This window comes from Achromobacter pulmonis, assembly GCF_002885955.2.
In the GTDB taxonomy this organism is placed as follows: domain Bacteria; phylum Pseudomonadota; class Gammaproteobacteria; order Burkholderiales; family Burkholderiaceae_B; genus Achromobacter; species Achromobacter pulmonis_A.
In genome coordinates this window covers 299,181-355,008 of sequence record NZ_POQS01000008.1, presented here as the reverse complement: position 1 = coordinate 355,008, position 55,828 = coordinate 299,181, and the positions used below count along the sequence as shown (strand labels likewise).

Annotated in this window: 54 protein-coding genes and 5 pseudogenes (1 of these 59 running past the window's edge); 6 read left to right on the top strand and 53 right to left on the bottom strand. The window is 62.7% G+C overall.

Translation table 11 applies throughout. From position 1 onward, the window contains the following. From C1I89_RS28200 to C1I89_RS28125, 16 genes are all read right to left on the bottom strand, one after another. Window positions 1-1,025, bottom strand: the 5' portion of a protein-coding gene (locus C1I89_RS28200; protein WP_102775618.1) for a conjugal transfer protein TraG N-terminal domain-containing protein. The gene continues 496 nt to the left of window position 1, outside the view; only the first 1,025 of its 1,521 coding nucleotides appear in the window; it begins with the start codon at window positions 1,023-1,025; its stop codon lies off the left edge, out of view. A 14-nt stretch (window positions 1,026-1,039) separates the two neighbouring features. After that, window positions 1,040-1,390, bottom strand: coding sequence for a hypothetical protein (locus tag C1I89_RS28195; protein WP_033947722.1), 351 nt, complete (start codon window positions 1,388-1,390; stop codon window positions 1,040-1,042). Next, window positions 1,387-2,781 (bottom strand): integrating conjugative element protein, encoded by a 1,395-nt coding sequence (locus tag C1I89_RS28190; protein ID WP_033947723.1) that lies wholly within the window; start codon window positions 2,779-2,781, stop codon window positions 1,387-1,389. The genes C1I89_RS28195 and C1I89_RS28190 overlap by 4 nt, the downstream gene beginning before the upstream one ends. A gap of 10 nt (window positions 2,782-2,791) precedes the next feature. Continuing rightward, entirely contained in the window at window positions 2,792-3,721 is a 930-nt protein-coding gene (locus tag C1I89_RS28185; RefSeq protein WP_033947724.1) for a TIGR03756 family integrating conjugative element protein, read from the bottom strand. After that, the gene (locus tag C1I89_RS28180) at window positions 3,718-4,143 is read right to left on the bottom strand and encodes a TIGR03757 family integrating conjugative element protein (protein ID WP_033947725.1); all 426 of its coding nucleotides are present in this window, start codon (window positions 4,141-4,143) and stop codon (window positions 3,718-3,720) included. The genes C1I89_RS28185 and C1I89_RS28180 overlap by 4 nt, the downstream gene beginning before the upstream one ends. 182 nt (window positions 4,144-4,325) lie before the next feature. Next, complete coding sequence (gene radC / locus C1I89_RS28175) at window positions 4,326-4,832, bottom strand: RadC family protein (RefSeq protein WP_079384585.1); 507 nt, start codon at window positions 4,830-4,832, stop codon at window positions 4,326-4,328. Window positions 4,833-5,004: 172 nt separating this feature from the next. Further along, window positions 5,005-5,745, bottom strand: a complete 741-nt coding sequence (locus tag C1I89_RS28170; RefSeq protein ID WP_052151334.1) for a DsbA family protein — start codon at window positions 5,743-5,745, stop codon at window positions 5,005-5,007. A gap of 33 nt (window positions 5,746-5,778) precedes the next feature. Further along, window positions 5,779-8,655, bottom strand: coding sequence for a conjugative transfer ATPase (locus C1I89_RS28165; protein WP_102775617.1), 2,877 nt, complete (start codon window positions 8,653-8,655; stop codon window positions 5,779-5,781). Then, window positions 8,655-9,089: a TIGR03751 family conjugal transfer lipoprotein gene (locus tag C1I89_RS28160; RefSeq protein ID WP_033947732.1), complete on the bottom strand. Its 435-nt coding sequence runs from the start codon at window positions 9,087-9,089 to the stop codon at window positions 8,655-8,657. The genes C1I89_RS28165 and C1I89_RS28160 overlap by 1 nt, the downstream gene beginning before the upstream one ends. After that, entirely contained in the window at window positions 9,070-10,470 is a 1,401-nt protein-coding gene (locus tag C1I89_RS28155) for a TIGR03752 family integrating conjugative element protein (protein WP_033947735.1), read from the bottom strand. Before C1I89_RS28155 ends, C1I89_RS28160 begins: the two co-directional genes overlap by 20 nt. Further along, complete coding sequence (locus tag C1I89_RS28150; protein ID WP_102775616.1) at window positions 10,460-11,362, bottom strand: TIGR03749 family integrating conjugative element protein; 903 nt, start codon at window positions 11,360-11,362, stop codon at window positions 10,460-10,462. The genes C1I89_RS28155 and C1I89_RS28150 overlap by 11 nt, the downstream gene beginning before the upstream one ends. Next, window positions 11,359-12,039 (bottom strand): PFL_4703 family integrating conjugative element protein, encoded by a 681-nt coding sequence (locus C1I89_RS28145; RefSeq protein WP_033947742.1) that lies wholly within the window; start codon window positions 12,037-12,039, stop codon window positions 11,359-11,361. Before C1I89_RS28145 ends, C1I89_RS28150 begins: the two co-directional genes overlap by 4 nt. Beyond that, window positions 12,036-12,434 carry a TIGR03750 family conjugal transfer protein gene (locus C1I89_RS28140; protein WP_033947744.1) on the bottom strand — a complete coding sequence of 133 codons (399 nt, stop codon included), beginning with the start codon at window positions 12,432-12,434 and terminating at the stop codon, window positions 12,036-12,038. Before C1I89_RS28140 ends, C1I89_RS28145 begins: the two co-directional genes overlap by 4 nt. 10 nt (window positions 12,435-12,444) lie before the next feature. Then, the gene (locus C1I89_RS28135; protein WP_033947746.1) at window positions 12,445-12,807 is read right to left on the bottom strand and encodes a TIGR03745 family integrating conjugative element membrane protein; all 363 of its coding nucleotides are present in this window, start codon (window positions 12,805-12,807) and stop codon (window positions 12,445-12,447) included. A gap of 16 nt (window positions 12,808-12,823) precedes the next feature. Next, window positions 12,824-13,057 (bottom strand): TIGR03758 family integrating conjugative element protein, encoded by a 234-nt coding sequence (locus tag C1I89_RS28130; RefSeq protein ID WP_033947748.1) that lies wholly within the window; start codon window positions 13,055-13,057, stop codon window positions 12,824-12,826. After that, complete coding sequence (locus C1I89_RS28125; protein WP_033947749.1) at window positions 13,054-13,431, bottom strand: RAQPRD family integrative conjugative element protein; 378 nt, start codon at window positions 13,429-13,431, stop codon at window positions 13,054-13,056. The genes C1I89_RS28130 and C1I89_RS28125 overlap by 4 nt, the downstream gene beginning before the upstream one ends. A gap of 204 nt (window positions 13,432-13,635) precedes the next feature. Between C1I89_RS28125 and C1I89_RS28120 the strand changes: the two genes are divergently transcribed. Next, window positions 13,636-13,995 (top strand): hypothetical protein, encoded by a 360-nt coding sequence (locus C1I89_RS28120; protein ID WP_033947750.1) that lies wholly within the window; start codon window positions 13,636-13,638, stop codon window positions 13,993-13,995. A gap of 8 nt (window positions 13,996-14,003) precedes the next feature. Here the strand turns inward: C1I89_RS28120 and C1I89_RS28115 are convergent, their stop codons facing one another. The 22 genes and pseudogenes from C1I89_RS28115 to C1I89_RS28015 form a co-directional block, all read right to left on the bottom strand. Next, a complete protein-coding gene (locus C1I89_RS28115; RefSeq protein WP_033947752.1) occupies window positions 14,004-14,753 on the bottom strand; it encodes a TIGR03747 family integrating conjugative element membrane protein in 750 nt (249 codons plus the stop codon). Next, window positions 14,750-16,909 carry a type IV conjugative transfer system coupling protein TraD gene (gene traD / locus C1I89_RS28110; RefSeq protein WP_033947753.1) on the bottom strand — a complete coding sequence of 720 codons (2,160 nt, stop codon included), beginning with the start codon at window positions 16,907-16,909 and terminating at the stop codon, window positions 14,750-14,752. The genes C1I89_RS28115 and traD overlap by 4 nt, the downstream gene beginning before the upstream one ends. Window positions 16,910-16,913: 4 nt before the next feature. Continuing rightward, a complete protein-coding gene (locus C1I89_RS28105; RefSeq protein WP_033947755.1) occupies window positions 16,914-17,459 on the bottom strand; it encodes an integrating conjugative element protein in 546 nt (181 codons plus the stop codon). Beyond that, window positions 17,456-18,046, bottom strand: coding sequence for a transglycosylase SLT domain-containing protein (locus C1I89_RS28100; protein ID WP_033947757.1), 591 nt, complete (start codon window positions 18,044-18,046; stop codon window positions 17,456-17,458). Before C1I89_RS28100 ends, C1I89_RS28105 begins: the two co-directional genes overlap by 4 nt. Further along, complete coding sequence (locus C1I89_RS28095; protein ID WP_102775615.1) at window positions 18,028-18,756, bottom strand: TIGR03759 family integrating conjugative element protein; 729 nt, start codon at window positions 18,754-18,756, stop codon at window positions 18,028-18,030. The genes C1I89_RS28100 and C1I89_RS28095 overlap by 19 nt, the downstream gene beginning before the upstream one ends. Before the next feature lie 12 nt (window positions 18,757-18,768). Next, window positions 18,769-19,416: a hypothetical protein gene (locus C1I89_RS28090; RefSeq protein ID WP_003296483.1), complete on the bottom strand. Its 648-nt coding sequence runs from the start codon at window positions 19,414-19,416 to the stop codon at window positions 18,769-18,771. Next, window positions 19,413-19,976, bottom strand: a complete 564-nt coding sequence (locus C1I89_RS28085; RefSeq protein WP_003296482.1) for a PilL N-terminal domain-containing protein — start codon at window positions 19,974-19,976, stop codon at window positions 19,413-19,415. Before C1I89_RS28085 ends, C1I89_RS28090 begins: the two co-directional genes overlap by 4 nt. 137 nt (window positions 19,977-20,113) lie before the next feature. Further along, a pseudogene (locus C1I89_RS28080) lies at window positions 20,114-21,190 on the bottom strand (C-terminal helicase domain-containing protein); the annotation flags it as partial. A gap of 82 nt (window positions 21,191-21,272) precedes the next feature. Then, window positions 21,273-21,473 carry an HNH endonuclease signature motif containing protein gene (locus C1I89_RS36020; protein ID WP_128671313.1) on the bottom strand — a complete coding sequence of 67 codons (201 nt, stop codon included), beginning with the start codon at window positions 21,471-21,473 and terminating at the stop codon, window positions 21,273-21,275. A 201-nt stretch (window positions 21,474-21,674) separates the two neighbouring features. Further along, window positions 21,675-22,151: pseudogene (locus C1I89_RS36015) on the bottom strand (reverse transcriptase N-terminal domain-containing protein); the annotation flags it as partial. A 617-nt stretch (window positions 22,152-22,768) separates the two neighbouring features. Further along, a pseudogene (locus C1I89_RS28070) lies at window positions 22,769-23,650 on the bottom strand (DEAD/DEAH box helicase); the annotation flags it as partial. A gap of 113 nt (window positions 23,651-23,763) precedes the next feature. Next, window positions 23,764-25,584 (bottom strand): reverse transcriptase domain-containing protein, encoded by a 1,821-nt coding sequence (locus tag C1I89_RS28065; RefSeq protein ID WP_012248428.1) that lies wholly within the window; start codon window positions 25,582-25,584, stop codon window positions 23,764-23,766. A 603-nt stretch (window positions 25,585-26,187) separates the two neighbouring features. Beyond that, window positions 26,188-26,514: pseudogene (locus C1I89_RS28060) on the bottom strand (DEAD/DEAH box helicase); the annotation flags it as partial. A 96-nt stretch (window positions 26,515-26,610) separates the two neighbouring features. Then, window positions 26,611-26,907 (bottom strand): hypothetical protein, encoded by a 297-nt coding sequence (locus C1I89_RS28055; RefSeq protein ID WP_425313077.1) that lies wholly within the window; start codon window positions 26,905-26,907, stop codon window positions 26,611-26,613. A gap of 98 nt (window positions 26,908-27,005) precedes the next feature. Next, window positions 27,006-27,326, bottom strand: coding sequence for a hypothetical protein (locus C1I89_RS28050; RefSeq protein ID WP_003296479.1), 321 nt, complete (start codon window positions 27,324-27,326; stop codon window positions 27,006-27,008). Between the two features lie 55 nt (window positions 27,327-27,381). After that, window positions 27,382-28,491 (bottom strand): DUF6094 domain-containing protein, encoded by a 1,110-nt coding sequence (locus C1I89_RS28045; RefSeq protein WP_003296478.1) that lies wholly within the window; start codon window positions 28,489-28,491, stop codon window positions 27,382-27,384. 66 nt (window positions 28,492-28,557) lie between these two features. Next, the gene (locus C1I89_RS28040; RefSeq protein WP_003296477.1) at window positions 28,558-29,214 is read right to left on the bottom strand and encodes a hypothetical protein; all 657 of its coding nucleotides are present in this window, start codon (window positions 29,212-29,214) and stop codon (window positions 28,558-28,560) included. An 83-nt stretch (window positions 29,215-29,297) separates the two neighbouring features. Continuing rightward, entirely contained in the window at window positions 29,298-29,639 is a 342-nt protein-coding gene (locus tag C1I89_RS28035) for a hypothetical protein (protein WP_003296476.1), read from the bottom strand. A gap of 89 nt (window positions 29,640-29,728) precedes the next feature. After that, on the bottom strand, window positions 29,729-30,421 hold the full coding sequence (locus C1I89_RS28030) for a DUF3275 family protein (RefSeq protein ID WP_003296475.1): 693 nt from the start codon (window positions 30,419-30,421) through the stop codon (window positions 29,729-29,731). 98 nt (window positions 30,422-30,519) lie between these two features. Continuing rightward, on the bottom strand, window positions 30,520-31,347 hold the full coding sequence (locus tag C1I89_RS28025; RefSeq protein ID WP_003296474.1) for a DUF932 domain-containing protein: 828 nt from the start codon (window positions 31,345-31,347) through the stop codon (window positions 30,520-30,522). A gap of 153 nt (window positions 31,348-31,500) precedes the next feature. Further along, window positions 31,501-32,415 carry a DUF3577 domain-containing protein gene (locus C1I89_RS28020; RefSeq protein WP_003296473.1) on the bottom strand — a complete coding sequence of 305 codons (915 nt, stop codon included), beginning with the start codon at window positions 32,413-32,415 and terminating at the stop codon, window positions 31,501-31,503. A gap of 769 nt (window positions 32,416-33,184) precedes the next feature. Further along, a complete protein-coding gene (locus C1I89_RS28015) occupies window positions 33,185-34,249 on the bottom strand; it encodes a DUF3987 domain-containing protein (RefSeq protein ID WP_226924949.1) in 1,065 nt (354 codons plus the stop codon). 38 nt (window positions 34,250-34,287) lie between these two features. On the opposite strand from C1I89_RS28015, the gene C1I89_RS28010 reads away from it, so the two are divergent. Further along, on the top strand, window positions 34,288-35,268 hold the full coding sequence (locus tag C1I89_RS28010; RefSeq protein WP_003296471.1) for an IS5-like element ISPst5 family transposase: 981 nt from the start codon (window positions 34,288-34,290) through the stop codon (window positions 35,266-35,268). Window positions 35,269-35,485: 217 nt separating this feature from the next. On the opposite strand, the gene C1I89_RS28000 is transcribed toward C1I89_RS28010, so the two are convergent. Genes C1I89_RS28000 through tbtA form a run of 4 tightly spaced genes read right to left on the bottom strand, consistent with a single transcriptional unit; the run spans window position 35,486 to window position 41,783 of the window. Next, a complete protein-coding gene (locus tag C1I89_RS28000; protein ID WP_308810292.1) occupies window positions 35,486-36,004 on the bottom strand; it encodes an acyloxyacyl hydrolase in 519 nt (172 codons plus the stop codon). A gap of 15 nt (window positions 36,005-36,019) precedes the next feature. Beyond that, window positions 36,020-37,477 carry an efflux transporter outer membrane subunit gene (locus C1I89_RS27995; RefSeq protein WP_054093846.1) on the bottom strand — a complete coding sequence of 486 codons (1,458 nt, stop codon included), beginning with the start codon at window positions 37,475-37,477 and terminating at the stop codon, window positions 36,020-36,022. Beyond that, a complete protein-coding gene (locus tag C1I89_RS27990) occupies window positions 37,474-40,620 on the bottom strand; it encodes an efflux RND transporter permease subunit (RefSeq protein WP_102775614.1) in 3,147 nt (1,048 codons plus the stop codon). The genes C1I89_RS27995 and C1I89_RS27990 overlap by 4 nt, the downstream gene beginning before the upstream one ends. A gap of 14 nt (window positions 40,621-40,634) precedes the next feature. Further along, entirely contained in the window at window positions 40,635-41,783 is a 1,149-nt protein-coding gene (tbtA, locus tag C1I89_RS27985) for a multidrug efflux RND transporter periplasmic adaptor subunit TbtA (RefSeq protein ID WP_102775613.1), read from the bottom strand. A gap of 210 nt (window positions 41,784-41,993) precedes the next feature. Here tbtA and tbtR point away from each other — a divergent pair, with 210 nt between their 5' ends. The 4 genes from tbtR (at window position 41,994) to C1I89_RS27965 (ending at window position 46,594) form a co-directional block, all read left to right on the top strand. Next, window positions 41,994-42,779 (top strand): tribuytltin resistance regulator TbtR, encoded by a 786-nt coding sequence (gene tbtR / locus C1I89_RS27980; protein ID WP_102775612.1) that lies wholly within the window; start codon window positions 41,994-41,996, stop codon window positions 42,777-42,779. Window positions 42,780-42,790: 11 nt separating this feature from the next. Continuing rightward, the gene (locus C1I89_RS27975; protein WP_041110197.1) at window positions 42,791-43,432 is read left to right on the top strand and encodes a TetR family transcriptional regulator; all 642 of its coding nucleotides are present in this window, start codon (window positions 42,791-42,793) and stop codon (window positions 43,430-43,432) included. A 441-nt stretch (window positions 43,433-43,873) separates the two neighbouring features. Further along, entirely contained in the window at window positions 43,874-44,839 is a 966-nt protein-coding gene (locus C1I89_RS27970; RefSeq protein ID WP_102770808.1) for an IS5 family transposase, read from the top strand. 384 nt (window positions 44,840-45,223) lie between these two features. Beyond that, window positions 45,224-46,594 (top strand): IS1182 family transposase, encoded by a 1,371-nt coding sequence (locus C1I89_RS27965; RefSeq protein ID WP_003296464.1) that lies wholly within the window; start codon window positions 45,224-45,226, stop codon window positions 46,592-46,594. 202 nt (window positions 46,595-46,796) lie between these two features. Here the strand turns inward: C1I89_RS27965 and C1I89_RS27960 are convergent, their stop codons facing one another. The 11 genes and pseudogenes from C1I89_RS27960 to C1I89_RS35460 form a co-directional block, all read right to left on the bottom strand. Beyond that, window positions 46,797-48,065 (bottom strand): tyrosine-type recombinase/integrase, encoded by a 1,269-nt coding sequence (locus C1I89_RS27960; RefSeq protein WP_003296463.1) that lies wholly within the window; start codon window positions 48,063-48,065, stop codon window positions 46,797-46,799. Window positions 48,066-48,421: 356 nt separating this feature from the next. Next, entirely contained in the window at window positions 48,422-49,234 is an 813-nt protein-coding gene (locus C1I89_RS27955; RefSeq protein WP_003296462.1) for a hypothetical protein, read from the bottom strand. 291 nt (window positions 49,235-49,525) lie between these two features. After that, window positions 49,526-50,269 (bottom strand): hypothetical protein, encoded by a 744-nt coding sequence (locus C1I89_RS27950; RefSeq protein ID WP_015879472.1) that lies wholly within the window; start codon window positions 50,267-50,269, stop codon window positions 49,526-49,528. A gap of 120 nt (window positions 50,270-50,389) precedes the next feature. Then, entirely contained in the window at window positions 50,390-51,052 is a 663-nt protein-coding gene (locus tag C1I89_RS27945; protein ID WP_102775611.1) for a hypothetical protein, read from the bottom strand. A gap of 168 nt (window positions 51,053-51,220) precedes the next feature. Next, a complete protein-coding gene (locus C1I89_RS27940) occupies window positions 51,221-51,613 on the bottom strand; it encodes a hypothetical protein (RefSeq protein ID WP_003296460.1) in 393 nt (130 codons plus the stop codon). Between the two features lie 97 nt (window positions 51,614-51,710). Next, window positions 51,711-52,103 (bottom strand): hypothetical protein, encoded by a 393-nt coding sequence (locus C1I89_RS27935; protein ID WP_003296459.1) that lies wholly within the window; start codon window positions 52,101-52,103, stop codon window positions 51,711-51,713. Between the two features lie 23 nt (window positions 52,104-52,126). Then, the gene (locus tag C1I89_RS27930; RefSeq protein ID WP_003296458.1) at window positions 52,127-52,339 is read right to left on the bottom strand and encodes a hypothetical protein; all 213 of its coding nucleotides are present in this window, start codon (window positions 52,337-52,339) and stop codon (window positions 52,127-52,129) included. A 335-nt stretch (window positions 52,340-52,674) separates the two neighbouring features. After that, entirely contained in the window at window positions 52,675-53,238 is a 564-nt protein-coding gene (locus tag C1I89_RS27925) for a hypothetical protein (protein WP_003296457.1), read from the bottom strand. Window positions 53,239-53,253: 15 nt separating this feature from the next. After that, on the bottom strand, window positions 53,254-53,454 hold the full coding sequence (locus C1I89_RS27920; RefSeq protein ID WP_003296456.1) for a hypothetical protein: 201 nt from the start codon (window positions 53,452-53,454) through the stop codon (window positions 53,254-53,256). Between the two features lie 145 nt (window positions 53,455-53,599). Next, window positions 53,600-55,192 (bottom strand): ATP-binding protein, encoded by a 1,593-nt coding sequence (locus tag C1I89_RS27915; RefSeq protein ID WP_003296455.1) that lies wholly within the window; start codon window positions 55,190-55,192, stop codon window positions 53,600-53,602. 290 nt (window positions 55,193-55,482) lie between these two features. Beyond that, window positions 55,483-55,828 (bottom strand): annotated as a pseudogene (locus C1I89_RS35460) (hypothetical protein); the annotation flags it as partial.

The following is a 55,828-nucleotide window of genomic DNA, read 5'->3' as shown; positions in this document are numbered from 1 at the left end:
ATCCCGACGTCACTGGCGGCGCGGTTGATGACGTTCGGCAGCGTCTTGTCGATCTGTCCGCCATAGTCGGTATAGACGCTGCCCTGATTGAGCTTCTGCTGACGCGGCGAGGCAATGGTGCGGATTACCGAGTCATCCACTTCGGTGCGGCTCAGGAAGCCGGCCCAGCCGGCCAGACGGTTGAGCAGGCTGGGATCGACTTGATCCAGCAGGCGTGCGCGCAAGCCGTTGCCACTGTCGTTCCACCACTGGCGGCAGGTCGGATAGCCGGCGCCGCTCGGCACCTGTGCCAGGCCGGCATCCCGGTTGCTGTCGTAGGCCCAGCCATCGCGCGGTGTTCTGGCGCGGTAGGTGTCGTAGTAGCCGGGGTTGTTGAGGAAGAACCGCGAGCCGATCCAGGTGACGTCGTGCATCTGGGCTTCGTCGAGATTCGGGCGATTCATGAACAGCTTGGCGCGCGAGGGGCCGTAGCAGTCGTGGGTGAAGTCGGCGACTTCCTGTGCCAAGACCGGGTCGTCGATGCGTGTGGCATTGACCTCCATGCGGATCTGCCGCAGGTCGGTTCCGCACGGAATGGCGGCGACCGACGCGCCGGTGATCGCGCGAGACAGCGCGTGCATGAACGCCCACCATACCGGTACACGCGCGCTCTGGTTGTTGAGCGTGCTGAACGATTGCGACCAGCCGGTTTCGCCGGGCTCGGGCACGCTCACCTGGCATTGCGCCGAGCGAGCCTGGTCGTACTTGATGGTGTTGAGGTCGACGTCGATGAAGGGGATGCCGGCGAACATCACCACGACGATCGCCACCCAGACGCGGTTCTCGATGCGCACCGAGGACAGTGCGCCCTTGTTGCCTTCATCCGCGCCTTCGGATCGTGCCCGGAGCCATTCCTGAACGATGATCGCCACGAAGGGAATGGCGAACACACCGCTGGAAACAAGCACCGCCCAGATGCCGTTGTGGATGACCCAGCCCAGCAGGGTCAGGTAGTACTCAAGGTAGTCCGTGGTGAACAGCGTCATGTGCCGGTCTCCTGCTACGCCGCTTGCATCAGCAGGCTGGCTTCGAGCGCGACGATCCCCGCCACGCCGGCGACTTCCGCGCGCAGGAGGCGACGCCTGGCTTCCGTGCCGGACTCGCGCGCCAGCAGGCGCCGGCGCATCCAGATCCAGCCGTAGCCCGTAGCCCCGTAGAGGCACAGCCGCCACAGGAAAAAATAGCCGGAGGCCTCGGCGAGCCAGCGCTCCCATCCGACAACGCTGCCGAGGTAGTGGATGCCCGCGATATTGGCGGCCACGGCCGCCACGAGTAGCAGCGCCGTCCACAGCAGCAGCTTTCCCACCCTGCGGTTGAACAGCCAGCGCGGCCAAAGCCAGGTCGGGCTCATGGCGTGCCTCCCGGATTGGCCCGCTGCAGCTGGTCGAGGCGATCCGGCACGGGGTCGCCCTCATAGACACCCCGAGAACCGGCGGCCCTGGTTCCATGGCGCTGGATGATCGTCATGGGCGAGTTGTTGGCGAGCGTACGGCGCAGTTCGAGCTCGGTCTTGAGGTTGGAGATCTCCCGGTCGAGCGTGTCGCTTTCCTGATCGACGGCAGCCGTCGCCAACTGGTTGGCGGCGACGTTCGGTTCCTTGCGCCCGGTCAGCAAGGTGCGCTGCAGCAGCAAGGCTTTCTCCAACACCGACGCGAGCGCTACTTCCGAGGCCAGGCGTTGCGCCAGGACGTGCTGATCCGGCTCGTCGCGCAGGGCTTCGATGACGCCGCGGGTGATCGGCAGCGAGACGCTGCCGGCCTCGCGCAGGTTCTCGAAGGTCGTGTTGCGTGCGCCACTGACCAGCTCCTGCAGCACTTCCAGCTTGGTGTCGTACTCTTCCTGGATCAAAGGCGTCAGGCCCACGCCCGGCACGGTTTCAGTCTTGGTGCAGGCATCGCAGGTGCGCTGCTCCTGTTCACCCAGCACCCGCGTGGCCCACTCGACGGCCTCCTGCGGCGAGGCCCAGGTCTGGCAGGCCAGACTGTTGCAGCTGGTCGGATCGATGGCGGACGTATCGGTCGCGCTGCGCCCGTTCAAGAGGTTGTAGCCCGCGCGCGTCACGTCGCCCACCACCTTGATCGACGGCTGGCCAGTGCCGCCAGCGTTGCTGCCGCCGACCCACGGTACGCCGTCGTTGCCCCGGCGCGTCTCAGCCTGCTCGATCGCTGACACCGCATCCGTGCTCGAAACGGCATCGCGCAACGCCATGCCTTCCGCCATCTGGCTCCAGCCAAGCTGACCACCCGCCATGTCGGCCATGCGTTCGGCCATCGACCTGCAGGTCAACTTGGAGCGATCAAAATCCAACCTCGCCTGGAGGACGCCATTGGTCAACAAGTTATACAAGCCCGGGTCGGCCCTCTGGATGATCAGTGCCGGAAGCGAGGCAACGGCGCTGGTCGCGCTCTGGATCACGTTGCTCATGATGTTCTGAAATCCATTCGTCAGCCCGTTGAGCTGGTTCTGGATCGTGGTGCTGATGCTCATGTCGCCGCAGACCAGGTTGCTGTTCCACCCGACTCCGACCCCGAGGGAGCGCATGCCGGCCGCATCGCTCATTGAGACGGCATTTCCGCCACCGATCGAGTACATGACCTCGTCGCCAATCACGCTGCCGCTGGTCTGGAAGCCGCCGCTCTGGGCAAGCACCAGGCCGCTGGCAACGGCCAGTGCGCAGGCCAGCGCACCAGGACGCCAGAGGTGTGCGAGGCGGTGTGGAGTCGTCAGCTTGGGATGTTTCATGGCGAGATCCTCAGAAATCCACGCTGCCGAGGAACACCTGTCCGCGGCGCTGGCAGCAGCTGTACGGGCGCCACAGCGCCCAGGCGTAGTCGCCCTGTTGTGCCTGGGGCAGCGACCCGGCATGGGGAAACACGGTGCAGGTGTTGGAAAGACGTGGTGTCAGCCGCTGCCACTTGCCGGTGCTGGCGTCGCTTTCGATCAACGCGCCGGCCGGCCAGTAGCCGTCGCGCGCGTTGGTCAGCAGTGGCTGGTACACATGCAGCTGGCCGCGGCGGGTCACGATGTCGCCGGCGCGCTGTGCAACGACCGCGCCGGCCTTGTAGTCGTCGGCCTGGTGCAGGAAGCCGCCCCTGGGATAGACGTTGCCCCACAGATTCAGCCCGGAGCGTGTGCCGATCTCGCGCATACCGGGGATCAGTGCCTCGGGATACACGGCCTCGGGTACGTTGTAGCGCCAGGCCAGCGTGTCGAAGGTGCTGAGCAAGTACGGCATGAAGGCAGTGCCGGCGCCCTGGCAGATGTAGCCGGAGGCCGAGGCGAACTGGCTGAACACCTGGCCGCCCGGATGGCCGATAACGTCGGCGTTCTTGAACTTCGCCAGATTGTTTTCGTGATCCTCGTTGGTCGTGCCATCGCCGCCTGCCTGGGCTGTGGGATTGGGCTGGCTCATCGCGCGCACCTCGACCCACGGGTTCTCGCCGGTATTCGAGTAGCTCGACACCACGGCGTCGGGAACGTAATGCCTGACCTTGATGGAAGTGCGCACCGAGCAGCCCGACAGGGAGCAGTACAGCCAGTAGCAGATCCCGGTGACCCGGTATTCGAGGCAGTCCGGCGACAGGGTCGAGGAGATGATGGTGGCGGTGTTGAGGGCGAAGCTCGAAGTGGCGCTGCACAGCAGCGCGGCGGCGGCACCGAGCCGCAGGCGACGGGAAATCATGGTTGCTCCTCCCGGTAACGCTCGATGCGGGCCAGCGCCTGGTCGAGGTCGTCTTCCCCGTACACGACGTAACGCTGATCGACGATCACCGCCGGAATGCTGGTGATGCCCAGGCTCCAGGCATCGGTCACGCCCTGGTAAGCCTCCCGCATGCGCTGTTGCAATGCGTGGCCACCGTCGTTCAGGCGTCGCTGGACGAGCGCCGCGGCCTGTTGCGGATCGTTCGGCAACCGGGCCGACAGTTCCGCCTCGATGGCCTGCGCCGCGTCGAGCTGGATGATGCGATCCGCTGCCTGGGCGCCGGCCACCGGGTGGCGGGTATCCGTCACGATCCAGATCTCCGCTGCGGCCACGTTGCCGGTGACCAGCAGCAGCGCCGAAAGGGCCAGTGTCTGGCCGAGGTGTGCAAGAAAGGCGTGCATGGGGCTCGTGTCTCGGAGTGAATCGACCCCGGTAGTCGAACCCATGGTGCAGATGCGCACCACGAACAATGCGCACTGTGGCAAGCCCTGTTTTCTGGTGAGACAAAGGAAGTAAAAAGGCGCATGGACCTGGGGACAGGTCCATGCGTGGGATGGGGCTTGGCAAACCCGCTCAGGTGCGGCTACAGCAAGCCGTTCTCGGCAAAGGAGTACGGTCGGCCCTCGCCGATGATGAAATGATCCAGCACCCGGATGTCGATCAGATCCAGAGCATCCTTGAGTCGGCGGGTAATCGCGCGATCGGCAGCACTGGGCTCTGAGTTCCCCGAGGGGTGCTGGTGCGCGAAGATGACGGCGGCGGCATTGGCTGCCAGCGCACGCTGGACGACCACCCGGGGATAGACTGATGCGCCATCGATCGTGCCGCGGAACAGCGGCTCGTAGGCCAGCACCTGGTGGCGTGTGTCGAGGAGCAGGACGGCGAAGATTTCATTGGGTTCGCCGACGAGCATCAAACGCAGGTAGTCGCACACGTCGCTCGGGTTTCGCAAGGCGGCACCCGCCTTGAACATGCGTCGCTCCAGCAGCGCAATTGCCTGTTGAACGATCCTGTCTTCGTGCGTATCGACAGCGACGGGATCGTGGTCCAACTCGGTACAGGAGTCTTCGAGAGTCAGTACGTCGGTCATGGGAACCTCCAATAGATGAGCGGAGGCACCCCTACGGAGGCGGAACCTCCATGGGCATGACGAAATGAAAAAACCACACATCCACCAGCGCGGACGCTGGCCGTTCGCCTCGGGATGCGTTGCGAACGAAGGTCAGCGCAGCAGTGCTACGCCGTAGCCTCGAAGACCTCGGCTACCTGGGCATGTCGCCATCGTCGATGGCGGACAAACCTGCGGCGCGCGCCGGAGCCGCGTCCGGTGCGTCGCCCATCAGAAGATCCATCGCGGACAGCAGTGCATCGCCTTCGACCGGCCCTTGCAGAAGCAGCGACCGTCCGCTCTGGCGATCCTCCAGGCGCAGGCTGGGGGTGGCTGTGATGCCGCCGTGCGCACCTTGTTCGGCCTGGGAGCGCACGATGGCCTGCGGACGCCCGCTGTCCAGACAGTGTTGCAACGCCGGCGTCAGTCCTGGGTAGCGACTCCCCTCGGGGAGTCCCTGGCCGCCGCTGCGCGTGTGCTGGTACAGCCAACCGACGGCATCGAAGAACGCTTCATGCCCGCCGGTTTCACCCGCACATTCGGCCAGGCCCGCCAGCTCCGAGGCAGCCGGCTCGTGCGCTGCCAGCGGTAGGTGATGCCACTGCAAGCTGATATCGCTCTGCTGGTCGATCCAGGTCTTCAGACTTGGGTAGTAGTCCTTGCAGAACGGGCATTCCAGGTCGGCGTAGAACGTCAGCACGAAACGGGCGTCTGTCTGGCCATGGCGCCACGGCGGGCCGCCCGGGTGGTGCTGGGCGACCGGGGAAGGCGCGGCGCCGGAGTTCTCGCGCAGCACCACGGCGAGCAGCGCGAACAGCAGCACCACAAGCACGCCGATGGCGCACAGCAACAGGCGCAGGCAGCGCCGGCGGCGTGCGGACGGTGATGGGTTCATTGAGCGATGGGGAGGCATGGCGTGCTCCGGGAGTCAGGAGAGCAGATCGGCGTATGGCAACGGCTCGATGCCGCGTGCCCGGTCGATGTTCTCGGACACCTTGAGCGCCGCTTCCAGCTCGCTGATGCCGAACTGCTGCATGAGCCGGTATCGCTCGGCTTTTTCTTCGGGTTCGGTCTGGGCCAACGCCAGGTAGAGGCTTGGCGGTACGGCCCTGAACAGCACCTCCATGTTCTTGGAGAGAATGACGCCCTCGGTGAATTTCCCGGCTTCCTTCCTGGCCGAGAGCATCAGGGCCTTCTGGGCCGGGTTCAACTCACGAAAACGTGCGATCTTCTCCACTTCGTCCGGGGGCATACTCAAACACAGCCACCACTCAATCATATTGAGCATCGGCTCCGCCGCCCTGGGCAGATCGTCGATATTTTGCGTCGCCAGCCAGTACCAAGCGCCTAGCTTCCGCCACATTTTGGTGATCTTGACTACGTAGGGCGCGAGCAAAGGATTTTTCGTGACGACGTGGCCTTCGTCTGTCACGTTGAGGATCGGCCTACCGAGAAACTGATCGCGTTCCGCGATGTTGTTGACGGTGTTGATGAGCGAGATGTAGGCAATCGAGAGCTGGGCGTTGTAGCCCTCCCTGGCATAGGTGGCGAGATCGACGACCGTGATGTCGGCTTCCGGCCAGGGCGTGCCTGGGCGGTCGAACATTTCGCCGTCCGAGCCTTGCGTGAAGATGTCCATGGCATCTGCCATCTCCAGCAAACGTGTGCGCCGGCTCTCGGGCAGGCTCGAATCGTTTCCGCGATCACGCAGCGCATCACGCACGTCGCGAGTGAGTACATCACGGTCTTGTGCGACACAGTGGCGGGCGGCGTCCAGAATGCACTGGCGGATCAAGGAGCGATCGGCACGCGTCAGCCTGGCTTCCTCTTTGTCTTCACCACCCGTGATCATCAGTCGCGCGGTGATCTCAAGCTCACCAAGCACATCGCGCTGCTCGTCCGCATCGACGGCGGACTGATCGGCGGATTTTTCTTCGTCCAGCGCATCGGCATCCAGCGTCTGCACGTCGCCTGGTGCCTCAATCAACCGGCGCGCATCGGCGAACGGCGCGAGGCTCACGCCCGAGCCGGGCGCGAGCTTGACCCGATTCACCGACAGGCCCAACCGAGCGGCGAAGTCAGCCAGCAATCCAAAGGAGTTGCCGGCTTCCACAATGAACATGCGTGGGCGATAGATCGCGGCCACCTGGTTGAGGATGTTGTTGAGCGTGGCCGACTTGCCCGAGCCCGTGGGGCCGAACAGGAACAAGTGGGCGTTCATTTGCCGGTCCAACCTGCTGAACGGATCGAACGTGATCACGCCACCGCCGCGATTGAACAAGGTGATGCCGGGCCTGCCCGTACCCTGACTGCGTCCCCATGCCGGCGACAGGTTGGCCGCGTGCTGGGCGAACATCAGTTGCGTGTACCACTGCTTGCGGTCGGCACCGGGGTGGTAGACGCAAGGCAGCCAGCGCAGATAGCTGTTGAGCGGGGCAACCTCGTCCTCTTCACGGACAGGCTGCAATCCGGCGTTGAGCATCACGTTGGTGAGCTGCAGGCCGCGCCGATCCAACTCGTTTTCGTCCTCGCCGCAGAGGTAGAACACCAGCGAACCGCGGTACAGCTTGTGGGCGCTGCCGATCAGCGAACGCGCCTCCTGCACGTCCTGGAGTGCCTGTTCGGATGCCAGGGTCTCGCCGACGGCTTTCTTCGCCAGGTGATTGAGGTGCGCTTCGAGCACGTCCTGCGGTGTTGCGACCAGCGTCAGGCACATGACGGCGCCTTCAGGCAGCTGGTCGAACAGCGTGTTGATCGCGTCGCCCTTGCGCGTTTCGCCGGTCAGATGGCCGACGGCTGGTGGCGTGCGCAGGCGGTCGGTGACCATGACCCGGTGCGGCAGGCCATCGAAGTACCACAGTCCCTGCTCGGCGTCGGAGCGTGGTTGACCGAAGAACACCCTCTGCGAGAAATCCTTGCCGCTGGCGAGTTCGATTTCGTCGGGTTCCGAGGCATCCGGATAGGTCGCCAGCCGATAGAAGCGTTCGCGGTCCTGTGCCGTCGGGCCGAGCATGGTGGGCCGGGGGTTGAACCAGCGCAGCAACCAGTCATGGATCTGCGGCGCTCCCATCCGGCGCGTCTGGATGCCGGCATTGGACAAGCCGCCAATCAGGCGGTCGCACACGACGTTCAGCGCCTGCTCGGGCGTCTGGCCGCGGCGACCGGTCTGGCCCTCGGCCCGGCGATAGACCACCATGCGCACACGCCGGCTCTGGCCGCGCCACGGCAGGCGCGTGACCACGCTGTCCTCGAACAGTCCACCGGCCTTGGAGACGGCGCGCAGGTGATGGGCGAACGAAGTCAGGTAGAACTCGGTGAAGTGACTGCCCTCGGCACGCGGCTGGACGTAGCCGCGCAACGTGTCCAGGTACTGGTCGAAGTTGGCCTCGTCCTGGGCGTAGAGCTGGAGCACCCACGGATTCGCATCGAGTTCGTCGAAGCTGTCCTGCAGGGCGTTTTCCAGCGCGTCGCGCGCCTGCGCCAACCAGGCGGCCTCGCGGCCCTCGGTACCCAGCGGCGTCAACTCGAAGAAAGCGGCGACCGAGACACCATCCTCAAGCAGCATGCACTGCGAGTCCGGCAGGTACTCGACCCACGGCAGCAGCGCGACGAACGACGGTGCCACGTCGTACAGTGCCTGCTCGTCAGCCGCTGTGGCCGGACGGTCTTGCGCGACCGCCGCACCGGGTTCGGGAATACCGGCCTCGCACAGTGCGCGCACATAGCGCGTCCAGCCGTCCTGCCGGTCTTTGGTCGGTGCGGCATCGTCGGGAGCACGCCGGCGCCAGGGCAACGACCAGGCCATCAGTACGCCTCCGTGCGTTCGCCCGGCATCGCGTACTGGACACGCTGATACAAGGGAAAGACGGTCGAATAGCCCGGCACCGGCACGGGGTCGGTGCCAGCCAGGTGCGGGAATACATACATGACCAGATCCGGATTCGGCAGCCGCGGGAACTGGTGATGAATCTCGTTCGCCGCCGTGCGCGTGTAGCGCATCTGCTCGGCCAGAGCGGCCTGCACATCCGCCTCCGTCAATGGCCGGCGCAGGCTCTGGCGCGCATCGAGCAACTGGCGGCGGGCGACCTGGCCGCTGCCGCCGTCGCCGGCCTGCTGGTGCCAGATGTCCTGCATGGTGCGGCCACCGTGCGGCATCAGCTCTTCCTTGCTGGTGGCGCAGCCGGCCAGCGACGTCACTACCGCCACCAGCAGCAGCGGTTTAATCCAGATCGAGTGCATGAGCGTCTCCTACACGATGGTCGACGCGGCGGCCTTCGGGGTCGTAGTCGATGTGAAGGGGTTTTTCGAGATGGACGGCGACCTGGGCGCCCGGCTGGACATAGACCGCCGCGAAGGCTTGCCCATAGAGGCGGTTCACCCACTGCGACATGTCCTGCACGCCGCCGGCGAGGATGCGTCCGACCGCCTCGTTGGTGCTGATGCCGACCGTGCCGATCGAGCCGTCGGCACCGACATAGGACATCTGGCCACTGTCGGACTCGATCAGCGAGGCGGCACCCGCGCCCGCGGCGGTAATCAAGGCCTGAGTGCCGAGATACTGCTGCGCATTGCTGCGGCGTTCACCACTGACGCAAGGAATCCCATACGGGTCGCTGATCCAGCCCAGGCCATCCTGCTGGTTGTTCTGCTGGCTGTTGCGTTCGTTGTCTTCTGGAATGGTGCGAACGGTGCCGTCATGAAAGACGAATGTGATCGAACGCACCTGTCCCCTGACACATGACAAGGTCCAGTCGCCACTGGCCGTACCGCTGAATACCGCGCCAGCGACATCCGGGATATCAATCCCGTTCGCGGTCAGGTTGTCCGGGCCGACGAGGACTTTGAACGGAAATGGGTCGTTGACGGTGCCATCGATAGGAACCCGACCGATCAGCGCGGTCATCGCCACCGAGCCCATCAGGGTGGAGTTCGTCGGTACGGTGTAGACCGGCTGAGCCGTCTTGACGCCGGCCGCCCTGGCACCGGCATCGGCCACATGTTCGACGGTGGTCTCCAGTGTCTTCTGCGCCGGCCCGAAGCTGGTCGGGAAGCTCAGGCTTGTACCCGTGCGCCCGTCGGTCTGCCTGGCGTCATCCGGTTCCACCCAGCGAATGCCCTCGCCAGCGAAACTGTCGCCATCGCCTTCGCGCAGCCCCAGCCCGACCGGCAGATCGGCATGGCCGCCACCACCGATGTTCTCCAGCCGGCGCTGCAGATCCTGCAACAGGCCTTCGGTCTGCCGGCGCTCGCCGGCCAGCCGCTCCTGGTCACGGCGCAATGCGGTGCGTTCGGCTTCCAGGGCCGTGTCGATACGCTGGTCGATCGCGCTTTCGCGCTGGCGCAGGCGCTGGTTCTCCTCGCGCTGGGTGCGGTTGTCCGCCGTCGCTGTCTGCAACTCAGTGCGCAGTTGCCGCACCTGCGCCACCAACGTGGCGACGGTATCGCGGGGCGTGTCGCCTTCGATGCCGAGTGCCTGCATCTCCTCGGCGGTGAGCTGCGGGTCAACATCAACGATGGGGCGAGGCTGATCGCCGCCGCCGGAGAACAACCGGATGCCGAAGAACAGCACCAGCAAGGCGACCGGCAGCACCAGCCATTTGAGCAAGCCATTACTGCGCATCGCCGGACTCCTTGACGTCGTGACCGGGGACGGCCTGCGGCAGCAGCGCAGCCGGGTCGAAGCGATGGATCGCCGGCAGCAGCGATTGCGGCAGGCCGCGACCGCGCGTGACCAGATAGACGACCGTGGTGTCCTCCGGCGTGCCGCGCGGGCCGAGCATCGGATGCTGGAAGGTGGCGGTGAGGAAATCCCCCTGCAGGGCGCGCGGATCGAGATCGATCCAGCCGCTACCGGCATGGGTCAGCCGCACGGCGGTCACCCACTGATCTTCCAGCCGCCATGCCGCCAGCGCCTTGGCGTGCAGCGGCAGGGTCGGCAGCAAGGTGTCCAGCGGCAGGTCGCGGCGCAGGTTCACGCGCATGACGCCCGGCACGGGCTCCACGGTGCGCAGCGGTGCATACAGGCTCTGGGCCGCATAGCGGGTCAGCACCACCGGCACCGGTGTTTCGCGCCGGGGCGAGCGTGCCTGCTCCGGAGACGGTGCAGCCGCGCCGGCCGCCTGCGTCTGGCCATAGCGCTGCGGCGTGGCGTTGCCCTCGACGATGCGTACCGGCTCCAGCGGCGGCTCGCCGTCCTGGGCCGGTTCGGCGGCGATATCCAGCAGGATCAGTGCGCCGCTGTACGCATCCTGAAGTTGCAGCCGCGTCGGCTCGATCGGTTCGCTGGCGCGCAGATAGATCGCACCGCCGGCACTTTGCACGCGCAATCGGTCGCCCACGCTCGCCGGCACGCCGACGCGCACATTGCGATCCACGAACACGATGCGTTCCTCGCCGACCTGCAAAGGCACGGCCAGCGGCAGCCGCTCCCAGTGCAGGATCTCCACGGCATGCGCCATGGGTACCAGCGTGCAGGCCAGCATGCCCAGCCAGACGAGAAGGCGGGTCTTCATGGGGAGTCTCCTTGCTGGCCCAGACCGCCGCGGGCCGGGGGTTCGGGTGTGGGCGCAGCGATGCGCTGTGGCGCACCGTCGTAGCAGTCGAGGGCGAGGCCAAAGGGATTGCGCGCCGGATCGACGTCCGAGCGCTCGACCTTGATCGGGTAGCGCACCAGTGCGCGCTTGACCTGTTCCGGCCCGTGGTACTCGTCTGCACTGAGATCGAGCGTCACCACCCAGTTGCGATCGGACACCGTGCGCACGCGCGCGGTCGGGTTGTCGCCGTAGCCGCGCCCTGGAATCTCGTACACGCCGCGCACCCGCTGGCGCAGTTCGCCGGTACTGCGGCGATAGTCGTAGTCGGCCTGCAGGAAGGCACGGCAGGCGGGCGTGAAGTATGGCGACAGTGCATGCAGGTTCCGCGCGTAGTCCTCTTCACCGTTGGTGGGCCAGCGATGCAGCTGCTGCCACACGTAGAACGTGAAGGCATAGACGCTTTCCGGCGGCACGTCCCACCAGGGCCGGGTGCTGCCGGAACGCAGGTCGGGCGGTACATGAATGGTCAGGTCGCGCGGCGCGCTCCACCAGCCGCCACCCATCACCAGCGCGATCAGCAGCAACGCGCCGACACCCAGGCGCAGGGTCTTGATGTGTGCCTGCAGGTGCGCGACTTCGTTCCGGAAGCGGCTCATCGCGCAGCCCTCCGGTTCGACCAGCGGCCCGAGCGCGTGATCAACGCGTGGCCGCCGATCCAGCCAGCCACCAGCGGATAGCGGGTCGCGATGCGCCATTGCAGTTGCCGATACAACCAGGTATCGGGCCTGCCTCGTTTCTGTCGGCGCAGGATGCCGCCGCCGACGAACACGCCGAAGGCGACACCCAACACGATGAAGGTGGGCGCGATCGCGATGGTCGAGAACAGCCAGGCCAGCGGCACGCCGGCCAGCAACCCGCCCGCGCCGGACAGGCCGCAGCAGACCCATAGCTCGTCCGCCGTCAGGCCGCGCACCACCACGGGGTGGCGATTGAGCCGGTGCGGCAGGAACCCCACCGTGCCGTCCGCCCGGATGTGCTGAAGCTCGGACATGGGCACGCCCTCAGAGAATCCCGGTGGCCTCGGTCAACAGCCAGATGCCGATGACCAGCAGTACGGCGCCGATGGCGACCGTGAGCCCGAACTGGCCCCATGTTTTCCTGCCCGTATGGATCTCCGCATACGTTCCGTATGCGTGATAGCAGACACCGATGAACATCGAGGCCACGACCAGCAGTGCGACCAGCAACACGATGTCGTAGCCATAGTTGCGGATGGTCTCCATGATCCCGCCGCCGGTGCCGCGCGAGGGGTTCTCCAGTTGCGGCAAACCCTGGGCAAAGGACAGCGTAGGCAGCGTAATGAGGCTCAATGCCAGCGCGGCGTGCTGGGCGAGGCGGATGCGGGGGAAACGAGCGGTTTTCATGGTCTGACCCTTGTGGTTACGAGAGGAGGAAAAAAGTCAGCACCAGGTACATCGCGAGAAAACGCACGACGACGCCGAGAAACTGACGCTGGTTGAGCTGGTTCTCCGCCCAGCCGACGTAGGCGGTGCGGATGGCCCAGGCGCCCCACAGCAGCAGCACCGCGAACACGAGGCCGACGATCACCGTCGCCATCGCGCCGGGCGCGATGCTGCTGTTGGCCTGGAAGGCGCTGATCTGCGCGGGGGTCATGGCTGCGCCTCCGGCGTAGAGGGAGCGTCGGGCGCGGACTCGTTGCGGTAATCGCCGCTCAGTACGGCGGGGTCGCGCGGCTGGGCGCGGGATGGCGCGAGATGGAACTGGATGCCGGCGCGCACGCGCGCGAGGTCATCGAGTAGCCTCGGGTAGTCGAAGTGATAGCGTTCGCCCGTTGTGATCGGGGCGTCCGCCGCGCTCTGTGCGACGAAGCGTTCCAGCGCGTCGAGCTGGCGCAATGCCGCAGCCAGCTCCTGGCGTTGGGCTGGCGTGCCGGCGTGGGCCGCCAGCGGCAGGCTCGCCGCCAGGGCCGCCATCAGCAGGACGGCTACGCCGCGATGCGCGGCGTAGCGTGGAAACGAAAACACCATCGCGCCATTCCTCGGTTCGATCAGCAATGGCTCGATCGTGGCGAGGCAGGCGCTTCAACACCGCAAACAATGGGTACTGCGAGGTCACCGGATTGATATAGCGACCGATGCCAACTACATACGATGGATCGTGCGACGGGAGTGTCAGGACAGGTGCTTTTGAAAATCTTCTTGCTGTTGGCGCAGCTGGGTTATTCTTGAAAAATGACTCCCTTTGGCTATTCCAAACCGCTGCAATACCGGCTCGAAGGTCATCGCAGCGTGACTTGTGAAGACCCCGTGGAATGGTCACAGTGGTTCGCTACCGCCGACCGTCGCGTGGCGGAAACGTGGGTCGACGATGTCCGTATTTCCACAGTGTTTCTCGGGCTGGATCACAATCACCTACCCGACGGCGACCCTATCCTGTTTGAGACGGAGGTCTACGCCTGGGAAAACGCCGAAGCCGGCCACGCCGAACTGGTGGCAATGATCCAGACCGAAATGGCTGCGGAATCAGTTCAAGCCGGCGGGGCTTGGGACAGGGTTTTCAAGCGGCTTGTGGCGGATCAATCGGAAGACTGATTTCCTGCCTAGAGATACTTCTTAAAGCTGCTCGCGGTCAGGGCCACCGCAAATCCCAGCAACGCTGCGCTGGGTAGCAGAATCAGCAACGGATGCACCGAGATCGGCATCGCCAGATAGATCACCCAGGGCAGCACCGCCAGCGGCAACAGCGCGGCTTTCGCGCGGTGGTACACGAAACCCGATTCCCTGCCGGCGCCGAACTTGCGCACGTCGCGGCGCACCAGACCATCGACCAGCCCGACGAACACTGCCGTCAGCACCAGCGGCAGGGTCAGTACCAGCACCAGCAGACGCACCAGGAAGGTCAATGTGATGAAGGCGGCTGCGACCAGATAGCGCTCGGCCCAGACATAAGCCTGGCTGATGAAGTAGCGGAAATTGCGTGTAGGCGTCTGGCTCGGCGCACGAGCGCGCTCGGCGGTCTCGCTCATCTTGTCGAGCAACCCGGTCTTCACGAATACCCACTCGTAGCCGGTGTCCACCAGGCGGTGGGCGGTTCGCCCCGGCTCCTGCACGATGACGCTGCGCGTGAAGTGGTTCGAGATATGCCCCAATTCGTACTGCAGCATCGACTGCGCATGACGCCACCCCTGATCCTTCCAGAACAGGTGCATGCCCACGCACTCGATCAGGATCGACAGCAGCAGCGAGGCGATCAGCACGCCGAACAGGCGCAGCGGCAAGGTGATCGCACTGGCGATCAGACCCTGCCGGCGCTGTTGCTGCCGCTGTGCGGTCGAGGCCGGATCGCTCATGATGCGCTGCCCTGGTCGGCGGGATCGGTCACTTCATCGTCCAGCAGCTCGTCGGGCAGCGGTCGCTCCTGCAACGACGGGGAACCGAGGTTCTCCCACCAGCGACCGGCCTCGGTGTAGCTCTGGCGCATATAGGTCGCCAGTTGCTGCAGATCCTCGGGCATGGTCTCGTCCGGGTCGGGGGCCGGCAGCGGCATGCGGACTTTCCACAGGTTTCCCCCTTGCATCAACGCGAAACACTGGCCCTTCGGCAACTGCACCACATGCGACGGCTCGATCATCGGCACGCTCGACATGCTGATGCGATCCTGCGTGTTGCTGGTGAAGTCGGTGGAACCGTGGATGTCGGAGCTATCGGTCGCGCCGCTGACGATGGTGGTGGTATAGACCTCCACCTTGGGAAGCTGGCGCGTCAGCAACTCGGCGGTGGCGGTTTCCCTGACCCTCAACATGAACAAATTGTTGAAATTTCCGACCACCTGACCGGCCTTCGCCCGGTTGCCGATGCGCGCCTCGATGTCGCTCAGCGTCTGGGTATAGGCGGTGATTTGCAGTCCCGCACCACCTCCCTTGTTGATCATGGGTACAAATTCGGCGCCCATGAGTTCATTGAACTCGTCAGCATGGACGTTGATCGGCAACTTGACGTTCGAGCTCCCTCCTGGAAGGCCATCGTCGATGCCGAACTTGTAGATATGACCGGCAACCGACACCATGTCGCTGAACATCGAATTGCCGACGGCGGCGGCCACCTCGGCGTCGGATAGCGCATCCAGGCCGACATAGACCACGGCCCGCTTCCTGACCACCTGCATCCAGTCGAAAATGGGCCTGGGGTCTTCCAGGTCGGAATAGTTCGGCGCCAGTAACTGGGAAATCTTGCCACTGGTGAGCTTTTCCAATAACGGCAGCAGGCTCGCAACGATCTTGTCGAAATACGTCTTGTCGTACCGGACCGCGCTGCGAAGACCGTCCAGTACCGGATCGTAGTTGCGCACCTGGCTCAGATACTGTTCAAGTGCCACCACGCGCTTCTCGCGCCCGATCATGTTCCTCGGAATGTTCCGCTCGTTGAGCTTGGCCTCGATCTGGACGATGACTTCCCAGGCCTTCGGTTCGGTGCGGGCGAAGAAATGGGCGGCGTACTCGATGAACAGCGCATCGATGTTGATGACATGGCGTTGGATCAGCAGGTAGTCCGGACGCTGCCCCAGCTCGATCAGTGCCCTGGCAACGATGTTCACGAACCGCCAAGCAAATTCGCGAAACGCTGCTGAATTGCCTTCGCCGGAAAGCTGGCCGGCGATGCGCGTGGCCACCTCGCTGATGCGGCCGAACCGCCCCACGGCGTTGTAGCGTGCGCTGATTTCCGGCCAGCCGAGGTGAAACACATAAAATTCGTTCTCGCGCCCGGCGCGCCGCGCTTCGACGAACATTCTTTTCAGAAGATCTGCGTCGCCCTTGGGATCGAAAACGATCACGACTTCATGCTCGCCCTGAGCATTCCTGCGGCGGATGTCCTGCGTGATGAACAGTTCCGCGAGCCGGGTCTTGCCCACTCGGGTAGTGCCCAGTACCAGCGAATGGCCCACGCGCTCTTCCAGCGGCAGGCCGACGTCGACCTCGTCCGGTTCGATCCCGTGCAGACGCGGCAGACCGCCAACCGGCGGCAAGGGCCTGACCGGATTGAACGGCACGTCCCAGCGCGTCAGCCGAGGCAACCGCGATAACGGGAAAGGCGCGAACTCCAGACGCGCCTCAAGGTGCCGGGCCAACTGGTAAGCGGGAGGCGGCTCGACATAGCAGCGGAACTCAGGCCGGTACGTTTGCATGAGCCGATGGGTGTGCTTCTGTTCCCAGCGGAACCCCTTACCGATGAACAGCCGCTGCTGGCTCACCGGCACGTTCCGGCTCGTCATGACGTAGTGCGGCAACCTGCGGATGTTGCGGCGGTAGCGCAGGATCACCTGCGCGTCATGCCAGCGCAGTGCGCCATAGGCGGCGAACGCCAGCGCGCTGCCGATGCCCATGGCCGGCGTCAGCGCGAGCGACCACGGTGCCACCAGGCACAGAAACGCGGCGCCGGCGCAAACCGCCACGGTGTACAGCTCCACCGCTGGGCGCAGCAGGACTTCCACGGGCTGCGTCTGCGCCATGGTGTCACTGCTCGATACCGGTGGCGGTCACCAGCACCGGGTAATGCCGCAGACCCAGGCGCTCGGCCAGGTCGTCGGCGGATACCGGCGACAGGTTCAGGCCGGGTGCGAGCGCGCGCAATTGCGCCAGTGCCTGGGCCGTCTCGACATTGACCACCAGCCCCCAGGCGTTGCGTTCGCGCAGCGTGTCGGCGTGCTGGCGCAACCAGGCCTGCGAGGCTGTGTCGTCACCGACCAGGAAGAATGGTTGCAGTCCGGGTGCCTCGATGACGCGGCGGGCAACCGTTCCCGGCGTGAGCCGGGCGCTGCGCACCGGCAGCATGGCCGTCTCATCGACGGCGGCGGTCGGTGCCTCGGGAATGACGATGGAGGGGAGCGGCTGGCTCGTGGCGCGCGGTTGCAGGTCGAGCGCTTCGTAGTACGGCAGCGCGGAAGCGCCGCCGCGATCCTCGACCACGATCAGGGGCGGTGTGGCGCGCACCGCGCTCATCGGTACGGTGGCGAGCATCACGACAAGGAGGCCGTGCGCGGCCCGGATGGAGGGGATCATCGGCTGTTCTCCTGGTGAGGCGCGTGTGCGGTAGCCTGTTGCGGCCCGAGCACGCGCTGAAGATGTTGTGAAACGCTGCGCCGGTAGCGCGCCGCCGGTGCGCCGCCAGCCGGTCGGTGGTAGCGCCCGACGGCCAGCAGCCAGTCCTCTCCGGGCGTGTGCTGCTCCTTCAGGATGTCGGCGGCGATGCGCAGGTTCTCGTAGGGATCGAGCAGATCGCAGGGCTGGCGGTAGCGGTGCGGGTGGTAGCCGAGATTGATCTGGCCCAGCCCCACGTCGATGCGCGTAGGCGGCACCTCGCGCAGTGCCTGGCGCACACCCGCACACGCCTGTGCGCGCGAGGCGTAGCGGCGCGACTGCCCGGCGACGTTGAGCGACCAGGGCCACGGCACGATGCGACCACCCCGGCGCACGCCGCTCTCCTGTAGCGCCACGGCATAGAGCACCGTCGAAGGAATGTTGGCGCGCTGAGCCGCCAACTGGTAGGCCGGAGGTGGAATCTCCTGGGCCTGAACCGGCTCGGTCGCCAACACGGCGGCCAGCAGCACGCACCACGGCCACCCCGGCATCAGGGCTGGCGCTGCCATTGGCCGTTCACCTGACGCACCACCGCGGGCAGTTCACCGGGCAAACCCAGCGCCAGCCAGCGGCCACCGTCGTGGTTGAGCGTGATCGAGCCGCTGCGCACGCGCGCCGGATCGATCTGCGCGCGCTGGGCCCACTCGCGGATGCGCGCGTCGTCCTGGCGGCTGCCGACCATGTACAGGTCGAACTCGGCGTTCGCCGTCTGCAGACGCTGCACGACCTGGGCACACGGCGTGCAGCCGTCCCGGACGAACACGGCGGTACGACCGCTGCCGGTCATCGCGCTGCCGCCCGGCAGCGCATCGGGCAGATTCACCCGCTGGGCGTCGGGATGCAGGCGTTGCCAGGCTTCGTCGTAGGCTCGTTGATACGCCAGCAACTTTTCCACGCGGCGCGCTTCGACCTGCACTTGCAGTTCGGCATAGCGCCGCCGCTCCTCGTCGGAGCGGGCTTCGATGCCGAGTGCGGTCAGCGGGTCGAGGTTGGGTGAATGGATGCCCAGCGGCCCTTCCATCAGTTCGCGGTAGCGTCCCCATTCGTCGCCGCGCAGCCCCCAGTCCCGCGCCAGGCGTTCATCGCGTGCCTGATCGATCTGGCTCGGCGTGACACGGGAAGACTGTGCGGGTGTGCTCTGGGTGGCGGGCTGCTGCGCGAAGGCCGGTGCGGTCAGCGAGGCCAGCAGGAACAGCATGGAAAGTGCGCGACGTTGCATGGCACCTCCCGATCAAGGAATCGCCAGCCGGCGCGTCTGGTCGCCGGCCTGGAACACGGCGGTGTTGCCGTCGATGGTCTGCAACTGCCAGCGCCCGGCATGCTCGCCGGGCAGCAGCACCTGGATCTGTCCGGCCGAGAGCGAGTCGCCGGCGGGGGCGATGGAAACGGCTCGCTGCCCGGCGCGCAGTTCCGCACCGATCACGCGGAAGGGAAACGGCACCTGTGCTGGTGCAGCCGTCGTCGCCCTGGCGGGGCGCGGCGCTGCGGGCGTGCGCGCGGCGGTCTGGCGCTGCGCCTTGAGCTGCTCGACGTCGCTGTGCAGTGTCTGCAGGGCCGCCTCGGTGGCGTAGCCGGCCAGCGACTGTTCGAGACGGGCGATGTCCGCTTCGAGGCGCTGGCGGGTGTCCTGCAAAGCTGCCGTGGTCGCCGCTTCGGGGCGGGCTTGCAGCGTCTGGACGTCGTCGGCGAATTCGGCGAGCCGGCCTTCGAGCACCTGCAGTTGGCGTAAGGCCGAATCAACTTGACTCTGACCGGCCAGGTCGCCCGCGACGCGGAAGTTGACGAGCACCAGTGCGCTGAGTCCGACCATCCAGGCCCACAGCAGCAGGTACAGCACGAAGGCCGCGCGCGAACGCGACGCATGGGCCACTGCGCTCATGGCTGGCCTCCGTCGATGATGGGAAAGGTCTGCACCGGCGCGGCCAGTGGCGTGTCGGTCTCGGGATCTGCGCAGGGCTCGCCGGCAGGTACGAAGCAGATCTGGCGCGCCCGGTCATCGACCTGTACATCCCAGGCCGGCCCGGCGAGGGTGAGCAGTGCGTCGCGCAGCGTCATCGGCCCCAGATGCAGGTGCGCCGCCGGCAGCGGCAGCGAATACAGCTCGATCACCGCATGGGCGTTCTCGCAAAGCTGGTAGCCGCTGCGCTGGAGTGCGTGGCGCAGGCCATCGCCCACCGTCGCTCTGGCATCCGCCGGCATCGCCACGTCGATGACCTGCAGCAGCAGGTCACGCTGGGCCGCGGTGGGAGCAAGCTCCACGAGCGTGTAGCGGCCGTAGCGCACCACCGGAATCAGTTCGGGTGACTGCGGCGCGGCGTCGGCTTCCTCGACAGGAGGATCAACGGGCGGTGCGGCGGTGGTGGCGCAGCCGCCGCTCAACACAGCGGCGATCAGCAGGCTGCTGCCGGTCAGGCGCCGTAGAAGTTGGGTTGCTGGCATGGTTCGGCTCTCGGTGGCGATGAGCCGATACCTTCGCCGTGGGCGGCATTCCGATCAGCAAACAATGCGCATCGTGGTTTGCCCCGTTTTGAAGAAAAAAGCCGGCGCCCAGAGGGACGCCGGCATGAACGGGAACATCAGGCCGCGACGAGTTGCCGGGCCAGGGCGACCTCGATCGAATCGCCGTCTTGGTTGAGCACATCCAGCCCCGATTCCGGGACGTCGCCGGAGGTGCTCTGCGACACCAGGATCTTCTTCGCCATCAGGGACAGGCACGTCATCTGCGACGTGGCCGCATACCCCAGGTAGATCACCTTCACATGCTGCTTCTGGCCGATCCGCCATGACCGGCGCGCGGCTTGTTGCAACGTGTAGATGTTCCACCCTGACTGCATGAACACAATCGTGGGGAACTCCAGCAAATCCAGGCCGGTTTTCACCAGTTCCGGATTCGTGATGAGGACGTCGATCCCCCGATCGAGCTGCTCGGCAATCCAGTCTTCGCGGCGAGAGGCATCCACGCTTGCGCGCAGTACCGCCACCCGAAAACCCTCTTGCTCCAGCAGCATCTTCAAACGGCTGGTGGTATCGCGCGTGCCGGTGTAGACGGAGTACACCAGGGTCTTGCGACCCGCGGCTTTCTCCTCGCGGCAGATGTCGATCAGCTCACGCTCTTTCGGCATGATCTCCAGCTCGTTGAACTGAGCCGGTGTGAAGGCCAGGACCTGGCGCGTGCGCGGGTGGCGCACGGTTTCCGCCCGGCAGCAGCAGTCGGACCACGCCAACAGCACATTGAGGACTACGCCCAGCAAGGTGGTATCCCGCTTGCGCAGGGCCTCCTTGAGTTCCGCCGTCAGACTGGCGGCCAGATTGCGGTAGGCGTCGGCCTGCCCGGCATCCATGGCGACCTCCCGGAACTCTTCGTCATACGGCGGCAGCACGCCGCCGATGTCTCTGAGCTTGAGGAAGATCGTGTACGGCAGCACGCAGCGCAGTACGCCTTTCGGCCCGAACCCGGGTGCCTTGACCGTTCTGACGGTGATCTTCGAGCCTTTGGCGGTCTTGTGGGCCGGCCCGTTGCTCTCGGAATAGATGTCCTTGAGGACACCGTGGTCCCTCATAAACGCCATGGCAGCGGCATTCATGCTGCCGCTGGCGCTCGGGCGGTAGCCATCTTCGATCATCCTCGCGGGCAAGGCCCGGAACAGCAGATGGTCGGGTAGGGACAGGCCATTGCTGGCCCATCCCCCCCTAAGAACCGTACGTGAGAGTTTCCCCTCATACGGCTCAAGCCTTTCAAAGCCCGCTTTCGCGAACCGGCTTCACCACCTTGAGACCATTGACGTGAATCTGGTTATGACAGTTCGGATGCACCATGACCAGGTTGGAGTTGATGTCCGGTCCGCCGTCTACCCGCCTGACCAGATGATGGACATGCCACCCGCTGATTTCGGTGATGGGTTGACTACAAACCGGGCACCTACCGCCCTGTTCCATCCAAAGCCGAATGAGCTTCTTCCGCCCTTGCAGCGAGTCCTTTAACTTGAAGCCGAACCTCTGCTCAAAGTAGGTTTCCCACTGCGGGTCGAACGGATTGGCATCAGCCTTGATCTTGCGGTGCCGACGAATCTTCGTATCGCAAATGTCCCGAAGTGCGGTCAGCTTTGGTTTCCCATTGCTGAGCCGTTCCCCGGTGTNACGGAACCCATAGGAGTTCAGGTCGCCCGTCGTTTCCGAGACCGGTTCGAGCGCAAGCAAGTGCAGCGCCTGCATTGCCCGATCCTTCATCGTCGGAATCCCGAGTGGCCGCAATTTGCCATTCGACTTTGGGATGTAGATTCGCTTCAACGGCATTGGCTTGTAACCGTGCCGCCGCAGCGATTGGACCGCTTGAGACTTGGCCTCCGGTGTGGACCACGTGATGCCATCCACGCCCGGAGTTCTTTTGCCTTGGTTCTCGGTGACTCGTCTGACGGCCAAAGCTTTGCCGCTGAACGAGTGGGTCAGAATCCACTGCAAGGCTTTCACCCTGCCGTGTTTCCCTTCCCGCGTTGCCTTTACGATACGCGCTTGGAGCCTTCGCACTTCACGGTGACACTTGGCCCAGTCGATGCTGTGCCATGTGACCGATTCGCGTGAGGGCGCACCCGCGCAAGCAATTTCTTGCGTAGTCATCTGCAATTCCCTCTTGAAGAAGGTTGGACAAGTTTTCTCGTAGAGAAAGACCAAGTGGAAGTCTGCTCGCTTTCGCGCGGGATGATGTCGCCTTGCGGCTCAATCCCTATCCGCCCCATTACAGAGCGGCATTCGCTTTCTCCACATTCCTCTACCCGCACCTCCAACAGCATTCCTTGCGGTCTGCCTGCCCCGAGGGGCAGAGATACGGGCTTACCGTGTTTCACTTGATTCACAAGGTCGGATTAGGTTGTGCCTTTTCGCCGGTAGCTATGAATGTCCGTGCATCCCCACTATTCAAAGGGATGTCCAGCTACAGCCCCATTTTGGGAAAGAGCCTGTCAGCATCTTTGGCTCTATCAGACGTGACGACGTTTATCAGCACTTCACTTGCGTTAACCATACCAACCAGCCTAGCGACCCAACCGCATTGATGCTCGCAGATGCAGTGTCAGCCTCACGGCCTCCACTTGGCTTGCGCCGGTCTACATTGTCTCGGTGGCTTCACACGCAGTCGTTACCAACCACGCATGCACCGATAGGCTACTGATGACGGAACATCAGGCTTCCTGCCGCCGAAGCGGTGAAACAATGAATCAAGCGACTTCACGTCGCACAAAGAGATCGTCTGCATAGCCCCCCATGAGGGTGCCGGTCAGCAGTACGGTCTTGCGGGCCTTGGCCGCGATGACGCCCATCGCCTGGCCCTGCGCCGATCCACCCGTTTTGTATTCATGGGCTTCATCTGCGATGAGCAAGTCGAAGGTGCTTTGCGGCAGATACCGCTTCACATATTCCGAGGGTTGATAACCGCCTTCTCCGAAGCCGAACTCCATCGAGGACATGGCGCGTTCCATGCGCTGCGCCTGCCGAGCGGAAAACACCAACTCCCCGCGCTCGTCCATCAGGTTGATGAAGTTGTGCAGGTTGTCGCCGAGCATCGACGCCAGGAACGAATCGCCGAAGGTCTTCATCAGCTTGTTGGCCGTGGCCTCGCCGATGGTCGGGATTCTCTTCAGCGCACGCAGCACCGCCGAGGACTGATCACTGCCCGACAGGCTGCGCGGCCGCATCAGCGTCCAGAGTGCGCCGTCGCAGACATTGCACTTGCGGCGGATTTCTTCCGCCTCCAGCTCCAGAGCATTGACCGGCTCGCCGTCGAGATCAGTGACCACCGTCCCGCAGTGCGGGCAGGCGCCGACCATGCCGTAACGGGTGCGTTTGCGGACGAAGGCGGGCTTCCAGTGGAATCCCATCCGCATTCTGACCCTGCCGATGATGAAGAACTCCTGCCCTTCGGCCGGCACGTTCAACTGCTCGCGCAGCTTGATCAACTTGAGCAATGTGTCCGGGCCGTTGAGCACCCAGACTTTCGCACCGGCGACGGTTTCGAGGATCTCGCGCCGCCATTTGTAGACCAGATGGGGCGGGCTGAGGACGAGCGTGCGGCGATAGCCTTCCGCGTTGAGCACCGCCCCTAGCGCGATGCCGACGGTGGTGTAGGGTAGGCTGCGGGCGTCCCGTAAAGGATCACCCGTCAGCCCCCCTCCGAACCGGACTTACACCTTTCAGCGTATCCGGCTCTCCACTTACTTGACTAGGAACAGTCCTTTCAAAGAACGCCTGCGTGTAGCTTCTGATGGCAAGGAACGCACAGCACCAAAGTCTTGCGACGGCGCCATGACATCACCTGTGGCCAGAGGTACTTCCCTTTGTCCACGTCCTTCAGCTTCCGAATGTGATGCACTTGGAAACTGCCTTCGGTGGTCCCGCAGTACTCGCACTTCCTCGCTTCGAGCCGCTGGATCAACTCCGAGCGGCTATGCGTGAAAACCCAAGTCTTGGGGGGTAGGTCAATACTCTGGAACGTGATGGGTTCTTTCCTTATGTCTTTCAGGCTGTAGATGGGAAAAGTGTGGGAGTCCGAGTTACCCCGAACAGCCAGTACGTATCCACCCTGGCGCTTCATGCTCCGCGCTACCTTCGTGACGGTCGAACGACGTTTTGCCGCCAATGTCTTCCACAAACTCGTCAACCAGAGGTGATGGAGCTTGTTCAGGACACGACTGACGCTGTTCGCCAAACCGTAGTAGTTGGCAAGGCCTCGCATTTCAGCGTTGTAGGTTTGAACGATTTCCGCTTCGCTCAGTGAGATCAGTTCGCTCCTGTGCGTGGGGGTGTGAGCGTCATAGACGCCGTAGCCCTTTCGCTGGCAGAAACTACGCAGCTTTTCAGCCGGTACGTGCAATTGCATCCGCTCGGATACGCTGCGTGCTGTGATGCTCCGTCCTGAACGGACGGTGCGCACGTTGCGATCACCGGAGTACGTGCGAACGTCGTACCCCAGAAAGCGAACTCCGTCCGATGCGTGAACCACACCGGACTTTTCCTCAGCGATCTCCAAGTGCAGTTTGTCGCTGATGAAACCTGCGACTCGCTGCATGACGGTTACCGCCTCGTCCCGACTGCCGATGATGCCGATCAGAAAATCATCGGCATACCGGACATACACCAGACGCCGGTAATTGGCGTCCATCGGGTCGGAGCTGCTCAGTGCCTTGCGGCGTAGATAAAGTTCGGCCAATTCACGCTTCGCTTCCTCGACCTTTGGCGAGTCGCCATCGGCTTTGTAGGCATCAATGCGTTTCATCAACCGTTCAATTGCACCACTGATCCGCTTGTACTCGCGGTTCGACGCCCGGCGGTTTCCTCGGTTGAATTCGGCCTTCAACCCTGCAACGTACTCGTCGAGTTCGTGCAAGTAGATGTTGGCCAAGACCGGGGAGACAACTCCGCCTTGCGGTGTCCCGCTGAAGGTGTCATGGAACTTCCAGTCCTCCATGTAGCCCGCCTTCAGCATCGAATGAATCAGCCCAAGAAAGCGCTTATCGTCAATGCGTTTGGCAAGCACATCCACCAGAACTTCATGGTCGATGTTGTCGAAGTAACCTTTGATATCCATGTTCACGATCCACTTCATGCCCGTCCATTTCTGCCGGACTTGCATGAGAGCGGTGTGGCACGAACGCCCGTTGCGAAAACCGTGCGAGTCGTCGGAAAAGACCGGCTCGTAGATCTTCACGAGAAGCATCCGTACAACCTCCTGTACCAGCTTGTCATCCCCAGTGGGGATGCCGAGCGGACGGGTTTTCCCATTGCTCTTTGGAATGAGGACTCGCCTCACGGGCTTGAAGCGATAATTACCGCTTTTGACGGCGGCCATCAGGCCGGCCAGCCGCTCGTAGGACATACCATCCAGTGACGAGCCATCTACGCCGGCCGTTGTTGCACCGGAATTCGCATAGATGTTGACATACGCCTGCTTCCACAGGATTGGGTTTTCCATGAGACGACTAAGGCCGTTGATGCGCTTGCCCTGTTGAGACAAGATTCCCAGCGCATCCAACCTTCGATTAGTAGTGTCGGTTAGCATCAGCACAACCTCCTTTTCGATGAGTTGGTTACAGATAAGCTGTCTTCCTTCCCCCCGGACAGTGGGCCTTTCACGCGCATTGCTGCTCGCTTATAGCCATGTCGGTGCCGCTTACTGCTGCGGCCAGCAACCTCCATTACAGAGGCCACATCGGGTAATACGAAGACTCCGTCGCCATGCAGGTCTTACGACCTGTTTAGGCGATCCCGCATTTACGCTTAGACAAAGATGCGACGTGGTTAGGTCGTCCGTTCGTTCCGTAATCCCCTGATCGGGGTTGCGCTCGCGATACTGGTTTGTGGGAGAGGCAAAACATTTCCCACAACTCGCGAGTCTGGCGTTTCAGCTACTTTCGCCAGCGTCGGGACTGGTAGACCGCTTGGAACTAGACTTCAGGCAATTCAGCTTTGACCATACACGTCTTACTCTGGCCCGCCCCCGCTAATAGCTGTTGGGTAAAAGGCCTTTTCCGAACATGCTGCACTCCCCCCTTCCTTTCGGAATTCAAGCCCTTGCAGGCAGGGATAAGTCCGGTGAGTACAGGGCATTCCAGTAGCCCTGGTAGCTTGCGCTACGCTTCTTCTAAGCGCCGATACGGCGCACTTTCCCCGTCCCCATCTCGCCATTGACGATGGCCGCGCGCTCGCCCTGATTGACGAGCAGTTCGGCGGCCGCATGGACGACCTCGGCCTGGGCGGGGAACAGCTGCCGCTTGAGGCTGGCGAGGACGAGCTGGCGGTTGGCGCGCGGCACACCGTTGTAAACGGGCGGGTTGGCCCGGTTGAGGGAGTCGAGTAACTCATCCCCAAACTCGGTGACGAAATCCTGCAGGCTGAAAGACAGATCGCTTTCGCTGTCCGCAGGGTTGAACAGATCGCCCGTGGCGGGCATGGAAGGTGCGGCGGGGGCCGCTTCGAGTTGCATGGTCATGGTGATGCTCCAAAAAAATGGGGCATGCACCGCCCCCAGGGGCGATGGATGCCCCTGGGGGTGAAGGTGAGTGGACGGCGCGCAGCCGCCCGGAAATCAATACTCGCTGGGTAACAACAGCGTCGTGACGCTGCGGTCCCACTCAGTGATGATCCAGAGTTTCAGATCGGGATCGACCTGGTACGAAGAGAGCAACCGGGCCTCGCCCGATGCCAGCGCGGCATCGTTCGATCGCCGATCGTCCTCGTCGAGGTCGCCCCAGTCGCCGCTGAGGTGGCGGCGAAGGTACGGGCTCGGGTTGAGCCGTCCCTGTTCGACCAGATTGGCCACGCCGACGGTCATGACCGTCGCGCCCGGCGAGAAGCGCAGATTGGGGGCCGTGCTGATGGACATTACAGTTGCCATGGTGATAGCTCCTTCGATGAAAGAAAGGGCCATGGCGTCCCCATCGGGGCGACATGACCCCGGTGGGTGGATGAAATGGGCTGGTGCTAGATCGAGGACTGCTCTTCGGGCAGTTGGACCACGGTGGTGCGGCGATCCTCGCTGGTCATCACGATCAGCAGCAGCTGCGGCGTGATCCTGTAGCGAGAGATCATGGGATTGTCCTGGTCGAGTGCCACATCATTGACCTGGCGGGTGGTCTCGTCGACATCGCCCCAATCGCCGCGCACATGGCGCTGCACATAAGGCAAGGGATCGATGAGGCCTTTGCTGGCCAACCAGTGCACCTTCTCGCTCAGCCTCAGCGAACCGAGGGCGAACAACGGACGGGCTTGCGGCTCGCGCCGCGCGAACAAACGCGAAAGCATGGGAGTTCTCCTTCTGGTGGATGAATGAAGCAAGGCGGCGAGCCGCCCGATGCGATCAGTGGATGGTGAGAATCCGGCCGAGGGTGGCCGAGTCCGGGGACAAGTCCCAGGCACGAATCACGGGGACAAACTTGTCGGTGAGGATGCGTGTCTCTGCGATTGAACCGTCATCGCGCTCGCGATATTCGGTGGTCGTCGCCTTCTGCTTGTAGGTGTCGCCTTTCACGGCCAGGGTGCGGCCGTTCTTCGACTGCACGACACCGGAGATCGCGCCGGCCGCGAGGGCCAGTGCCAGGTGCCACTGGGACAATGCGCGCGCCGGGCGGCGCAAGGACTGCTGGGCGGCGCCCAGATGGGTCTCGAACGACGGCCACAGGCCATGCAGGCGCTGCACTTCGTCGGCGAACTGCGCCGGCTCCATGCTCAGACGGTAGAAATGCTCCGGCTCGTGCTGGGCGACAGGGACGGCATACGGAAGCGATGGCCACGCGGGTGGCAGTTCCTCCGCTTCCAGGTCGCCTTGCCCGATCTGCAACAGGCGAGCACGGACGTTCTTGACCTCATCGCCCACCAGCTCGCGCTGGCGGACCCGGCGACCGAACACGACCACCTGCTTGAACTGCGTATCCACCGCTCGGTAGATGCGCAGATCGGCAAAGTGCCGCGTCAGCCAGCCGACCAGTTCCTGATCGAGCACATAGTGCGGGACGATGAAAACCAGGATGCCGTCGTACTGCAGCAGTTGCAGCGTGCGCTGGTAGAACAGCTTTTCCAGCCGTGCGCGGCCCTTGCCGTCGTAGCCGATGTTGCCGTTCGCATCCTTGGACAGATCCCCGTATGGCGGGTTGAGCCACAGCAAACCGAAGCTCTGGCGTGCGATCAGGGTGTCCATGAGGTCGCCCTGGATGCAGTGATCGACGAGCAGACGCGCATGGTTGGCGCGCTCCGGGTCGAACTCCACCGCATAGGCGGTGACCTGGTCACGCCCGAGGGCATGCGCAGCCTCCGCGATGGCGACGCCTTCGCCTGCACAAGGATCGAGGATGCACATCGGCCCGTCGCCGGACGCCAGTGCGCTGAGCGCTCTTTCGAGCGTGGGTTCGTCGGTCGGAAAGTAGCCGGCCTTGACGAAATTGCGGGCGAGCCGCGGGAACATGAGTGCCATAAGAAATCTCCTGTAGCGGGGATGAAGGAAAGCGGGTGCGCGCCGGTCGCACGCACCTGCCGTGGGTCAGGCCACCGCTTCCAGCGACCCTTGGGTGGTCGCCGGCTGCGGGAGCGGATGGGCGGTCAGTACGCCCTGGCGGATCAGGCTGCTCAGTGCTTCGGTGAGCGCTGGCACATCCAGCCCCAGACGAAATCCACGCAGCGGCCCGAGGGCCGTCGGCAGGTCGCGGAGCATGTCGCGGTCTCGCAGCAGTGCCAGCACCGTCCCTTGCCAGTGATCCAGCAAGGGCAGCGGGCACGTCTCCTTGACGAGCAGCCAGAGGCGCGACGTAGGATCGGCCGCCGCGCGCGGCAACAGTGCGAGCGCGCTGGTGGTGGCCTTGTCCGGCCGGATGCAGCGCCGATCGAACAGCCAGAGATTGACGAGCGACCCGAACAGGGTGCGGCGATAGCTGCGGGTCAAGCGCTTTTCCAGACGCTCGACCGAGGGAACGAACACGGGCACGGAGCCGCCCTGGTCGGTGACGAGATGGAACTGGTCCAGTCCATCCTCGTCGCGGCCCAAGGTGAGCCGGGCGAGAAACTGCTGGATCGCGGTGTCCCGCGCCCAGACCGATAGAAAGACCAGATCGCCGTCTTCGCCGCAGACGCAAGCATCGGCCATCACGTCGCCGCATTCGTCGATGCGGTACAGCAACTGTGGGGATGAAGGTGCAGACATGGTGGAGTCCTCAATGAAGTCAGGGGCACCACCACCCGCAGGGGCAGTGAATGCCCCGTTAGGGATGAAAGAACGCGGACTACTCAGAGTTCACGTTCGGTGAACGAACCGTCGGCCTGATGCTTGACTACGCGGTTGCCGACATTTCTCTCAGCGTCGTGCTGGACCTCGATGAACAGGCTTTCCGGCACAAGGATCTGAAAATGACGTAAGACCTCACGGTAGTAGTCCAGGTCATGGTTGAACGGATCGCTCTCGTGCAGATTGCTGTACAAGAAGTCGTCGCTCTCGACCTTCATGGTGTCGTCGATCAACTCGGTTGGCTTCTCGATGACTAAGAAGAAGTAGTTCATCGGCCGATCCCAGCCGAGTAGTACGGTGACGGGAAATCCTTTGTGGAATGTGTCGAAGTAGTGCCGACTCATGGTGAAGCTCCTCGATTGAAATAGCCGGGAACCTCCCCATCGGGGTCGCCCCGGCGGGTGGATGAAATGCCGCGGATGCGGCAGGACGATCAGGCAGCCTGCGGTTCGGGTGCGAGTTGCAGGTTCCATTGCTGGGCCGTGGCGTCGAAGGCATAGCCCAACTGGTTGAGCCGCGCGATCTGCAGACGCAGGGTGCGGCGATCGATGGTCGAGTCGAGTTTCACCGACTCTTCCAACGGCCAGAGAATGCCGAACAGCGCCGCGTCGTCGCTCTCGGGACCACCCGAAGCGGCCACGGTGGCGGACGGCGTATCGACGCCGAATGGCGTGGTATCGACCAGCGGGTCTTTCGATGCCTGCACGGGCGCGGGCTCCGGCTTGGACCGGGACTTGGATTTCTCGGCTGCTGCCGGCGTTGTCGCCGGTGGCGTGCCCAGCTCTTCATCGAGCGGATCGACGTCCTGTGCGGCGAAGGCGCGAGCCTCGGCCTTGCTCAGCTTGTCGATGCCCGACAGGGTCATGCCGTCCAGGTTGGCGCGGATTTCAAAGCGCATGCCATCGCCAACCGGATAGGCCTTCGGATAGATGTAGCGGATGACGAACTCACCCTCGTACTTCCCTTCGGGGTACTGCTCCAGTTCCGGGTCTTTCACATGGAACAGTCCAAGGCGGGTCGTGAGGCGACCGACCGTGAACCGTCCGTTGCGGCCCGGGATGGTGCGGATGGCGAGTTGGCCGCGGACGATGAGGGGCGGATCGGATTGAACGGCTGCTGTAGCCATGGCGTATCTCCTTGTGATGAATGGAACCGTCTTGCGCGGCGCGCAACGGGTCAGGAAGAAAATGGACCCGCCCTGACGGGCGAGGTCCGAGTAGTGGCTCAGGACTTCAACTGGCGCATGCCTTCGGCGAGCATCCAGAGGGCGCGGTTCAGGCGCAGGTTCTGATCGATACCCTGTACAGGGCGGGTACGCTGGCGGCGGCCGTTCGCAGTGCGTCCGGTCAGCCCTCCCTTGACGAGGTTTTCCTGGACGCGGTTGAAGATCGACCAGAGGTCGCTCTTGCGATCGTCCCAGCGTCTGGGGACCAACAACTGACTCTCCGTGACAGGCGCGGGCTTGTCCGGATCGTCGTACTTGAGCGCCAGGGCCGAACGGGCGAAAACGTCGTCCTCCCCGGCCTCCAGCGTGATCGCGCGCATGCTCTCGCGCGCTTCCTGCACCCGCTCGAAGCCTTTCAGGACTTCGTAGGCACCTTCGATGACCTGGCCCGCGACATCGCCCTTGTGAGGCACTCGGATGTCCGCGAACGTGTCGCCGCAGACCAGCCCGTTCTGGCAGACGAATCGAAACTGACCTGCCAGCATCTGATAGCTGCTGGTGCCATCGTGCGAGTTCAACAAGATGATCTCGTTGGCTTCGTCGCCATTGATCTGGCTGGCGTGGCGAAGGCGGATCAGGTGTTTGGTGTACTCGCGGCGGTCCTCGTTGCGGACACGTGTCTGGCACACCATGAAGGGCAGGAACCCCTCCTGACGAAGTTCCGACAGCACGGTGGCCGTCGGGATGTAGCTGTACCGCTGGGAACGGCTTTCGTGTGGTGTTTCCGCAAAGATCGACGGCACCACGGCGCGAATCTGGTCGTCCAACAGAGGACGGTCCGAGCGCAGTACCGGTGAGCGCGGTGCGAAACGGGATGCGAGAGACATGGCGTTCTCCTGGGATTGTTATGCAGCCGAATCCGCACGGTGCGGAACGGACTGCGGGGATGAAAAGACGAACGCCCACGCGCCACGTCAGTGGCCTGCAGGCAGGTTGGGGATAAGAAGCAAGACCCCGGAATGGGGCCTTGCGGGGGTGGATCAGAAGGAAGCCGCGAGTGCGGGTTCCTCGGCCTCGGGTGCCGGCACGGGTTCGTCCTGAACGGACTCGGCGGTCGGCGCCTCGACGGTGCCATCGGCGGTATCCGCATCCTCGGTCGCCGCAGCGCCCTCGGAAACGGGCGCCGGTGCGGCGGCCGGAAAGACCTGCTGGCCATCGATCTTGATCAGGCCGATGTGGATCAGCTTGGATTCCAGGCTCGCCGCCGGTTCGCCGGCACGCTCGCCCTTGGTGCGGAGGTACGCATCGGCCTTCATGTCGTTGAGACGGAAGGCGATCAGCACCTTGCGCTCGGCCTCGATGGCCTGTACGCAGCGGCGCACCAGATGCTGGGCGTCCGCAGTGGCGACGATGGTGTTGATGTACCGGTAATCCGGCTCATCGACCGGGCCGGCCAGCGCCCCGATGGAGCACGACAGGAACGGATCGCCATCCTTCGGCGTAACCTCGCGCGGACGGTTGAGATAACCGATACCCCGGGTGATCAGCTCGTACTGCTCGATCTGCGCCAGTTCGGCACGATCGATCAGTTCGGCTTTCAACAGTCGGCCCTTGAGACTGGCTGCCGGATCGCCCTTGCGGTCACCACTGGTACGAATGAAGGCATCGGCCCAGAGATCGCCGAGCCGGAACTTGACCAGCGGACGCTGCCTCGGGTCATCGACGCCGATGTAACCCTCGACCAATTTCTTGGCGTCGGCACCGGAGACTTTGACGTCGAAGTAGCGGGTGACGGGGTCTTTGGCGGACCCGACGAGTGCGGCGACAGTGCAAGCCAGGAACGGCTGCGCACGGCGGCCACCACGGACAGGAACCTCCCGGACACGCTGCAAGCGGGCGTAGCCCTCGGTGTGAAGATCGAAGTAGCTCTTCGCGTTGGAAGTCGTATTGGTCATGGTGAATCTCCAATGGGAATGAAGCGGAGACACACCGGACCCGACTGCGCGGGGGGGTGCGTAACCCCGCGGTGGGTTGATAAGGCGAATGGACTAGGAAGGTGCATCCACCACCGGCAAGCCGATGGTCGTTCGCACGGAGGGATGCGTTGCGAACTGGCTCGGTCACGCGGCGGGTGCCGCGCCGCAACCTCGAAGACCGATGGTTGCCTGGCATGTCGCTGACAACGTCAGCAAGCATGGGGCAAGCCTCACACCGCGCGGCTTCGCACACCATCGGGAATGAGTACTGTCGCCTGACCGCATTCAATCGCCGCAATAGCAGCCGATGGTCTCTTCGGCAGGGTCAAACAGGTCGTCCTGGCGTTCGGTAAAACAGGCCAGCTAAGTGCGCACTCGCGGCGGAACCGGGGGGCTGAGGCAGGTTCAGTGTTAGACGGCAAGTGTCGGTGTCTGGGTCTTTAAATACAGGTGTTTTCCCACTTGCATTAATAATTGTACCCGGTTCTGTACCCGGTTTTAGTTTCCTGGTTCCCTCTCGTGCCGCAGAGGAGTTCAAATTAAATCCAGGCTGCCTGGCGGCGCAAGCACTCTGCTGCAGCGATCTGAAAGGGGAGCGCGACCGACCGACGGCGACGCTGCCACAAAGGTAGCTTTGGTTTCTCCCAATATAAACGTTATAACATATCATTTATGGTAAGTTTTTTTCCTTGCTGAGATAATGCCTGAATAGTGTCGCGACCTTATAGGTACATAAAAAGCTGAGTCGCTAGCGAACTTTAATATAGTAGCCGGCGGTATAGCCATAACCTCGCTGGGGCGTCCAGAATTCTTGCTCGTTGAACAGCGGTAGCTCTTTGACCTCAACTATCTCGCCATTCTTTAGTTCGGGTTCCTGTCTAAGCAGTATCGATTCTTGAAACCGGTAACGGCTTCCTTCTTTTGCGATGTGGCCAAGTTTGCATAACAGATCAATCGCTCCTTCTAAGCGAGCCGTGTTGGCGCGTCCTCTAAGGCTGCTGGGTCCGAATTGTTTAAGTTGAGTTATGGTGAAAGTGGCTCTGGCTCCAGAAATCAGATCCCTAGGTAGTTCAGCGCGTGTGTCGTTGGAAGAGGCTCTGCTGTGTTTTTCCTCTTTATTAAGAGCGAAAGGGTCTTGTTTGCTTGCAAGTTTTAGTAAGTAGTGCGCTAAGTGATTCGCATCAATGACGATCTGTGGTTCGTTTGCCAAGTGGGCTATAAAATGCTTGGAGCAGTGCTGAGTAAACTTCCAGCAGAATTCCAGTGTTGAACAATCTATCTCGGTTTGGTTGTTCGAGGTGCGCTCGAAGGTATGCACTATTGCAGCTAGGCGGCTGGTGTTTTCTAGCAGCTTAGAAGCGTGATCCTTAAGATAGAAATACAGCCCGTTCTCCTTCATCTGCAATTCGAGAAAACGGCTGTACTGGAACCAACGATCCTTTGCCTGCTCGGAAAAAGACAGTACTTGTCGCTCGGTCAATAAAGGAGAGTTCAGCAGTTCGTGGATGCGGGCATTAAAGCTCCTTAGGCGGAGCAATTCAGATAGCTGTTGATCGGTGCGTTGTCCGGCCATCAAGCGAGGCTTCGCGATCAGGAAGCGTGCTAAGAAGCCGGTGCCGCGTGCCTCTTCGCCGCGTTTGGCCATGAAGCGGCTGATCACACTTGGCTGTGCCATCAATGATAGGGTGAGGCGCGCATTTTGGAGTACGAAGCCTTCTCTAGAAATGCGGTCAACAATTACGCTGCTGCCATCCCATAGCGTATTGAGTTTATCGAGCTCTCCTAAGGATGGTCTGAAAAAGACTTCCCGAATCTGGTGAAATACGCCGATCCCGTTGCCCGAGTTTCCCGATGAAGCAAATGACCTTCGCCGACGCCGAGTACGCCGGCAAGCGCAAGCAGACCCGCAAAGAGTTGTTCCTGATCGAGATGGATCAGGTGGTGCCGTGGAAGGGTTTGATTGCCCTGATCGAGCCGCACTACCCCAAGGGTGAAGGTGGTCGTCCGGCGTATCAGCTGATGGCGATGCTGCGCGTACATTTGATGCAGAACTGGTTCGGCTACAGCGATCCAGCGATGGAGGAGGCGCTGTACGAGACCACAATCTTGCGCCAGTTTGCCGGGCTGAACCTAGAGCGTATTCCCGACGAAACCACCATCCTCAATTTCCGTCGCCTGCTGGAGAAGCACGAGTTGGCGGCCGGGATTCTGGCGGTGATCAATGGTTACCTGGGCGATCGGGGCCTGTCGCTGCGCCAGGGCACCATCGTCGATGCCACGCTGATCCATGCGCCGAGTTCGACCAAGAACAAGGACGGTAAGCGTGACCCGGAAATGCACCAGACCAAGAAGGGCAATCAGTATTACTTCGGCATGAAGGCCCACATCGGCGCGGATACCGAGTCTGGCCTGGTGCACAGCGTGGTGGGGACGGCAGCCAACGTTGCTGACGTTACCCAGGTCGACAAACTGCTGCATGGAAAGGAAAACATGGTCGGCGCCGACGCGGGTTACACCGGCGTAGAGAAACGCCCGGAACATGAAGGCCGGGAGGTGATCTGGCAGATTGCGGCCCGCCGCAGTACGTACAAGAAGCTGAGTAAGCGCAGTGCGCTGTACAAAGCCAAGCGCAAGATCGAGAAATCCAAGGCCCAGGTGCGCGCCAAAGTCGAGCACCCGTTCCGGGTGATCAAGCGCCAATTCGGCTACGTGAAGACACGCTTCCGTGGCCTGGCGAAGAACACCGCGCAGTTGGTGACACTGTTCGCGCTGTCGAACCTGTGGATGGCGCGCCGACATTTGCTGACGAATGCAGGAGAGGTGCGTCTGTAATGCGGGAAATGGCCGGCGCGAGGTGCTCGCGCCGGCTATAAATCCGGAAAGAGGGGATGATTTGATCGTTTTTTAGCCGAATCACCGTTTTGAAATCGGCAAGGGCTGGAGTCAGCCAGAAATACCTGACTACTTCAGACCATCCCTAGGTATAAGGGACAATTGCGGCAAGGTGATTACCACGTTGCGACTCCGTCCGGCGCAGAAGCCCCAGATATCAGAAGGCTTTGTTGTAGAACAATGAGTAGGATTCGATTCCGTCGTTCGGCTGTTTGATGCCGGCATTGGAATAGTGGATGGCGCGTATGCCGACCTTTTGCTCGTGCGGCAGCTTCAGGCCGGCGCCGATGCGGTTTTCGAAGTTGAACGAGGAACCCAATTGCTGCTCGCCGACGTCGGTCTTGGAGAAGAACGCGACGCCGATGCCGGCCTCGACGTACGGGGTGTAGCGCCAGCCACTGAACTCATAGGTGAACACCGGGCTGAACGACAGCGAGTGCGCGCCGGAATAGTCGTCGCCACCTTCCCAGTAGGTGTAGGCCGCGTCCCAGTAGCCGCTCAGCTGGCCGGTTTCACTTTGCCACCAGCTCTTGTCCCATGCCTGCGCCAGGCTGGCGCGGAAGGTCATGTCGCCCTGCCCGGTGACGCCCAGAGCGCCCGAGACTTCAGCGGCGGCTACGGGGCCGGCGGCCAGGCCCAGCGCCAGCGCGCCGCCCAGAATCATGCGATTGATCAAAACGAACTCCTTACTTCAGTTCATGGTGAGTGTTGCGGGGCCATCAGCCCCCGCGGCCGAACGCTCGGCCGTGTCCGTCTTCCAGCCGCCACCCAGGGCGCGATACAGCTGGACTTCGCGGTTCAGCTGCAACAGATGGTCGCTGAGCAGCTGGCGCTGCGACGCGAACAGCTCGCGCTGGGCGTCGAGCACGGTGAGGTAGGTATCCACGCCCTCGTCGTAACGCTGGCGGGCCAGCTGGTAGTAGGCGCGGTTATTGTCGACCAGATCGCTCTGCGCCTGTACCTGTTCGTCGTAGGTGCCGCGCGCGGCGAGGCCGTCGGCGACCTCGCGGAAGGCGGTCTGGATGGCCTTCTCGTACGCCGCGACGTGGATGTCCTTCTGGATCTCGGCATAGTCGAGATTGGCCTTCAACCGCCCGGCGGTGAAGATCGGCAGGTTGATCCGCGGGACCAGACTCCAGGCCCCGGAACCGCCGTCGAACAGGCCGTCCAGTTCGCTGCTGGCGGTGCCGGCGCTGCCGGTCAGGCTGATGCTCGGGAAGAACGCCGCGCGTGCCGCGCCGATATTGGCGTTGGCGGCCAGCAGGCGGTGCTCCGCGGCGCGGATGTCCGGGCGACGCAGCAGCAGATCGGCCGGCAGCCCGGCGGGGAAATCGGCCAGCGTATCCATCTGCAACTTGCCGCCTGCCGGCAGATCGTTCGGAATCGCCGCGCCCAGCAGCAGGCGCAAGGCGTTGACATCCTCGGCGATGAGCCGGGTGTACAGCGCCTTCTGCGTACGCGCCTGATCGACCAGCGTGCGCGCCTGGCGCACGTCCAGTTCCGAGGCAGTGCCGGCTTCGGCACTGGCTTCGATCAGCGACAGGCTCTGCCGGTAGCTTTCCAGCGTGGCCTCGCTCAGCTCCAGCAGCGCCTGGTCGGTGCGCCAGGCGAAATAGGCGGTGGCGACGTCGCCGACCAGAGCGATGTGCACGCTGCGCTGGGCTTCTTCGCTGGCCAGGTACTGCTCCAGCGCCGCGCGGCTGAGGCTGCGGATGCGGCCGAAGGCGTCCAGCTCGTAGGATACGCCCAGCGCTACGTCGTAGCGGCTCTGGATACCCGCCTCGCCGGTCGGCGAGAGGTCGTCCGGCAGGCGCTGGCGACTGCCACTGCCGCCCGCATCGACGCCGGGGAACAGCTCGGCACGCTGGATGCGGTGCAGCGCGCGGTAGGCCTCGACGTTCAGCGCGGCCTGACGCAGGTCGCGGTTGTTCTGCAGCGCCACGCCGATCAGCTCGCGCAGCGCGGCGTCGCGGAAGAACTCCTGCCAGCGCAGATCGGCCGCGCGCGTGTCGCCCTGCTCCGCCTGATCGTAGGCCGCGCCCTGCGGCCAGTCGGCCTCGATCGGCGCCTGCGGTCGCTGGTACTGCGGGATCAGACTGCAGCCGCCCAGTGCCAGGGCAACCGCGAGGGTCAAAGGCTTGAACTTCATGCGGTTTCTCCTTCGGCTTCGGCAACGGCGCGCGGCTGCTTGCGGCCCTCGAACAGCTTGACCACCACCACGTAGAACAGCGGCACGAAGAACACCGCGAGCACGGTGGCGGTAATCATCCCGCCGACCACCCCGGTCGCCACCGAATGCTGGCTGCCGGCGCCGGCACCACTGGCCAGGGCCATCGGCAGCACGCCGAAGGTGAAGGCCAGCGAGGTCATGACGATGGGACGCAGGCGCAGACGTGCCGCGTGCACCGCCGCCTGGACCAGCGGCATGCCTTCCTTCTCGTAAAGGTCCTTGGCGAACTCGACGATGAGGATGGCGTTCTTCGCCGACAGACCGACCGTGGTCATCAGGCCGATCTGGAAGTAGACGTCGGCGGTGAGGTCACGGAACAGCGTGGCGAGCACCGCGCCGAGGATGCCCAGCGGCACCACCAGCATCACCGAAGCCGGCACCGACCAGCTCTCGTAGAGCGCGGCCAGACAGAGGAACACAATCAGCACGGTCAGCGCATAGAGCATCGGCGCCTGGTCGCCGGTCTGGATTTCCTCGTAGGACAGCCCGGTGTAGCTCAGGCCGATACCCGGCGGCAGCTGCTGCATGATTTCGGCGATGGCCACCATGGCGTCGCCGGTGCTGTAGCCCGGCGCCGGTTCGCCGAGGATTTCCACCGAGGAGATGCCGCCGTAGCGCTCCAGCTTGGGCGAGCCGAAGGTCCATTCGCCGGTGGCGAAGGCCGAGAATGGCACCATCTCGCCGAGGGCGTTGCGCACGTACCACTTGTCGAAGTCTTCCGGCGAGATGCGCGAAGCGTCTTCGCCCTGGATGTAGACGCGCTTGACCCGACCGCGGTCGATGAAGTCGTTGACGTACATCGAGCCCCAGGCCGCCGACATGGTCTGGTTGATCGAGGCGATGCTGACCTGCAGGGCGCGGGCCTTCTCATCGTCGATGTTGACCTGGAACTGCGGCTCGTCGTCCTTGCCGTTGGGGCGCACCGCGCGCAGCTTCGGATGCTGGTTGGCCAGCTGCAGGAACTGGTTGCGCGCCTCCATCAGCGCGGCGTGACCGACGCCGGAGTTGTCCTGCAGATAGAGGTTGAACCCCATCGCGTTACCCATTTCCAGGATCGCCGGCGGCACGAAGGCCATGACGGTGGCGTCCTTGATCTGGGCGAAGCGGGCGTTGGCGCGCTGGGCCAGGCTGAACACGTCCTGGCCTTCCGCGGCGCGCACGCTCCAGTCCTTGAGCATGACCAGACCGAGGCCGAAGTTCTGCCCGCGACCGGCGAAGTTGAAGCCGTTGACGGTCAGCACGTGCTGGATCAGCTGGCCTTCCTCATTGCGCAGGTAGTCGCTCACTTCCTGCAGTACCGCTTCGGTGCGTTCGGCGGAGGAATTCACCGGCATCCGCACCTCCACCATCATCAACCCCTGGTCCTCGTTGGGCAGGAACGCCTTGGGAATCTGGGTGAACAGGTAGCCGGTGCCGGCGGTAATCAGCACGAACGCCAGCAGGTAGCGCCCGCGGTGCTTGAGCATGCCGCCGACGCCGCGCTCGAAGCGCGTCGCGCCGCGGTCGAAGCTGCGGTTGAACCAGCCGAAGAAGCCTTTTTTCTCGTGATGGGCATCGCCTTTGGGCGCCTTGAGGATGGTGGCGCACAGCGCCGGGGTGAAGATCAGCGCGACCAGCACCGACAGGCCCATGCAGACCACGATGGTCACGGCGAACTGCTTGTAGATGATGCCGGCCGAGCCGCCGAAGAAGGCCATCGGCACGAACACCGCCGACAACACCATGCCGATGCCGACCAGGGCGCCGGAAATCTGCCCCATCGATTTGCGCGTGGCTTCCAGCGGCGACAGCCCTTCCTCGTGCATCAGGCGTTCGACGTTCTCCACCACGACGATGGCGTCGTCCACCAGCAGGCCGATGGCCAGCACCATGGCGTACATGGTCAGCACGTTGATGCTGATGCCGAAGGAGGGAAGCAGGGCGAAGGCGCCGAGCAGCACGACGGGCACCGCCAGGGTCGGAATCAGCGTGGCGCGGAAGCTCTGCAGGAATAGGAACATCACCAGGAACACCAGCACCACCGCTTCGACGATGGTCTGGATCACGGAGCTGATCGAGGCTTCCACCACCGGGGTGGTGTCGTAGGGATAGAACACCTCGACGCCTTCGGGCAGATAGGCCTTCTGCTTCTCCATCTCGGCCTTCACCGCTTTCACCGTCTCGAGCAGGTTGCCGCCCGAAGCCAGGCGCAACGCGAGGGCTGCCGAGGGCTGGCCGTTAAGCATGCTGGAGATCGAGAAGTTGTCAGCGCCCAGTTCGACTTCGGCGATGTCCTTGACGCGCACTTGCGAGCCGTCCGCGTTGACCTTGACCAGGATTTCCTCGAACTCGGCTGGCGTGGTCATGCGGGTTTTGCCCAGCACCGTGGCGTTGAGCTGCACCCCGCTGCGAGTTGGCAAGCCGCCAAGCTGGCCGGAAGACACCTGCACGTTCTGCTCGCGAATGGCGCTGGCGACATCACTCGGCATCAGCTGGTAGCTGTTGAGCTTGGCCGGATCGAGCCAGATGCGCATGGCATAGGGCGAGCTGAACAGCACGTAGTCACCCACGCCGTCGATGCGCGAAATCGGGTCCTGCAGCTGCGAAGCGATCAGGTTGCCAAGGTCGAAGTTGCTCATCTTGCCGGTGCTGTCCGCCAGCCCGATGACCAGGAAGAAGTTCATCTGGTACTTCACCACGCGCAGCCCTTGGCGCTGCACTTCCTCGGGCAACCGAGGAGTGGCCAGTTGCAGCTTGTTCTGCACCTGGACCTGGGCGATATCGGGGTCGGTGCCCTGCTCGAAGGTCACGATGATGGTCATGCTGCCATCGGAGGCGCTTTCGGCGGACATGTAGCGGAAGCCGTCGAGGCCGCTGAGTTGCTGTTCGATGACCTGCACCACGGTGTCCTGCACAGTCTGTGCCGAGGCGCCGGGGTAGCTGACCTGGATCGACACTGCCGGGGCGGCGATATTGGGGTACTGGCTGATGGGCATTTTCACCAGCGACAACGCACCGGCTAGCATGGCGACGATCGCCAGCACCCAGGCGAAGATCGGCCGGTCGATGAAAAAACGGGACATGGACGTCTAGCTCCTCAGTTGGCCGCGGCGGCGGTGGGCTCGCCAAATTCGGCAACCAGCTGAACGTTGCTGGCCTCCACCGGCTTGACCGTGACGCCACTACGGGCGTGCTGGGTGCCTTCGGTGATCACGCGTTCGCCGTCGGCGACGCCCTTGCCGATCAGCCAGGCATTGCCGACGGTGCGCAGGGTCTCGACTTCGCGTCGCTCGACGCTGTTGTCCTGCTTGACCACCCAGACACTGGGTACGCCGCGGGCATCGCGGCTCACCGCTTGTTGCGGCACCAGAATGGCGTTTTGCTGAACGCCTTCCTGCAGCAGGGCCTGGACGAACATGCCGGGCAGTAGCTTGCGGTCTGGGTTGGGGAATTCGGCGCGCAGGGTGACCGAGCCAGTGGTGGGGTCGACGCTGACTTCGGAGAATTTCAGCGTGCCGGTCAGCGGATAAGCGCTGCCGTCATCCAGGGTCAGGCTGACCTGCGCCTGGTCTTCGCCGGCGCGTTGAAGGCGCCCTGTTTCCAGGGCTCGCTGCAGTTCGAGCAGCTTGGTAATGGGCTGGGTCACGTCCACGTAAATGGGGTCGAGCTGCTGCACCGTGGCCATTTCCTGCGCCTGGCCGTTGGTCACCAGTGCGCCCTCGGTGACCCGCGAGCGACCGATGCGGCCGGAAATCGGCGACAGCACCTTGGTGTACTGCACGTCGATGCTGGCTACCTGTACTTCGGCCTGGGCCTGTTTCCAGGCGGCCATGGCGTCGTCGTACTGCTGGCGGCTGACGGCATTGGTCTTGACCAGGCGCTCATAGCGCTTGGCCAGGTTTTCCGCCGTGACCAGGTTGGCCTTGGCGCGGGCCAGGCGTGCCTCATAGGTGCGTGCGTCGATCTGGTACAGCTGCTGGCCCTGCTCGACCTCCGTGCCCTCGGTGAACAAACGTTTCTGAACGATGCCGTTGACCTGCGGCCGCACCTCGGCGACACGGTACGAGGCGGTACGTCCCGGCAGTTTGGTGGTCAGTGTCAACGCCTGTGCCTCGACCTGATAGACCCCCACTTCCGGCGGCGGCGCCGCGGTTTGCGTCTTGTCCGACTCCACGCAGCCGGCCAGCAACAGTGCCGCCAGCGGAACGGAATGCCATGCGCGCGATTTAGCTTTTCGGTGATTCACCTGTTGTCTCCCTCAAATGCACAAAGGCTGTACCATATAGCGATTCAGTGTATCACTATGCAGTTCAGTAGAGACAACTCGGAATATGTAACAGGCCTGAACAAGGAACTGGCAACTCCGGTCCGCGACGTTGAAGAATGCCTGTTCACTCTTGCGAAGCTGCTGGAAAATCCCCGCAACCCAAGTGGGCGTAGTACATAAGAGGATGCTATGACACAGACAGACCAGGCCGCTGAAGCCGGCCGGCACAACGGTATTCAGGTAATCGCCCGCGCAGGAGCGATCATGCGGGCCCTGCGCGACAACCCCAAGGGACTGAGCCTGGCTGCTATCGCGCAGATCGTCGACCTGCCCCGCTCCACGGTGCAGCGCATCATCACCGCGCTGGAGGCCGAGTACCTGGTCGAGACCCTTGGCCCCAGTGGCGGCTTCCGCCTGGGGCCGGCACTCGGGCAGCTGATCAGCCAGACCCAGACGGACATCATCACGTTGCTCAAGCCCTACATGCTCGAGCTCTGCGAGCAGTTGGGCGAGTCGGTTTGCGTCAGCACGCTGGTCGGCGCGAAAGCCTACGTGGTCGACCGCGTCGTGGCCGAGCGTGAGCTACGTGTCGTGTTTCCCATTGGTATCAAGGCGCCGGCCTACGCGACCGCGAGCGGCAAGGCGCTGCTGGCGGTCCTGGCCGATGAGTGGCTGCAACAGATGCTGCCCGACCCGCTGCCGATCGTGACTCCATGCACGCCTGACCGGATTACGCTGCTTAAGCAGCTCGGCCAGATCGCTGAGGGCGCCGTTGCCGAAGAGCATGGCGAGCTGATTGAAGGACTCAGCTCGTTTGCGATCACGCTGGAAACCTATTTGGGCCGGTACTCGATCGCAATCGTCGGACCGACAGCGCGGCTAGTGACTCGTCGTGAGCCATTTCAACAGGCGCTGCACCGCTGCCAGCAGAGCGTCGAGCGGGCGATCGGTCGGCGCGCCACGCATACATCCTGAGAGGCGAAAGCATGGCCAGACGAACCGCCGCTGAAGCGGAGCTGACCCGACGCAAGATTCTCATGGCTGCCAATGAAGTGTTCTGGGATGAGGGGGTCGATAACGCCGCGTTGGCGACGGTGGCCAAGATGGCGGGCGTCACACGCGGTGCGGTCTATTGGCATTTCAAGGACAAGCACGCCATCTTGAACGCGCTGTTCGACGAGTTATCGATTCCGCTTCGACAGACGGTGCCTCGCAATGCCTGCCTTGATAACGCATGGACGTGGCTTGCGCGCGTTCTGCTGAATACGGTTGGCGACGACACGGCTCGAAAGCTCTCGAGCATCATGTTCCTTCAAGGTCCTACAGGCGAATGCGGAATCATTCGGGACGGCTTAACGCGGCTGCGCAAGCAGTTCATGCGGCAAATTGCGGCCATCCTCGAGTCCGCTTCTAGAAATGGCGAAATTTCTCCAGACATAAATCTTGAAATGGTCGAGGCGCTATTTCAGAGCGCTATCAGCGGTCTTTTATATGAGTGCCTGCAACAGCCAGAGAACAAAGAGTCGCTAATACGTTCCGTGCTCGAATCACTGCTCTGTCTGATCAAGTCGCCACCTGAGCATTTGTTAAAAGTGTCTGTGGCATCAGGAAATTGCCCGAACACATGAGGGAGCGGAGTTCTTACCTGCCGCCTGGCACGTCTCGAACTGGATAGAGTGTTCAACGTAATTGAGGACTGTCGGCGGCGCCTCTCGAAAGGGCATGGTATGTAGCGAAACTGCCTGGCGCACGCAAACTCGCGCAAGAGCTACAAACAGCACCAGCTTGGTCGCAACTGGATCTGCCTTGCCACTGCATTTTTGTAGCAGCAACATTGCATCGATATTGAGTACGTGCGTCTTCACGACACCTGCGCCTGCAGCTCAGCATTACTGTCTATGAATCTGCGATGCTCGTTGCTAACTACGGTGAGGTAATATATCAATGAGTTTCCAGCGTGCACTACATCGGAGCGCGACGGCAGTTAAGCAATTAGGGAACCTCTGAACAAGTCCAACGAACCTGTCAGAATATAAGTTATTGAAAACAGTCCGATCCGAGTGAACCCGATGAGCCAGTTGAGTTTTTCCGAAGCCGAGTACGTTGGCAAACGCAAGAAAACGCGCCGTGAGAAGTTTCTGGCCAAGATGGAGCGTGCGGTGCCGTGGAAGCTCTTTGCCGATCTGGTCGATCCGCATTACCCCAAACCGGGCATCGGTCGTCCACCGTATCCGCTGGAAACGATGCTGCGCATCTACTTCATGCAACTGTGGTTTTCGCTGTCGGACCCGGCCATGGAAGAGACGCTGTACGACAGCTTTTCGATGCGCCAGTTTGCCAAACTGCCTGGAGGTCGTGTGCCGGACGAGACCACCATTTTGAACTTCCGTCATCTGCTCGAGCAGCACAACATTGCCGACCAAGCGCTTGAGGCGGTCAACCTGCTGTTGCAGGATCAAGGCATTCAGGTGCGCAAAGGCACCATTGTGGACGCCACAATTATCGATGCACCCAGCTCGACCAAGAACGCCAGCGGCACGCGGGACCCCGAGATGCATCAGACCAAAAAGGGAAACCAGTGGCACTTTGGGATGAAGGCCCACATTGGGGTTGATCTTCACAGCGGGCTGGTCCACACGGTGGTGGGCACCGCTGCCAATGAGCATGATGTTACTCAGGCGGCTGCGTTGCTGCATGGTGAAGAAACGTTGGCTTTTGGCGATGCCGGTTATCAAGGCGTAGACAAACGACCCGAGCACCAAGGGCGTGACGTAACCTGGCACATTGCCATGCGCCCCGGCAAACGGCGCGCCTTGGGTAACAGCGCAATTGATCGTTTGACGCAAAACATTGAGCGGGCCAAATCCAGTCTTCGAGCCAAGGTTGAGCATCCGTTTCGTGTCATCAAATGCCAATTCGGGTTTCGTAAAGTCAGATTCCGTGGACTGGCCAAGAACACTGCGCATTTGAAAATGTTGTTTACGCTGTCCAATATCTGGATGGCACGCCGCCCGTTGACGGCGGTGGCAGGGTAAGTGCGCCCAAAAAGCGCCAACAGGCCCGAAAACGGGCCTGATCGGGGTGCAAACAACCCGAAAGTGGCGATGATTTGAGCAGTTTTTAACCATTTTTGAATACTTTGGTCATGAGGTCGATTTTTGGATGTTTGAAATCGAGTTCTTCAGACCTTCCTTAGCTTCACTCAGTTTTGAATCTCTACCTCATGGTGGGCTAGTCCCAAGTTTAGTGGCCAGTTGCATAAAATCAATCAGCCCTGCATTCGTGAGCACCTGATGACCGCTTTTGGCCGATTGTTCGCCCGGGCGAGCGGCAGCTTTGGGTCGATTCTGTTGAAAAAGTAGCGACCTCCCCATGCCGTTGGCAAAATTGCTTTGTCAGCGGGCGTGGAGGCGAACAGCATGATGGGACAGTTACCGGGAGGACAGCAGCGCCTGTTCTACTCGTTCAATCTCGAAGATCACGTCCCGGCCCAACATCTCCTGCGCAGCATCGACCAGTGCCTGGATCTCAGTGATCTGCGCGCCTATCTGGCGGATTTCTATAGCCCCATCGGGCGTCCCTCGATTGACCCGGAATTGATGGTGCGTATGCTCGTCGTCGGCTACTGCTATGGCATTCGTTCCGAGCGTCGATTGTGCGAAGAGGTGCACCTGAACCTTGGCTATCGCTGGTTCTGCCGGCTGGGTCTGGAAGACGAAGTACCCAATCACTCGACCTTCTCGAAGAACCGGCACGGCCGTTTTCGTGACAGTGGCCTGTTCCGCTGGTTGTTCAATGAGGTGCTGCGCCGCTGCATGGCGGCTGGCCTGGTCAAAGGCGAAGGCTTCGCTGTGGACGCCAGCATCATCAAGGCCGATGCTAGCCGCCAACGTGGGGTGGTGGGAGATGAAGTCGATTGGAGCGATCCAAAGCTCAGCAGCCGCGCCGTGCGCGAGTACCTCGAAGCACTTGATGAAGATGCGTTGGCTGAGGCTCTTCCCAAGAAGATTTCGCTCACCGATCCTCAGTCCCGTTGGACAGCAGCACCAGGCGGCCCGGCCTTCTTTGCCTACTCCACAAATTACCTGATCGACACTGAGCACGGTGTGATCATGGATGTGGAAGCGACCCCGGCGCACCGTACCGCCGAAGTCGACTCGACCAGGACGATGGTCGAGCGTGTCGAAGCGCAGTTCGACCTCACACCGGAACGCCTCATCGGCGACACCGCCTATGGCACTGCCCCGATGCTGGCCTGGATGGTCGAAGAGAAGGACATCGAGCCGCATGTGCCGGTGTGGGACAAGACTGAGCGCAAGGACGACAGTCTCTCCAGTAACGACTTCCACTGGAATCAGGAAGCCAATGAATATCGCTGCCCAACCGGCAAACCGCTACGCAGTGAATGGCGCGCCTTCACCCAGAAAAGATCGCGGGTAACCAAGGCCAACACCATCATCTACCGCTCCAGCCAAACCGACTGCGTCACCTGTCCGTTGAAAGCGAAATGCTGCCCCAACACACCGAATCGGAAGATCGTTCGCAGCATCCATGAGGCTGCCCGCGATGTGGCTCGACGCATCGCCAAGACACCGGAATACCTCGTCTCACGTTGCGAACGGAAGAAGGTGGAGATGCTTTTCGCCCATCTTAAACGGATCATGAAACTCGACCGTTTACGACTGCGTGGCCTGACAGGCGCCACTGACGAATTCACCATGGCTGCGATGGTGCAGAACCTGCGCCGCATGGCCAAGCTTTTGCCTCAAGGGCCACCGCTCACGGGATAGATACGCCTGTGGCGAGCAGAAACCCTCGAATTAACCCTCAAACCTGAGCAAGGACGCTCAGTGAAACGCCGAAAGGTAACTTGAAGTGGCTTGCAGCCACTTCGACAGCAGGTACATCCGACCGCCTTGCTGCCGCTAAACCTACTTTTTCAACAGAATCGGCCGGAAGCAGTCGTCTAAAACGTACTTGTTCCGTCTGTCATTATTGAGCGGCAGCATTCGATGTAGCTAGTGCTGCCTTCTTCCATGCATCCAGCATGTCAGCCCATTTCTGCATCATTTCTGCCCGATCACTTAGGTACTCAGCATGGTTGTAGGTGCGGCGAACTGCATTGGGTTCGATGTGGGCGAGCTGCCTTTCGACCCAGTCAGCTGAGAAGCCCATTTCATTCAGTCGGGTACTGCCTGTCGTGCGCGTGGCATGCGGGCTGTACTTGCCGGCCCAGCCCAAGACGTTAAGCATCTGGCGAAATGATGCGGAAACCATTGGCCGAGTACGTACGTCTCGGTGCGGAAAGACATGGGTGTATTTTCCGGTAATGGCATGAAGGCCTCGCAGCATTTCTACCGCTTGCTGGGGCAGGGGATTCGTATGCTCCTTGCGCTTTTTCATCCGCTCGGCAGGGATTTTCCAAAGCGCCTTTTCTAGGTCGAATTCCGACCATTGAGCTTCTACTGCTTCGCTTGGGCGGCACAGAGTCAGCCACATAAGGCGGAACGCGCAGAGCGTTTCGTGGCGCCCGCCGTGGGATTCGACATCGTGCAGTAGCTGGCCAATTTCATCTGTGGATAGTGGGCGCTTGTGCTGCGTCTTGTTGGCTGGGAGCGCTTTGCGAACCGGATGCACAGGGTCGCTGGTGGCGCGCAGCGTCGAGATCGCCAATTCGAACACGCCAGTCATGGTTCGCTTTGCCTCAGCGGCAACGGACGGCCCATTGTCCTGGGCTGCTCCTTTGAGCACCTCAAGAATGTGGGCGGGGGTGATGGCCTTGATCGGCTGGCTGCCGATCTTTGGAAAGACAACTCGCTCCAGCATTCTGAGTCGCCTGGATTTTGTGATGTCCTCCCAATCCTTCAGAGCCAACCACTCTTTCGCGACCGCTTCAAAGGTGATGGTTTTTTCGTAGTCGCGTTTGACTCGCTCTTGCTGGCGGTGATGGGCTGGATTGATGCCTTGTACGACCAGTGAGCGTGCTTTGATGCGCTCTTCTCTGGCTTCCGAAAGAGTAAATCGACGCCCTTTGCGGCGGTCCTCCGTCTGCTCAGGCGTTTCGCCCTTTGGAGCGATCACGTAATCCCCGATGGCGAACACGCTTTCTTTCTTGGCACCAGCGTCGCTTAGCTCGAATCTATAGCGCCATGCCTTGACCCCGTTGGGCTTCACCTCAAGGTAGAGCCCATTTCCGTCAGTCATTTTGTAGGGCTTTTCCTTCGGCTTTGCGGTACGGCACGCAGTGTCAGTAAGCGGCATGACTGCTCCTTTCTAGCTGTACCCGGTTAATGGGGTGGGTACGTTTTCGCTGTACCCGGTAGCGTACCCGGTTGTTCAGTAGATCGCATAGAGGTTTGATGGACGCTGCTGGATAAGAAAAACCCTTAAGGCGGCATTCCTCAAGGGGTTTAGTGTCCATTAAGATCCGAGAGGATCTAAGTTGCTGTTCAGACGTTCTGCCGACACGGTCATGAGATATTTCCCAGCAGATAGGCACAGCCCCGGAAGCTGGCGCGAGGCCAGTTTCCGGGGCAAGTGCCGTGGTGGATGAATGCTCCGACAAGGCGGTGCGGAAAGGACGAAATGCCGCCGACGGACTCAGCCGCTTCGCGCAGTCATGCGGATACCGCCCGCGGCTTGCGCCGTGCGGGCTTCTGCACGGTGCTGACGCGAATCTGGCGCCAACTGCCATCGTCGATCAGGCGTTCCAACGTGTTGCCGAGGTCATCGAAGAACACCTCATCCACGCGCTCCACCAGCTCACCGTCGCGGTGCAGTTCCACCGCATAGAGATCGTCGCCTCGTTCGTACAGCACGGTGACGCGCCCCTGGAACTTCGCAGTGACCACGTTGAAACTGATGGCCGGCGGCGTGGCGATGATGTCCTTGGGCAGTGGATCGACCCAAGTGAAGTCGCACGCGCCAGCATCGACCAGCAGGTGCGTGATGCGCCGGTAGCCGTCGGGCGCCGGCAGCGTTTCCAACTGCTCGATGAGTTGCTGCAGTTCCAGGCAGCGCGGCTGCGGGACCGGCAGTTTCGCCGGAGCCGAACCGAGCACGAACGTCTGCAGCTTGTAGGGCTGGCCGTCGTGGGTGTACTCGGTGCGTTCCTCGGGGGTATCCGCCCGCAAGCCGTCGAAGCGGCGTCTGGCATAAGGCTCGACCTGTACCTTGGCACCTTCGTCGGGTTCCTCGGTCACGCGCGACCGGTCGAGCACCATGAACTGGGTGCGTCCGGTCTTGACGACAATGGCCTCGTCTGTGCTCGCGATGACCTTGCCTTCAAAAGGCTTGGGATCGATATGGAAGCCCATCGTCGATACCTTGGGCTCACCGTCGAAGATGACGAACTTGAAGCCGCGGGCATTGGACGGCACATGGCCGGAAACCAGCGTCGGGAGTTGTTGACGAATGAGTTGATGGTCCATGGGAAATCTCCAGAAAAAAGGGACTTCCCGGCCACAGGGGACGGGTTGTCCCAAGTGGGTGGATTGGATGGACGCGGTGCGTCCGGAAGAGGATGAAAGCCAGCACGCGATCGGCATGCCGCGGTCTCGATGGCCTTGACCGCCTGGGATGTTGCCGGCTACGCCAGCGAACATGGCAGCAGGATGGCAGAGCCTGGCCGGCCCGGCCTGCGATAAACCGAACCGGCCTGCACCGCATTCCCGAGGCAGAAAAAAGCCCCTCATCGGAGGGGCTCGGGGGGACATGACTGGTCAGGTGTCCACAGAGGGGGTGTCGTCCTCTTCCTCGAAGACGGTCAGACCGTCCAGCTCGTTGGCATCAGCATCGAATACCAGCACCCTTACGTCAGCCTGTCCGGCCAGCGCCAGTACGTCGGCCAGATCCTCGGGCATGCCCTTGGACAGGTGCTCCCGGCGCAGTTGCTCGGCGGTGATGCCTTCGACGTGCATCAGGTTCTCATCCGTCCAGGGTGTGGCGATCAGCTTGACGCCGATGGCTGGGCTGTACGGGATGCGAAAGGCGACGAACAGGAACCCGCTCGGTGTGGCGATATCCGCCAGTTCGCACAGGTAGCGGCCCGATGCTTCGGTGATGTGGGCCGTGCTGATCTCCCAGGCACGGCTGTAGAAGCCCGTCTCGAACTGCAGATTGCGCACCACCGCTTGGGCATATTCCAGTGTGTAGCTGTCGCCCACATGGATGAAGCCTCTATCGAGGGTTCGGCCATAGATGCTGTGGTACACGGCCTGCACGGCGCCGCTGCCGCCGCACAAGGCATCGAGTTCGGCGGGCACCGTTTGGCCTTCGGTGATCAGCACGAAATCATCGTTGAAGATGCACGCTTGGTACGCCACCTTGTCATCGGGTAGATGAGCCTGCGATGGATGCAGCGGCAGAAAGGTTTGCGGGTGGCGCTCGTCGTAGCTGATGACGGCAAGGCGCCGAATCTCGAAACCGTAGTAGCCGCGGGCGAAAGGATTGGATGAATGGTCCATGGTTTGATTCTCCGGTGAGGGGTGACGCAGGGCCAACCCCCACCGGGGATCGACCCAGTGGGAAAGGAAGTGGTGCCGGCAGGCGGCACCGGTATGGATCAAGCGTCGTATCGCGGCCTGTCAGCTCAACAGCTCGGACAGGCGGTGTTGCAATTGCCGGCGCTGCGTTTCGTCGGTGATGCCGGCGAGCAGGCGTTGTGTTTCCCGGGCGAACAGATTGGCAGCAGTCTCCAGGTTCTGAATCAGAAGGGCTTGCCGGATACGGTTGCCGAGATCGAGCACCTGACCGGAGGCACCGAAGACCGAGAACTCGCGGCTGATGAAAGAACCGTCACCGCCGAAGTTGAAGAGGCGTGGTTTGCTGCAATACCAGCAACCCTCGAAGCGAATCTCCTTGAGGCCGTGACCATCGTCGAGTCGCGTGGCGATCAGGAACAGCGCGTCGAGATCCGAGTCGTCCTCGAAACGATGGTGTTCGATCAGGTGCTGCAGATCTTCGTCCTGGTCGGTGCCGAAATGCCTGGAAAGCACGGCCAGAACGTCGTCCATCGTGGGAGGGCCCTCGCTGGGCACGGACAGCCCCAGCGACTGGGCCAGTGCAACGAGGTCTTCGCAGACATCGTCCCAATGCGCGCCGCTGTCTTCGGCAATCTGGGCGATGTAGACCTCGCCGTCGCCGGGGTATGAGGCATCCAGCTTCAAACCGCCGAACAGCGCGGTAATCACCGGGGTGACTTGGTCGAGAACGAGGACGCCGGTGGCGTCGTAGTAGTTGTTTGCCATGGGGTGGCTCCTGGTTGGTGATGCGGAGCCAGCCCCTGCGGACATGGCATCCGCGGGGATGAACCCGAAACCGTGGCTTCGGGCAAAGGTGGAAAAGCGCTATTCGCCGAAGTCGGTGGGGTCGCCCAGAGACTTCAGCAGTTCGATCAGGCCGCAGTTGGCCAAGACCTAGAGCGCGTTGTAGTCGTCGCCCGTCGGTGCCTGCTCGCTGGTGTTGATCCGGGCATCCAGATCGAGGACGTTCTGCCGCACCCGGCGGGCGATCGCCAGCGGTTTGGGTGCGTCATCCAGGACGGGCTCGCCCAGTGCGGCAAGCACAACCCGTGGTGACAGCGCGTCCGGCAAGGACTCGAACACCGTGGGGGTGTCGCTGCGGCACAGGGCTTCGGCTTCGGAGTTGCCGATGTCGAAGCAGACGATTTCGTCGTCGGCCGCGCCTTCGGTGTCGTAGTCCACTACCGCGAATGGCGGCAGCGGCAGATGATCGGGCCAGTCCTGCACGACGATGGCCTGCACCAGGCCTCCTTCGAGGACGACGGCAAAGGATGGATTTCGGGACATGGGTCGCTCCTGTGGGAAGAATGGAGGGACACCGCCCCGAAGGGACGGATGTCCCTCGCTGGGGGTTGAGAAAATGGCGGTGGTCGGTCGTTCGGACCTACCAGCCGCTGTAGTTGAGTACCAGATCGGCGATCACCTGACGCCGCTCCAGATCCAGGCCACCGAGGTCGGAAAGCCCCTCGAAGCCGCAGCGCTTGAGCATCGCGGCGCCCTCGCGCGAGTTGTAGAAGCTCACCATCGCGGACAGGAACATGCGCTGTCCGCCGCTCAAAACGCCCAGGGCGTCGTTGAGTTCCAGCAGGTTCGGACGCAAGTCCCACTTGCTGGCGGCACGGCGCAGGCCTTCGCGGGTGCCATCGCCAAACCACTCGGGCCCGGCGATTTCCGCACCGCGTTTCCAAGCCTCGAAAAAGGCCTCGGGCGCACGCTCGAAATGGCGCGTTTCACGCATGATCTGATCGACGACGTCGGTTGGTAGAAGCTGATTCATGACGGTCTCCTCATGGATGGGGATCAAGGGGTGGGCAGCTGGGTCCAGCCGCCTCGGTCGAGGGCTCGCTGGGCTGCCGCCGAACTGCGGAAGTACTCGGCCGACTCGCGGGAGACGGGGCCTTCGATGTCGCGCGTACCGATGTAGTGGCCGGCGGCGCTGTGAAGCACTTGGAGCGGCAGGTGTTTGCCGGCGTAGATCAGGGCCAAGTGGCCGAACGAGGCTTGCTGGGACATGGCGGAGCTCCTTTCAGGAAGCAGGATCGCCATGGCCCTGGACGGGATGGCTGCTCCCGCTGGCGGTGGATGAATCGGCATCGGCGCCGTGAGGGCGCGCGTCCGCGGACTCGATGCGATGGCGGACTGGTGTGGGTCGCACGGGAGGGGAATCCCGCGGCAGCCTGAAACCCTGGCTGCTGGCATGGTGCTGACGAGGTCAGCGACGCATGCCGACAGCTTCCGCCGGCGCTAGGCCGGCGTCATGCGCAAATGGGAATCCGAGGCGTCCCGATTGATGGACGAAAAAAAGCCCCGCAATCGCGGGGCTGTGGAGGCTCGGGAAGCCTTGGGGATCAGGACGATTCGCCGCCCAGTACATGCTGCTTCCACAAGGCGAAAGCCTCATCCGGCGGCAGCTCGGCCAGAATGATGATGGGTGTTTCCTGCCGTGCGCGCAGCGCCGCAAAGTACCCGGCGCGGTCGGCGATGGCCTTGAGCTTGATGCCTTTCAGGAACAGCAGCTTGCCGTCCCTGATGAACAGCACCTTGTTGGCGATGTCGCGGGTGTAGGCGGTGCGTAGCTTGCGTTCGGCATGCTGTGCTTCAGCCAGATGATCGACCAGATAGTCGAGCGTGATGTCGATGACCAGCGGGTCGTCGTCCTCGCCGGAGATGCCGCCCTCCAGCGTATCGGGGGGCAGGCTCCTGGCGAAGGCTTCGGCCTCGGCCAGCCATGCAGCCTGGCCGTCGAGTGCGCGGATGCAGGTGGAACCGCCGTGCCCGTCGTTGCGGGCATCGGCAATGGCAACGCCATCGAACAGCACGGTGGCAGTGAAGCACAGCGTCTCTTCGCTGGCGAAATCTGCGACCTTGAGGTGTATCAGGGTGATGCGGTCTTGCGTGGTGATGGTTTCCATGGACATTCCTTGAGATCAGTCGGGAAACGCCACGCCCCTGCGGGACGAAGCGCTCATCCCGTAGGTTGGAGAAAGAGGCATCGATGCCCGCATGGGCAGCGTTCGCCCGAGCGATGCGACGGCGAACTGGCGGGTGGCATGGAGCAAGCTCCACGGCAGCCTGAAACCCTGGCTGCTGGCGAAGCCGACAATGTCGGCAACAGCGGATGCCAGCATCGGTTCTGGTACTGTCCGCGTCATCCGGAAACGGGAAATCAGCACAGCCGGATTCGCCCGCACCCGGTAGCGAGAACCGGTTTTTCGTCGGCCCACAAGAAGAAAAAACGCCCCCGAAATCGGGGGCGTGGAGAGATGGCACCGATCAGGCAGTGACCGCCTGCAATTTGCCGGTGTCATCGAAGACCAGGCGCACGGTGGCGCCGGCCAGCTTGGGTTGCACGCCATGGCGCAGCGCGTACGGCAGCAGCGCCTGGACCACGCGATCGGCTGATGACGAGCAGCCTACGGCGATGAAGGTTTCGATCAGGAGTGCGTCCTCGTCTTCACGATCCTCACCGTAGCGATCGTCGAACACATAGTCGCAGACCAGCCCGGTTCTGGCCCCCGCCGAGGGGGTCAGGTAGAGCGTGTATCCCTTGCGCACGGCCTCCACTGCGTACTCCACCGTCCCGAGATGGCCCTCCAGCCCGACATGCAGGGTATCGACCAATTCCAGCTCCACCTCGTAGTCGGCAAGTCCGGGATTGACCTCTCGATGCAAGGTGGTGCCGGTTCTGATGCGCACCTGCTCAGGGCTGACGACCTTGATCAGACGCTTGAGCCAGTGGCCGTCATCCAGACCGGGCTCGTCGAGTACATACGCTTTGGCCGCTTCCAGGTAGATCTCGGCGGTCGGCGCGGTTTCGTCGTCGGGCTCGATCTGCCAGACACCAAGCACTTCCAGGGCCTGTTGGGCGATCACGCCATTTCCGCCCAGATAACGCCGCCAGTATTGACGATAGCCGGCCGGCTCTTCGTCCCAGTCCCGGAACCAGGACAGAGGAACGAAGGGCACGTCGTTGAGCAGATCGGCGTTCGACGAGTTGAGGCAGACATGCGCGTAGTGCGTGACGAAGTCGCTGGCGGCAAGCGCCTGCTTCTTCTCGATCAGTGCCTCGCGGTAGGCCTGATCGACCGCAGCCTGGATACGTGGATGATCTTCCGTCTCGTTCAGCAGGTGCTGCCGATCCGGGAGCTTCGCCAGCGTGTTGTCAGGCAGCAGGACGACCTGGCGTTCCTGGCTCGTGGGCAGCCTGTCGATAGGTCGTCCGCCGATGGGCAGTCCCTGAAGAAAGCAGCGCCACTGCGTGCGCGTACCGGACAGATTGATCAAGACCTTGCCCATGGACGTCTCGCGCCAGTGCAGATCGGGCTTCGCCAACGGGCGTGGCACTTCAGCGCCGTTGAGCCAGACCGGCACCGGAAAGGCTTCGCACAGACGCTGGAGCTCGTGCTCCACCCAGGTGGGCAGATCCTGCCCGGCCTGCACCGGCTTGACGCCTTCGAGGTGGATGGCGGTGCCCTCCAGATGGAAGCCTGCGATGTCTTCCTCGATCGGCTCGCCGGCAATGATCTCGGCGGTTCGCGCGCTGAACAGTTTGTCGCGCGAATGCACCGTCAGAGTCTTGGCGAAGTACAAGGTCGAGAGCACACCGAGGCCGAAGGCGTTCTCGCGCGCCTTGAGTTGCTTGTCCCAGCCGGATTCGGCGATGAAGATCAAGGTCTGCAGGTCGCTAATGCCGATGCCATCGTCGGTGATGGTCAGGCTGTCCTGGTTCACCGTGATGTGGATCGCGCTGGCCTGGGCGCGGCGGGCGTTCTGTAACAGTTCGCCCAGCATCGAGCCCTGGTTGAACGCATGGCGCAGATTGGCGATGAGGCTGTGCTGGTTGGTCTTGAGACGAAGGGTTCTCATGAGATGACTCCTTGGATAATGGTTTGCACCGGACAGGCACAGCGCTGCCCGGTGCGACGGGGCACTGAACAGGCGGATGCCGGTGGGAAGGGGAATGGGCCGGTCGGCCCGAGGGAGAAGCAGCATCGACGCCCGGAATGGGCGCGTGTCCGCGGCACGATGCGATGCGGACAAGGACGGTCGGCGCGGAGGGTCCGCGACGCAGCCTGCACGACCCTGGCTGCTGGCAACGGCTGACGAATCAGCGATGCAGGCCCGACAATGCGCCTGCCGTTGCGTGGTGTCGCTGATCAATGCGCAGTCGTGCGCCCCGCGTTGTCCAGAGTCTGCAGCAGGCGCCGGCCCAGCCAGGCCATGCACGGCACCGCCATCGAATTGCCAATCGCCTTGTAGCGCGGCGCCTCGGCGGCCGGCTTGTGGTTGAGGATTCGTTCGGGTGTCTCCTGTTCGTGTGACCGAGGCAGAATTGCCGGGTCGTCATGGCGGATGCGCAGGAGAAAACACGCCGAAGGCTGGCCGCCTTCGGCTTGGAGGAGGAAACCACCCGTGTACTGGTTCAGGTTGCGGTCGTCGGTGGAACCGTTCGCTGTCTCAGCATTCACCCGGCCCTTGTCGTGGTTGGGGCCGGCATCGTCT

Bases quoted from the DNA above. Each gene is read 5' to 3' on its own strand.
- C1I89_RS27955 (WP_003296462.1), bottom strand. From the start codon at position 49,234: ATGGACCATCAACTCATTCGTCAACAACTCCCGACGCTGGTTTCCGGC.
- C1I89_RS28120 (WP_033947750.1), top strand. From the start codon at position 13,636: ATGACTCCCTTTGGCTATTCCAAACCGCTGCAATACCGGCTCGAAGGT.
- C1I89_RS28025 (WP_003296474.1), bottom strand. From the start codon at position 31,347: ATGTCTCTCGCATCCCGTTTCGCACCGCGCTCACCGGTACTGCGCTCG.
- C1I89_RS28150 (WP_102775616.1), bottom strand. From the start codon at position 11,362: ATGAAGACCCGCCTTCTCGTCTGGCTGGGCATGCTGGCCTGCACGCTG.
- radC (WP_079384585.1), bottom strand. From the start codon at position 4,832: ATGACCGACGTACTGACTCTCGAAGACTCCTGTACCGAGTTGGACCAC.
- C1I89_RS27930 (WP_003296458.1), bottom strand. From the start codon at position 52,339: ATGTCCCAGCAAGCCTCGTTCGGCCACTTGGCCCTGATCTACGCCGGC.
- C1I89_RS28040 (WP_003296477.1), bottom strand. From the start codon at position 29,214: ATGTCTGCACCTTCATCCCCACAGTTGCTGTACCGCATCGACGAATGC.
- C1I89_RS27925 (WP_003296457.1), bottom strand. From the start codon at position 53,238: ATGGAAACCATCACCACGCAAGACCGCATCACCCTGATACACCTCAAG.
- C1I89_RS28115 (WP_033947752.1), bottom strand. From the start codon at position 14,753: ATGAGCGATCCGGCCTCGACCGCACAGCGGCAGCAACAGCGCCGGCAG.
- C1I89_RS28155 (WP_033947735.1), bottom strand. From the start codon at position 10,470: ATGCGCAGTAATGGCTTGCTCAAATGGCTGGTGCTGCCGGTCGCCTTG.
- C1I89_RS28195 (WP_033947722.1), bottom strand. From the start codon at position 1,390: ATGAGCCCGACCTGGCTTTGGCCGCGCTGGCTGTTCAACCGCAGGGTG.
- C1I89_RS28020 (WP_003296473.1), bottom strand. From the start codon at position 32,415: ATGACCAATACGACTTCCAACGCGAAGAGCTACTTCGATCTTCACACC.
- C1I89_RS28085 (WP_003296482.1), bottom strand. From the start codon at position 19,976: ATGCCAGCAACCCAACTTCTACGGCGCCTGACCGGCAGCAGCCTGCTG.
- C1I89_RS28095 (WP_102775615.1), bottom strand. From the start codon at position 18,756: ATGCAACGTCGCGCACTTTCCATGCTGTTCCTGCTGGCCTCGCTGACC.
- C1I89_RS28145 (WP_033947742.1), bottom strand. From the start codon at position 12,039: ATGAGCCGCTTCCGGAACGAAGTCGCGCACCTGCAGGCACACATCAAG.
- C1I89_RS28190 (WP_033947723.1), bottom strand. From the start codon at position 2,781: ATGAAACATCCCAAGCTGACGACTCCACACCGCCTCGCACACCTCTGG.
- C1I89_RS28180 (WP_033947725.1), bottom strand. From the start codon at position 4,143: ATGCACGCCTTTCTTGCACACCTCGGCCAGACACTGGCCCTTTCGGCG.
- C1I89_RS28170 (WP_052151334.1), bottom strand. From the start codon at position 5,745: ATGAACCCATCACCGTCCGCACGCCGCCGGCGCTGCCTGCGCCTGTTG.
- C1I89_RS28165 (WP_102775617.1), bottom strand. From the start codon at position 8,655: ATGGCCTGGTCGTTGCCCTGGCGCCGGCGTGCTCCCGACGATGCCGCA.
- C1I89_RS28125 (WP_033947749.1), bottom strand. From the start codon at position 13,431: ATGGTGTTTTCGTTTCCACGCTACGCCGCGCATCGCGGCGTAGCCGTC.
- tbtR (WP_102775612.1), top strand. From the start codon at position 41,994: ATGACACAGACAGACCAGGCCGCTGAAGCCGGCCGGCACAACGGTATT.
- C1I89_RS28045 (WP_003296478.1), bottom strand. From the start codon at position 28,491: ATGGCACTCATGTTCCCGCGGCTCGCCCGCAATTTCGTCAAGGCCGGC.
- C1I89_RS28010 (WP_003296471.1), top strand. From the start codon at position 34,288: ATGAAGCAAATGACCTTCGCCGACGCCGAGTACGCCGGCAAGCGCAAG.
- C1I89_RS28035 (WP_003296476.1), bottom strand. From the start codon at position 29,639: ATGAGTCGGCACTACTTCGACACATTCCACAAAGGATTTCCCGTCACC.
- C1I89_RS28055 (WP_425313077.1), bottom strand. From the start codon at position 26,907: ATGTCCATCAGCACGGCCCCCAATCTGCGCTTCTCGCCGGGCGCGACG.
- C1I89_RS27940 (WP_003296460.1), bottom strand. From the start codon at position 51,613: ATGTCCCGAAATCCATCCTTTGCCGTCGTCCTCGAAGGAGGCCTGGTG.
- C1I89_RS27935 (WP_003296459.1), bottom strand. From the start codon at position 52,103: ATGAATCAGCTTCTACCAACCGACGTCGTCGATCAGATCATGCGTGAA.
- C1I89_RS27915 (WP_003296455.1), bottom strand. From the start codon at position 55,192: ATGAGAACCCTTCGTCTCAAGACCAACCAGCACAGCCTCATCGCCAAT.
- C1I89_RS28105 (WP_033947755.1), bottom strand. From the start codon at position 17,459: ATGATCCCCTCCATCCGGGCCGCGCACGGCCTCCTTGTCGTGATGCTC.
- C1I89_RS27975 (WP_041110197.1), top strand. From the start codon at position 42,791: ATGGCCAGACGAACCGCCGCTGAAGCGGAGCTGACCCGACGCAAGATT.
- C1I89_RS27920 (WP_003296456.1), bottom strand. From the start codon at position 53,454: ATGCTGGCATCCGCTGTTGCCGACATTGTCGGCTTCGCCAGCAGCCAG.
- C1I89_RS28135 (WP_033947746.1), bottom strand. From the start codon at position 12,807: ATGAAAACCGCTCGTTTCCCCCGCATCCGCCTCGCCCAGCACGCCGCG.
- C1I89_RS28065 (WP_012248428.1), bottom strand. From the start codon at position 25,584: ATGCTAACCGACACTACTAATCGAAGGTTGGATGCGCTGGGAATCTTG.
- C1I89_RS28160 (WP_033947732.1), bottom strand. From the start codon at position 9,089: ATGCACTCGATCTGGATTAAACCGCTGCTGCTGGTGGCGGTAGTGACG.
- C1I89_RS27960 (WP_003296463.1), bottom strand. From the start codon at position 48,065: ATGCCGCTTACTGACACTGCGTGCCGTACCGCAAAGCCGAAGGAAAAG.
- C1I89_RS28090 (WP_003296483.1), bottom strand. From the start codon at position 19,416: ATGAGCGCAGTGGCCCATGCGTCGCGTTCGCGCGCGGCCTTCGTGCTG.
- C1I89_RS27945 (WP_102775611.1), bottom strand. From the start codon at position 51,052: ATGGCAAACAACTACTACGACGCCACCGGCGTCCTCGTTCTCGACCAA.
- C1I89_RS27995 (WP_054093846.1), bottom strand. From the start codon at position 37,477: ATGAAGTTCAAGCCTTTGACCCTCGCGGTTGCCCTGGCACTGGGCGGC.
- C1I89_RS36020 (WP_128671313.1), bottom strand. From the start codon at position 21,473: ATGGAACAGGGCGGTAGGTGCCCGGTTTGTAGTCAACCCATCACCGAA.
- C1I89_RS28130 (WP_033947748.1), bottom strand. From the start codon at position 13,057: ATGACCCCCGCGCAGATCAGCGCCTTCCAGGCCAACAGCAGCATCGCG.
- C1I89_RS28185 (WP_033947724.1), bottom strand. From the start codon at position 3,721: ATGATTTCCCGTCGCCTGCGGCTCGGTGCCGCCGCCGCGCTGCTGTGC.
- C1I89_RS28140 (WP_033947744.1), bottom strand. From the start codon at position 12,434: ATGTCCGAGCTTCAGCACATCCGGGCGGACGGCACGGTGGGGTTCCTG.
- C1I89_RS27950 (WP_015879472.1), bottom strand. From the start codon at position 50,269: ATGGACCATTCATCCAATCCTTTCGCCCGCGGCTACTACGGTTTCGAG.
- traD (WP_033947753.1), bottom strand. From the start codon at position 16,909: ATGGCGCAGACGCAGCCCGTGGAAGTCCTGCTGCGCCCAGCGGTGGAG.
- C1I89_RS28100 (WP_033947757.1), bottom strand. From the start codon at position 18,046: ATGGCAGCGCCAGCCCTGATGCCGGGGTGGCCGTGGTGCGTGCTGCTG.
- C1I89_RS28030 (WP_003296475.1), bottom strand. From the start codon at position 30,421: ATGGCTACAGCAGCCGTTCAATCCGATCCGCCCCTCATCGTCCGCGGC.
- C1I89_RS27965 (WP_003296464.1), top strand. From the start codon at position 45,224: ATGATGGGACAGTTACCGGGAGGACAGCAGCGCCTGTTCTACTCGTTC.
- C1I89_RS27970 (WP_102770808.1), top strand. From the start codon at position 43,874: ATGAGCCAGTTGAGTTTTTCCGAAGCCGAGTACGTTGGCAAACGCAAG.
- C1I89_RS28050 (WP_003296479.1), bottom strand. From the start codon at position 27,326: ATGCTTTCGCGTTTGTTCGCGCGGCGCGAGCCGCAAGCCCGTCCGTTG.
- C1I89_RS27990 (WP_102775614.1), bottom strand. From the start codon at position 40,620: ATGTCCCGTTTTTTCATCGACCGGCCGATCTTCGCCTGGGTGCTGGCG.